The sequence below is a fragment of the Zhongshania sp. R06B22 genome (genome assembly GCF_040892595.1).
GTDB lineage: Bacteria > Pseudomonadota > Gammaproteobacteria > Pseudomonadales > Spongiibacteraceae > Spongiibacter > Spongiibacter arctica.
On the sequence record NZ_JBFRYB010000001.1, the window covers coordinates 2939107 to 2996777 of the forward strand.

Annotated in this window: 50 protein-coding genes (1 of these 50 running past the window's edge); 20 read left to right on the forward strand and 30 right to left on the reverse strand. The window is 50.1% G+C overall.

Annotated elements, in window-relative coordinates:
* Positions 1 to 194, reverse strand: partial view of a PilT/PilU family type 4a pilus ATPase gene (locus AB4875_RS13430; RefSeq protein WP_368376563.1) — the start only. Its footprint begins 910 nt before the window's first position; the window shows 194 of its 1104 coding nt (coding positions 1–194); the start codon lies at positions 192 to 194; its stop codon lies beyond the left edge, outside the window.
* An 839-nt stretch (positions 195 to 1033) separates the two neighbouring features.
* On the opposite strand from AB4875_RS13430, the gene AB4875_RS13435 reads away from it, so the two are divergent.
* Entirely contained in the window at positions 1034 to 1909 is an 876-nt protein-coding gene (locus tag AB4875_RS13435) for a lysophospholipid acyltransferase family protein (RefSeq protein WP_368376564.1), read from the forward strand.
* 238 nt (positions 1910 to 2147) lie between these two features.
* On the opposite strand, the gene gdhA is transcribed toward AB4875_RS13435, so the two are convergent.
* From gdhA to AB4875_RS13455, 4 genes are all read right to left on the reverse strand, one after another.
* The gene (gdhA, locus tag AB4875_RS13440; RefSeq protein ID WP_368376565.1) at positions 2148 to 3500 is read right to left on the reverse strand and encodes an NADP-specific glutamate dehydrogenase; all 1353 of its coding nucleotides are present in this window, start codon (positions 3498 to 3500) and stop codon (positions 2148 to 2150) included.
* Positions 3501 to 3671: 171 nt separating this feature from the next.
* Positions 3672 to 4724: a 2-oxoacid:ferredoxin oxidoreductase subunit beta gene (locus AB4875_RS13445; RefSeq protein WP_368376566.1), complete on the reverse strand. Its 1053-nt coding sequence runs from the start codon at positions 4722 to 4724 to the stop codon at positions 3672 to 3674.
* On the reverse strand, positions 4724 to 6583 hold the full coding sequence (locus AB4875_RS13450; protein WP_368376567.1) for a 2-oxoacid:acceptor oxidoreductase subunit alpha: 1860 nt from the start codon (positions 6581 to 6583) through the stop codon (positions 4724 to 4726). The genes AB4875_RS13445 and AB4875_RS13450 overlap by 1 nt, the downstream gene beginning before the upstream one ends.
* Before the next feature lies 1 nt (position 6584).
* Positions 6585 to 8363 (reverse strand): FAD-dependent oxidoreductase, encoded by a 1779-nt coding sequence (locus AB4875_RS13455; protein WP_368376568.1) that lies wholly within the window; start codon positions 8361 to 8363, stop codon positions 6585 to 6587.
* Positions 8364 to 8694: 331 nt separating this feature from the next.
* On the opposite strand from AB4875_RS13455, the gene acnA reads away from it, so the two are divergent.
* The 3 genes from acnA to AB4875_RS13470 all read left to right on the forward strand — a co-directional run bounded on the left by acnA (position 8695) and on the right by AB4875_RS13470 (position 13495).
* Positions 8695 to 11331: an aconitate hydratase AcnA gene (acnA, locus tag AB4875_RS13460; protein ID WP_368376569.1), complete on the forward strand. Its 2637-nt coding sequence runs from the start codon at positions 8695 to 8697 to the stop codon at positions 11329 to 11331.
* Between the two features lie 145 nt (positions 11332 to 11476).
* Positions 11477 to 11824, forward strand: coding sequence for a DUF6489 family protein (locus AB4875_RS13465; RefSeq protein WP_368376570.1), 348 nt, complete (start codon positions 11477 to 11479; stop codon positions 11822 to 11824).
* 84 nt (positions 11825 to 11908) lie between these two features.
* Positions 11909 to 13495, forward strand: coding sequence for a GNAT family N-acetyltransferase (locus AB4875_RS13470; RefSeq protein ID WP_368376571.1), 1587 nt, complete (start codon positions 11909 to 11911; stop codon positions 13493 to 13495).
* A gap of 570 nt (positions 13496 to 14065) precedes the next feature.
* On the opposite strand, the gene msrA is transcribed toward AB4875_RS13470, so the two are convergent.
* Complete coding sequence (msrA, locus tag AB4875_RS13475) at positions 14066 to 14710, reverse strand: peptide-methionine (S)-S-oxide reductase MsrA (RefSeq protein WP_368376573.1); 645 nt, start codon at positions 14708 to 14710, stop codon at positions 14066 to 14068.
* Positions 14711 to 14924: 214 nt separating this feature from the next.
* On the opposite strand from msrA, the gene speD reads away from it, so the two are divergent.
* The 6 genes from speD to AB4875_RS13505 all read left to right on the forward strand — a co-directional run bounded on the left by speD (position 14925) and on the right by AB4875_RS13505 (position 24272).
* Complete coding sequence (gene speD / locus AB4875_RS13480) at positions 14925 to 15380, forward strand: adenosylmethionine decarboxylase (protein WP_368376574.1); 456 nt, start codon at positions 14925 to 14927, stop codon at positions 15378 to 15380.
* A complete protein-coding gene (gene speE, locus AB4875_RS13485) occupies positions 15373 to 16221 on the forward strand; it encodes a polyamine aminopropyltransferase (protein ID WP_368376575.1) in 849 nt (282 codons plus the stop codon). Before speD ends, speE begins: the two co-directional genes overlap by 8 nt.
* Positions 16222 to 16524: 303 nt before the next feature.
* Positions 16525 to 18780 (forward strand): Orn/Lys/Arg family decarboxylase, encoded by a 2256-nt coding sequence (locus tag AB4875_RS13490; RefSeq protein ID WP_368376576.1) that lies wholly within the window; start codon positions 16525 to 16527, stop codon positions 18778 to 18780.
* 354 nt (positions 18781 to 19134) lie between these two features.
* Positions 19135 to 21816, forward strand: coding sequence for an OmpA family protein (locus AB4875_RS13495; RefSeq protein WP_368376577.1), 2682 nt, complete (start codon positions 19135 to 19137; stop codon positions 21814 to 21816).
* A gap of 60 nt (positions 21817 to 21876) precedes the next feature.
* Entirely contained in the window at positions 21877 to 23553 is a 1677-nt protein-coding gene (locus AB4875_RS13500) for a ShlB/FhaC/HecB family hemolysin secretion/activation protein (protein ID WP_368376578.1), read from the forward strand.
* A 536-nt stretch (positions 23554 to 24089) separates the two neighbouring features.
* Entirely contained in the window at positions 24090 to 24272 is a 183-nt protein-coding gene (locus AB4875_RS13505; protein WP_368376579.1) for a hypothetical protein, read from the forward strand.
* On the opposite strand, the gene AB4875_RS13510 is transcribed toward AB4875_RS13505, so the two are convergent.
* Positions 24247 to 25188, reverse strand: a complete 942-nt coding sequence (locus tag AB4875_RS13510) for a type II secretion system F family protein (RefSeq protein WP_368376580.1) — start codon at positions 25186 to 25188, stop codon at positions 24247 to 24249. The genes AB4875_RS13505 and AB4875_RS13510 overlap by 26 nt on opposite strands.
* A gap of 135 nt (positions 25189 to 25323) precedes the next feature.
* Between AB4875_RS13510 and AB4875_RS13515 the strand changes: the two genes are divergently transcribed.
* The 5 genes from AB4875_RS13515 to AB4875_RS13535 all read left to right on the forward strand — a co-directional run bounded on the left by AB4875_RS13515 (position 25324) and on the right by AB4875_RS13535 (position 28850).
* On the forward strand, positions 25324 to 25806 hold the full coding sequence (locus AB4875_RS13515; RefSeq protein ID WP_368376581.1) for a DnaJ domain-containing protein: 483 nt from the start codon (positions 25324 to 25326) through the stop codon (positions 25804 to 25806).
* Between the two features lie 70 nt (positions 25807 to 25876).
* The gene (locus AB4875_RS13520; protein WP_368376582.1) at positions 25877 to 26230 is read left to right on the forward strand and encodes a hypothetical protein; all 354 of its coding nucleotides are present in this window, start codon (positions 25877 to 25879) and stop codon (positions 26228 to 26230) included.
* Between the two features lie 66 nt (positions 26231 to 26296).
* On the forward strand, positions 26297 to 27181 hold the full coding sequence (htpX, locus tag AB4875_RS13525) for a protease HtpX (protein ID WP_368376583.1): 885 nt from the start codon (positions 26297 to 26299) through the stop codon (positions 27179 to 27181).
* A complete protein-coding gene (locus AB4875_RS13530; protein WP_368376584.1) occupies positions 27181 to 27828 on the forward strand; it encodes a class II aldolase/adducin family protein in 648 nt (215 codons plus the stop codon). The genes htpX and AB4875_RS13530 overlap by 1 nt, the downstream gene beginning before the upstream one ends.
* A 224-nt stretch (positions 27829 to 28052) precedes the next feature.
* Entirely contained in the window at positions 28053 to 28850 is a 798-nt protein-coding gene (locus tag AB4875_RS13535; protein ID WP_368376585.1) for a putative porin, read from the forward strand.
* Positions 28851 to 28955: 105 nt separating this feature from the next.
* Here the strand turns inward: AB4875_RS13535 and hrpB are convergent, their stop codons facing one another.
* From hrpB to dapA, 10 genes are all read right to left on the reverse strand, one after another.
* The gene (gene hrpB / locus AB4875_RS13540; RefSeq protein WP_368376586.1) at positions 28956 to 31490 is read right to left on the reverse strand and encodes an ATP-dependent helicase HrpB; all 2535 of its coding nucleotides are present in this window, start codon (positions 31488 to 31490) and stop codon (positions 28956 to 28958) included.
* A 116-nt stretch (positions 31491 to 31606) separates the two neighbouring features.
* Positions 31607 to 32326 carry a pseudouridine synthase gene (locus AB4875_RS13545; RefSeq protein WP_368376587.1) on the reverse strand — a complete coding sequence of 240 codons (720 nt, stop codon included), beginning with the start codon at positions 32324 to 32326 and terminating at the stop codon, positions 31607 to 31609.
* 156 nt (positions 32327 to 32482) lie between these two features.
* Positions 32483 to 32701: a hypothetical protein gene (locus AB4875_RS13550; protein ID WP_368376588.1), complete on the reverse strand. Its 219-nt coding sequence runs from the start codon at positions 32699 to 32701 to the stop codon at positions 32483 to 32485.
* A complete protein-coding gene (locus AB4875_RS13555; RefSeq protein WP_368376589.1) occupies positions 32698 to 32901 on the reverse strand; it encodes a CsbD family protein in 204 nt (67 codons plus the stop codon). Before AB4875_RS13555 ends, AB4875_RS13550 begins: the two co-directional genes overlap by 4 nt.
* Positions 32902 to 33139: 238 nt before the next feature.
* Positions 33140 to 35218 carry a TonB-dependent receptor gene (locus tag AB4875_RS13560; RefSeq protein ID WP_368376590.1) on the reverse strand — a complete coding sequence of 693 codons (2079 nt, stop codon included), beginning with the start codon at positions 35216 to 35218 and terminating at the stop codon, positions 33140 to 33142.
* Between the two features lie 189 nt (positions 35219 to 35407).
* Positions 35408 to 35701 (reverse strand): hypothetical protein, encoded by a 294-nt coding sequence (locus AB4875_RS13565; protein ID WP_368376591.1) that lies wholly within the window; start codon positions 35699 to 35701, stop codon positions 35408 to 35410.
* Positions 35702 to 35800: 99 nt separating this feature from the next.
* A complete protein-coding gene (purC, locus tag AB4875_RS13570) occupies positions 35801 to 36520 on the reverse strand; it encodes a phosphoribosylaminoimidazolesuccinocarboxamide synthase (RefSeq protein ID WP_368376592.1) in 720 nt (239 codons plus the stop codon).
* Between the two features lie 25 nt (positions 36521 to 36545).
* Positions 36546 to 37304 carry an MBL fold metallo-hydrolase gene (locus tag AB4875_RS13575; protein ID WP_368376593.1) on the reverse strand — a complete coding sequence of 253 codons (759 nt, stop codon included), beginning with the start codon at positions 37302 to 37304 and terminating at the stop codon, positions 36546 to 36548.
* Positions 37304 to 38341 (reverse strand): NlpB/DapX family lipoprotein, encoded by a 1038-nt coding sequence (locus AB4875_RS13580; protein WP_368376594.1) that lies wholly within the window; start codon positions 38339 to 38341, stop codon positions 37304 to 37306. The genes AB4875_RS13575 and AB4875_RS13580 overlap by 1 nt, the downstream gene beginning before the upstream one ends.
* Complete coding sequence (gene dapA, locus AB4875_RS13585) at positions 38342 to 39220, reverse strand: 4-hydroxy-tetrahydrodipicolinate synthase (protein WP_368376595.1); 879 nt, start codon at positions 39218 to 39220, stop codon at positions 38342 to 38344.
* A 180-nt stretch (positions 39221 to 39400) separates the two neighbouring features.
* On the opposite strand from dapA, the gene AB4875_RS13590 reads away from it, so the two are divergent.
* Complete coding sequence (locus AB4875_RS13590) at positions 39401 to 39886, forward strand: DUF3806 domain-containing protein (RefSeq protein WP_368376596.1); 486 nt, start codon at positions 39401 to 39403, stop codon at positions 39884 to 39886.
* Between the two features lie 61 nt (positions 39887 to 39947).
* Here the strand turns inward: AB4875_RS13590 and AB4875_RS13595 are convergent, their stop codons facing one another.
* Complete coding sequence (locus AB4875_RS13595) at positions 39948 to 40832, reverse strand: AEC family transporter (RefSeq protein ID WP_368376597.1); 885 nt, start codon at positions 40830 to 40832, stop codon at positions 39948 to 39950.
* Between the two features lie 194 nt (positions 40833 to 41026).
* Between AB4875_RS13595 and AB4875_RS13600 the strand changes: the two genes are divergently transcribed.
* Complete coding sequence (locus tag AB4875_RS13600) at positions 41027 to 41242, forward strand: TIGR02450 family Trp-rich protein (RefSeq protein ID WP_368376598.1); 216 nt, start codon at positions 41027 to 41029, stop codon at positions 41240 to 41242.
* Positions 41243 to 41262: 20 nt separating this feature from the next.
* Here the strand turns inward: AB4875_RS13600 and AB4875_RS13605 are convergent, their stop codons facing one another.
* The 6 genes from AB4875_RS13605 to npdG are packed head-to-tail and all read right to left on the reverse strand — an operon-like array spanning position 41263 to position 47768.
* Positions 41263 to 42024, reverse strand: coding sequence for an SDR family oxidoreductase (locus AB4875_RS13605; protein ID WP_368376599.1), 762 nt, complete (start codon positions 42022 to 42024; stop codon positions 41263 to 41265).
* A gap of 24 nt (positions 42025 to 42048) precedes the next feature.
* Positions 42049 to 44535 carry a 5-amino-6-(D-ribitylamino)uracil--L-tyrosine 4-hydroxyphenyl transferase CofH gene (gene cofH / locus AB4875_RS13610; RefSeq protein ID WP_368376600.1) on the reverse strand — a complete coding sequence of 829 codons (2487 nt, stop codon included), beginning with the start codon at positions 44533 to 44535 and terminating at the stop codon, positions 42049 to 42051.
* On the reverse strand, positions 44532 to 45326 hold the full coding sequence (gene cofC, locus AB4875_RS13615) for a 2-phospho-L-lactate guanylyltransferase (RefSeq protein WP_368376601.1): 795 nt from the start codon (positions 45324 to 45326) through the stop codon (positions 44532 to 44534). The genes cofH and cofC overlap by 4 nt, the downstream gene beginning before the upstream one ends.
* Positions 45327 to 45344: 18 nt before the next feature.
* Positions 45345 to 46316: a 2-phospho-L-lactate transferase gene (gene cofD, locus AB4875_RS13620; RefSeq protein WP_368376602.1), complete on the reverse strand. Its 972-nt coding sequence runs from the start codon at positions 46314 to 46316 to the stop codon at positions 45345 to 45347.
* On the reverse strand, positions 46316 to 47083 hold the full coding sequence (cofE, locus tag AB4875_RS13625; RefSeq protein WP_368376603.1) for a coenzyme F420-0:L-glutamate ligase: 768 nt from the start codon (positions 47081 to 47083) through the stop codon (positions 46316 to 46318). Before cofE ends, cofD begins: the two co-directional genes overlap by 1 nt.
* A 7-nt stretch (positions 47084 to 47090) precedes the next feature.
* Positions 47091 to 47768: an NADPH-dependent F420 reductase gene (gene npdG, locus AB4875_RS13630; protein ID WP_368376604.1), complete on the reverse strand. Its 678-nt coding sequence runs from the start codon at positions 47766 to 47768 to the stop codon at positions 47091 to 47093.
* 527 nt (positions 47769 to 48295) lie between these two features.
* On the opposite strand from npdG, the gene AB4875_RS13635 reads away from it, so the two are divergent.
* Positions 48296 to 49069: an SDR family oxidoreductase gene (locus AB4875_RS13635; protein ID WP_368376605.1), complete on the forward strand. Its 774-nt coding sequence runs from the start codon at positions 48296 to 48298 to the stop codon at positions 49067 to 49069.
* Between the two features lie 251 nt (positions 49070 to 49320).
* Positions 49321 to 49779: a globin domain-containing protein gene (locus AB4875_RS13640; protein WP_368376606.1), complete on the forward strand. Its 459-nt coding sequence runs from the start codon at positions 49321 to 49323 to the stop codon at positions 49777 to 49779.
* A 19-nt stretch (positions 49780 to 49798) separates the two neighbouring features.
* Here AB4875_RS13640 and AB4875_RS13645 read toward each other — a convergent pair whose 3' ends face one another.
* From AB4875_RS13645 to AB4875_RS13665, 5 genes are all read right to left on the reverse strand, one after another.
* Entirely contained in the window at positions 49799 to 50254 is a 456-nt protein-coding gene (locus AB4875_RS13645) for a DUF1294 domain-containing protein (RefSeq protein WP_368376607.1), read from the reverse strand.
* Positions 50255 to 50365: 111 nt separating this feature from the next.
* Positions 50366 to 51787 carry a pyruvate kinase gene (pyk, locus tag AB4875_RS13650; protein ID WP_368376608.1) on the reverse strand — a complete coding sequence of 474 codons (1422 nt, stop codon included), beginning with the start codon at positions 51785 to 51787 and terminating at the stop codon, positions 50366 to 50368.
* Positions 51788 to 52018: 231 nt separating this feature from the next.
* The gene (locus AB4875_RS13655; RefSeq protein WP_368376609.1) at positions 52019 to 53203 is read right to left on the reverse strand and encodes an acyl-CoA dehydrogenase family protein; all 1185 of its coding nucleotides are present in this window, start codon (positions 53201 to 53203) and stop codon (positions 52019 to 52021) included.
* Positions 53204 to 53313: 110 nt separating this feature from the next.
* Positions 53314 to 54225, reverse strand: coding sequence for a VOC family protein (locus AB4875_RS13660; protein ID WP_368376610.1), 912 nt, complete (start codon positions 54223 to 54225; stop codon positions 53314 to 53316).
* 28 nt (positions 54226 to 54253) lie between these two features.
* Positions 54254 to 55318 carry a 3-ketosteroid-9-alpha-monooxygenase, oxygenase component gene (locus AB4875_RS13665; RefSeq protein WP_368376611.1) on the reverse strand — a complete coding sequence of 355 codons (1065 nt, stop codon included), beginning with the start codon at positions 55316 to 55318 and terminating at the stop codon, positions 54254 to 54256.
* Between the two features lie 342 nt (positions 55319 to 55660).
* On the opposite strand from AB4875_RS13665, the gene AB4875_RS13670 reads away from it, so the two are divergent.
* Positions 55661 to 57220, forward strand: coding sequence for a tetratricopeptide repeat-containing sulfotransferase family protein (locus AB4875_RS13670; RefSeq protein WP_368376612.1), 1560 nt, complete (start codon positions 55661 to 55663; stop codon positions 57218 to 57220).
* A 55-nt stretch (positions 57221 to 57275) separates the two neighbouring features.
* Here the strand turns inward: AB4875_RS13670 and AB4875_RS13675 are convergent, their stop codons facing one another.
* A complete protein-coding gene (locus tag AB4875_RS13675; RefSeq protein ID WP_368376613.1) occupies positions 57276 to 57473 on the reverse strand; it encodes a CPXCG motif-containing cysteine-rich protein in 198 nt (65 codons plus the stop codon).
* Between the last annotated feature and the right edge of the window lie 198 nt (positions 57474 to 57671).

The following is a 57671-nucleotide window of genomic DNA, read 5'->3' on the forward strand; positions in this document are numbered from 1 at the left end:
TCAAATGTCCTCTTTTGATCATCATTTAAAATTGAGTATGCCAGCTCCTTAACTTGGTTTGGCGCAAACGCGACTTGACCAACCGGGTGACACAGGCCTTCAATCTTTATTGTGGGTAACGCACCGGTGCTAAAGAAAAAATCCGAGGCATTTTTGCTAACCATAAGTTCAAGATAGGAAATGAGATTACCCACGTTAGCAACTCCTTAGATTGGATGGATAGTAGCGATTATTAGGCATCGGACTGTTTAGCCTCCAACTCATTGTAGTAGCAATCTCTAACTTGCAAGTACACATAAGCCAACCCTCGCTGACTATCGACCACGCACTCCTGACTCCTTTTGGAGCTAGCGATGCCAAAACTCGACCACCCAGCTTCCGAAAACACTGCGCAATAAGCATAGGGAGGAATTCTTGTCGTGTTTTATCGATAATGTCGCTGGGCGGCTTAGCAACAAAAAAGCAAGAAGCACAGTTATAGCCGACGATATTTCCTTCTAGATCAACGACCCAAATTAATTCCAATATCACCTTGTAAACTATCGAAAAATCGCTCTCTTGCGTGCAAATATATTCCTTCACAGCGCTAACATGCATAGCACTCACCCCTGAGATCCTACTTCCTTATCATAAACCTAGCCTTAACAGACGGCCTCGTACATCAGTACATACCATTACTCAGCGTTTCATTATTGAGAAATAGGTTTGCCCGCGCTACTAACTACCGTGATAAGTGATTTCGCGCAATACATCGTGTACAAAAAGTGTAGTAGCTAAAAAGTGGTATACAAATTTAGTGGCTTCAAAAGAAACGAATACTGTGCAATGGTCCTCTAGGTACAGCAAACAAAGGTAATCAGGCACGTGCACTCTGGGCTTGAGTGGCTAGGATGTAGAAAGCCATTACAAAGAAAGGTGGTATTGAATGGCCTCTGCGCCCTAAAATGCCTAAATCCTAACAAAAACATACAATACGACTATTTGCCCCCTGCTCTGCCACGTGCCGAGCCGCGGCAACACCATAGGATCAACAATGGCTTTTACCGATAAGAATGCTGAACCCTACAGCGGTGAACACTTAGTTCGCTATATAAAAAAGGCTATGCGGGTTTCGCCACCGAATTCTAAAATCCGGAATGTTGCTTATAAGATAATCAAGCGCATGTTTCAGCCGGAACTGATTAATGTAGAAAACATTCCGTCTCAGCCTTGCTTGTTCGTTGCAAACCACGCCATGTACGCGGTTGACGGCCCTATTATCGGACTGCCAATGTTAGCTGAGCAAGGCCGTTTTCTGCGTCCGCTCAGCGATAAATTTATGTGGAATTCGGTTAACGAGAAGTTACTGTTAGACCAAGGGGCGGTCATTGGCCATCCCGAGGTATGCTCCGCCCTAATGGAAAAAGGCAGTGACTTGCTGGTGTTTCCAGGTGGCGCTCACGAGGCCACCAAATCAGCTGACAAAAAATACCAACTGCTGTGGAAGGAGCGTTACGGCTTTATAAAGCTCGCCGCTAAACATGGCTACACCATTGTACCAACGGCGATTGTTGGTCCAGAAGATTTTTACAAACACATGATAGAAGGTGAGGATTTACCACAGACTCTAGTTGGCCGCACGCTAACGCGGCTCGGCATTATTAATGAAAACACCCGTACAGACTTGATAGGACCTATTCCTATGGGCTTGTTCGGCACCCTTATTCCCAAACCCCAAAAATGCTATCTACAGTTTGGAGAGCCATTAGATTTAAGCCAGTACAAGGGTGAAGTCCTGAGCAAAGCTACGATGGTTGATTTACGTGCGCAAGTCGCAACTAGTATCAATACAATGGTTGAGTCGCTTTTACTGCTCCAGGATGAGGAAAAACCTAACAAAGGACGCCTTCGTCGCCTACTGACACGATAAGGTTTAAAAACTGCGACTGCGGACAGTAATACTTTGCTGCAAAATGCGATTTTTTAAAAACCAAGCACATAGCAAAAAGCTTTCGACCGCGAGATCGAAAGCTTTCACACATCCAAAACTAGACTTTATTGTACCGATCAACATTAAAATATTGTCGGCTCAGTCCCTCTACCTTGTCGTCTAGGCCGCTTATTTAAAGCTAAGTTAGCCGGCAAATGTCGTCAATCTTTGCCGCGACTTATACGATACCAAACGCCAGCATGGCATCGGCAACTTTTTTAAAGCCCGCAATATTTGCCCCTTTGGCGTAGTCAACATAGCCATCAGCGAGAACACCGTGTGACCGGCAACGCTCATGGATATCCTTCATTATATCCCGTAAAAGCTCGTGCAATTTAACTTCGTCCCACGACATGCGCGCGCTGTTTTGACTCATCTCTAAGCCAGACACAGCGACTCCACCGGCGTTGGCAGCTTTGGCCGGACCGAAGCCAATGCGCGCCTCACGAAAAGTATGCACAGCCTCTGTGGTGCAGGGCATATTGGCGCCCTCGGCAACGAGCATGACACCATTATTAATCAGCGCTATAGCGTCGTCCTGGCCGATTTCGTTTTGGGTGGCGCAAGGTAGCGCAATGTCACAGGGAATATGCCAAGGCTTTTCTGCTTGATGAAAGCTCGCCTCAGGGAATTGTTCTACGTATTCGGCAATGCTACCTTGATGTTTTAATTTGTGTTCTTTTAACCAATGAATTTTGTTCTGATCAAATCCCTCTGGGTCGTGGATGAATCCACTGGAATCTGACAGCGTAATTACCTTGGCACCAAGGCCAATGGCTTTCTCAGCCGCATGCAGAGCAACATTACCCGCGCCGGACACGCAAACCGTTTTATTTGTAAACGAATCGCCGCGGTGCTCAAGCATATTTTCAACAAAATAAATCAGCCCGTAACCCGTCGCTTCAGTACGGACGAGGCTCCCCCCCCAACTTAAACCTTTACCCGTCAGCACCCCGACATAGCGGTTAGTGATCCGTTTGTACTGCCCAAACATATATCCAATCTCTTTAGCACCAACGCCAATATCACCAGCTGGTACATCGGTGACCTCGCCAACGTGGCGATAAAGTTCGGTCATGAAGGATTGGCAAAAGCGCATTATTTCATTATCGGATTTACCCTTAGGATTAAAGTCACTCCCTCCCTTACCACCACCCATTGGCAATCCGGTGAGGCTATTCTTAAAGGTTTGCTCAAAAGCGAGAAATTTCAAAATACTTTGATTTACGCTTTTGTGAAATCGGAGGCCGCCTTTATAGGGACCAATCGCGTTGCTATTCTGAACCCGGTAGCCGCGCTGAACGCGAACATTGCCAAGATCATCCTGCCAACATACCCGAAACGAAATCACCCGGTCGGGTTCCGCTAGGCGACGTAGGATTTGCGCTTCATGGTATACCGCTTTGTCTTGAATAAACTCAAAGATGTCGCTCGCAACATCATGCACCGCCTGATGAAACTCTAGTTCGCCGGGGTTGCGGCGTTTAACACCGTCCATAAATTGTTCTAGGTCGACATGCGATTCAGTCATAAGGCGCTACCATCGTTTGGCTTAAGTTACCGGAAGGAAGAAAGAGCTTATACCCAATTCTCAGTAAATACTGCTAAGTTCGCGCTAGAAAATAGCCTTAGCAGAACTTCAAACGCGAAATACTGAAAGCGAGCCTAATCTGCGCCGTTTGAGCCGCTGAATGGCCCATAACTAACGCAAACTCTCATTCAATTTATCCAGTACTTTCTGCCCCGGGCAGAGCTCTGCAGCTCCCAAATCGCGCAGCGGAGTTTTGCTGGTGCCCAAGATTTCATGCAGGTCTTGAGAGTCTTCATCCATAAACAATAAGCCGGTAAGAATTTGATCTTTTGCTTTATAGTCTTTAATCAACCGCAAGGCAGAGCGGCGGCTGTTTAAATTTAGTTCGGGGTCGGCTTTGTGAAGGTGTACCACCGAGCCATCATGCAAGGTAACTTCTTTAGATTGGCCCTGTTCATACTCGGTTGAAATCTCGTGTTTAAAGGGGACATAGTCAACTGTGCCGGTGGCCGCTAGATGATCGCGAACATGCTCATAACCCTTGGTAGATTTAGGGTTGTTATTAAAGGTCACGCAGGGCGAGATCACATCGATAAAAGCGAATCCACGATGGCTAATAGCCGCCTTAATGAGCGGCACCAACTGATCTCTGTCACCAGAGAAACTTCGCGCCACAAACGTTGCGCCGAGTTGTAGGGCAATACTCGCTAAGTCGATAGGCTCAAAGGGGTTGGGTTCACCTTTTTTACTCGCGGAACCAATATCGGCGGTCGCAGAATCTTGGCCCTTGGTTAAGCCGTAGCAGCCATTATTCTCGACCACATACATCATATTTAAATTGCGACGCACAACATGGGTAAACTGCCCCATGCCGATTGAGGCGGTATCGCCATCCCCAGACACACCCACATAAATCAGGTCACGATTGGCGAGATTAGCCCCCGTTGCCACCGACGGCATACGCCCATGCACAGAGTTAAAGCCGTGGGAGTTACCCAGAAAGTAGGTTGGTGTTTTCGACGAGCAGCCAATACCTGATAGCTTGGCCACTTTGTGGGGGGCAATAGATAACTCAAAACAGGCTTGCACAATAGCGGCGCTAATCGAGTCATGGCCACAACCCGCGCAAAGGGTTGATATCGCCCCTTCGTAGTCTTTGCGGGTAAAACCAAGATCATTGCGTGGCAGTTCGGGATGCCGAAATGCAGGACGAATATAAGTCATTAAACAGACTCCTTAGCAATTTTTTTCTTATGCAGCGGCCGCACATTATCGCCCCGCAAAACCATGGTAATTTCCTCGTAGATCTTACGCGCGGAAATGGGCGTGCCGTTGTAATTTAAAATCGAAATTAAATCTCTTGGCGACACCAAGCATTCGTTTACCAGCAGCGTTCGCATCTGTGCATCTCGGTTTTGGTCTACCACAAACACCGTGTCGTGCTGTTCAATAAAGGCGTCGACAGATTTATGGAAGGGAAAGCCCCTTACACGCAGGGTATCAACCGCAATTCCTTGGGCGGCAAGGGAGTCCACCGCTTCTAGGGTGGCATTGCGACTGGTGCCAAAATGAATAACACCCACTTTGGCGCCGCCCTTTGCCGCTTCAATCAGCTCAGGCGTGGGAACAAGGTTTTTCGCGGTGTCCCATTTTTTTAGCAGACGCTGCATATTTTTTTCGTAGGCATCACCGTCTTCGGTGTACACCGCGTATTCATCTCGCGAGGTGCCACGGGTAAAAAAGGCGCCCTTATTGGGGTGGGTGCCGGGGTAAGTACGGTAGGGAATGCCGTCGTCATCAATATCAAGATAGCGACCAAAGCGCTCGCTCATCGCCTCCAGCTGCTGTTCGTTAAATACCTTTCCGCGCTGATATTCACGCTTATCGTCCCATACCAGCGGTGGGGACATCGTGTCGTTCATGCCAAGATCAAGATCGCTTAACATAATGACCGGCGTTTGCAGGGTTTCAGCTAAATCGAAGGCCTCAGCTGTCATCTCAAAGCATTCTCGCGGCGTCGCGGGGAATAGCAGGACGTGCTTGGTGTCACCGTGTGAGGCATAGGCGCAGGCGAGCACATCAGACTGCTGGGTACGGGTCGGCATACCCGTCGATGGGCCTGCGCGCTGGACATCGATGAGAACCGTGGGAATTTCAGCAAAATAAGCTAGCCCCAAAAATTCACTCATCAAGGAAATACCTGGGCCGCTGGTTGCGGTAAAGGCCCGGGCGCCATTCCAGCTCGCACCAATCACCATTCCGATTGCGGCTAATTCGTCTTCAGCCTGCACAATGGCATAATTTTTATTGCCGCTGCCGGGATCAATGCGCAGGCGCTTACAGTATTTATCGAAACCATCTACCACCGATGTCGAGGGGGTAATGGGATACCATGCCGCCACCGTAGCACCGCCGTAAATGGCACCGAGCGAGGCGGCGGTATTACCGTCAATCAAGATCTGATCACCCACCGCGTCGCGGCGTTCAACACGAATACCAATTGGGCATTGGTAGTGTTCGGCGGCATAGTGATAGCCAATTTCCAAGGCCCGCACATTGGGCGTTATCAATTTTTCTTTGCCGCGGAATTGATCCGATACCAATCCAGTTAATACATCGAATTCAATATCAAGCAAGGCCGACAGGGCGCCGACATAAATAATATTTCTAAACAGTTGCTGCTGCCGCGCATCACTGTATTCGCGCTGACATAAGTCTTTTAAGGGTACGCCAATGAAGTGGATATCGCTGCGCATTAAACGCAAATCTAGGGGTTTGCTGGAATCATATAAAAAGTAACCACCGGGCTCCACTTCTTGGATGTCTTTCGCCATGCTTTGTGGATTCATGCATACCATCATATCCACGCCGCCGCGCCGGCCGAGATAGCCCTTTTCATTCACCCGCACTTCATACCAAGTTGGCAAACCCTGGATATTTGACGGGAAAATATTCTTAGGACTTATTGGCAATCCCATACGGAATAAGGACTTTGCAAACATATTGTTAGCACTAGCCGAGCCAGTGCCATTTACATTGGCAAATTTAATAACGAAATCGTTTACTGCTTCGATGCGTTTCATATCAGCCGCACTGCCCCGCTTTAGTCACCGAGTAATAGAATTTCTGCATATCCCACGCCGCCGTTGGGCAGCGCTCCGCGCATAATCCACAATGCAAACACACATTCTCGTCTTTAATCATGGCGCGACCGGTGCGTAAATCCTCAGACACATAGATGTCCTGCTCGGTATTATTCGCGGGCATTTTTAATGTCTGGCGAACTTGGTCTTCTTCCCCGCTGTTAACAACAATACTTAGGCAATCGGTGGGGCAAATGTCGACACAGGCGTCACATTCAATACACAATTCTTCTGAGAACACGGTTTGAGCATCGCAATTGAGACAACGCTGCGCCTCCTGAAATGCGGTGGCCGCATCAAAGCCCAACTCCACTTCCAACTTTCGATTACTGAGGCTGTCTTCCAGCTCCGCTTGAGGAACGTGATAGCGAACATCATTGGCGACTTCGCTGTCGTAGCTCCACTCGTGGATCCCCATCTTTTGACTCACTAGGGTCACCCCTGGCGGTGGCCGTTTAGCGACTGACTCTCCCTGACAATGCAAGTCTATTGAGATCGCCGCTTGGTGGCCGTGCGCTACCGCGGTAATCACATTCTGCGGTCCAAAAGCGGAATCGCCGCCAAAGAACACCTTGGGATTGCTGGACTGAAAACTGACCTCATCAACCACCGGCATATCCCACTTACCAAACTCAACGCCAACATCACGCTCAATCCAGGGAAAGGAATTCTCTTGGCCAATGGCAACGAGTACGTCATCGCATGGCACAATGACTGGCTCTTCTCCGGTCGAGACCAAGCGACGTTTACCGTCCTCATACACAGCCTTCACACGGTCAAAGCGCATCGCCACCAAGCGACCCTCTTCGACAATAAATTCCTGTGGCACATGGTTATCCATAATCGGAATGCCCTCATGCGCGGCGTCTTCTTTTTCCCATGGTGAGGCTTTCATCTCAGCGAAAGGGCTGCGAACAATCACTTTGACTTCATCGCCACCCATTCGCCGCGCGGTTCGGCAGCAATCCATAGCAGTATTACCACCACCGAGAACAATGACTTTTCTTCCGATGCTTTCAAGGTGTTCAAAGGCCACGCTAGATAGCCAATCTATGCCGATATGAATATTGGCCTTTGCCGCCTGCCGGCCCGGCAAGTCTAGATCTCGGCCACGCGGTGCACCACTGCCGATAAAGACAGCATCATAATTTTTGTCTAAGACCGCTTTAAGGCTGTCCACATAATGATTGAAATGGGTGATTACGCCCATATCGAGAATAAGGTTCACCTCTTCATTTAAGACTTCTTCGGGCAGTCGGAATGCGGGTATCTGGCTGCGCATAAAACCGCCACCGGCGCGCTGATCGTCATACAGGTCAACGCTATAGCCCAATGGCATCAAGTCTCTTGCTACAGTTAATGACGCCGGCCCAGCACCAATAAGCGCAATGCGTTTACCATTTTTTTGCTTGGGAATAATTGGCATGCGATTAGTGATATCGCCTTTATTATCGGCTGCGACGCGCTTAAGCCGACAAATCGCGACCGGCTCATCATCTATTCGGCCGCGCCGACAGGCCGGCTCGCAGGGCCGATCACAGGTGCGACCGAGCACCCCGGGGAACACATTCGACTCCCAGTTGATCATATAAGCATCGGTGTAACGCTGAGCGGCAATTAAACGGATATATTCTGGAACCGGCGTATGAGCCGGACAGGCATACTGGCAGTCGACCACCTTGTGAAAATACTCGGGGTCTCGGGTGTTAGTGGCTTTCAATGCGCCCCCTCAAAATTATTATTAGCGAGTTGGGTTGCAGGTGTCGGTATTCCTAACGGGGCCGACACCCCTAAAACCTAATGATTACAACACAGTAATAACATAAATTCATTAGAAAAATGGCGTCATATTAATGAGCCTCTCCGCACCTCACTTCTATTCACTCGGTGCCATAAGCGCTGATCACATCACGCCATACGAAGCCTTTAAGACCGCCTTGGCGCAGCCACTTAAAATTAAAGACAACTCTATGTGAGGGGGATCGTCCGGTAATTTCTGCGGTCTGTGCTAGGGTAGGCTATAAATAGTTATCCAGCCCAAGGAGTTTGTAATGCAATCTACTGACCATCTGCGCGCAACACTCAATGTTGACGGCAGCGATTACCACTATTTTGACCTAAACAAACTCGGTGATGATCGCCTCATCAATCTGCCAAAATCATTAAAGATACTACTGGAAAATCAGCTCCGTCATTTTGACGGCGATTCAGTAAACTCAGACATCATTGTTGCTTTCTCGCGCTGGTTAGATCAGCCCACTGGCGGTGAAGATCTCAATTTCTCTCCCGCCCGCGTGTTAATGCAAGACTTTACCGGAGTACCCGCTATTGTCGATTTAGCCGCTATGCGTGACGCGGTCGCTAAACGCGGCGGCGATGTTTCCGCCATCAATCCACAGATCCCAGTTCATTTGGTTATCGACCACTCCGTCACGGTAGATCAATTTGGCTCACCCCAGGCCTTTGGCGAGAATGTAGCCAATGAAATGGCCCGCAACGACGAGCGCTATCGCTTTTTAAAATGGGGTCAATCCGCTTTCAAGAACTTTAGCGTTGTACCGCCAGGCACCGGTATATGCCATCAGGTTAATTTGGAATACTTAGCCCAGGTGGTGTGGAGTAGTGACGGTGTAGCCTATCCAGATACGGTATTAGGTACTGACAGCCACACTCCAATGGTTAATGGCTTAGGCGTGCTGGGCTGGGGCGTTGGCGGCATTGAAGCCGAAGCGGCCCTACTCGGCCAGCCCTACTCGATGATGCTGCCGGAGGTAATTGGTTTTGAATTAAACGGCAAATTAAATGACGGCGTCACCGCAACAGATTTGGTATTAACCGTGGTGCAGATTTTGCGCAGAGAGGGCGTAGTCGGTAAATTTGTTGAGTTTTACGGTGACGGTCTGGCTGAATTGAGCGTGGCCGATCGTGCCACCATTGCCAATATGGCCCCCGAATATGGCGCGACCTGCGGCTACTTCCCTGTGGACGAAGCCACCCTAGCTTATATGGAATTAACCGGACGCAGCAGCGAGAACATCGCGCTTACCGAAGCCTACTGCAAAGCCCAGGGCCTATGGCGGCATGCCGGCGACCAGCCGACGTTTACGCGCACCGTGTCATTGGATTTGAATACCGTAGAGCCCAGTCTCGCCGGGCCAAGCCGCCCGCAAGATCGGGTTGCGCTTGGCGATTTAGGCGAGGCGATGCGCGACTTTCTCAAAGCCAGCAAACGCGATCTACGTGAAAGCGTCGCAATTCCTGACATGGACTTAAAGTTACATCACGGCGACGTGGTGATTGCCGCTATTACCAGCTGTACAAACACCTCCAACCCCGACGTCATGATTGCCGCAGGGCTCGTTGCCCGCAAAGCTCGCGAACGCGGTTTACGCGTTAAGCCTTGGGTTAAGACCTCATTAGCGCCAGGATCAAAAGTAGTCAGCAAGTACTTAAGCGACAGCGGCCTACAAGAGGATTTAGACTCACTAGGCTTCGACTTAGTTGGCTATGGCTGTACAACCTGCATTGGCAATTCTGGCCCCCTACCAGACCCCATCGCCGCCGCCATCGACAGCAAGGATATGGTTGTATCAGCGCTATTGTCAGGCAACCGCAATTTCGAAGGCCGTATCCATCCGCAAGTAAAAGCGAGCTGGCTGGCATCGCCCCCGCTTGTTGTTGCCTATGCGCTCGCCGGCAGCACCCTGTTGAATCTGCGCGACGACGCTATCGGTAAAGACCAAGAAGGTAAGCCGGTTTATCTAAAAGACTTATGGCCGAGCAACCAGGAGATTCACGATATCCGCAAAATCGTCAGCGGCGACATGTTTAAAGATGCTTACCAGGATGTCTATAAGGGTACCGCTGAATGGCAGGCCATAAATATTGCCAGCACCGAAACCTACCAGTGGCAGGAAGACTCTAGCTATATTCGCTTGCCCACCTTCTTTGACACTCCCACAGTATCGGGCGAAGAGTTCCCGACCTTGCGCGGCGCCCGAATTCTTGGCTTGTTTGGTGACACCATCACCACCGACCATATTTCACCCGCAGGTAAAATTGCCCTAGACAGTCCGGCCAGCCATTATTTGCAAAGCAATGGCGTTTCGCCGGCGGAGTTTAACTCCTATGGTTCCCGGCGCGGCAATCATGAAGTGATGCTCCGCGGCACATTCGCCAATACTCGACTGCACAATAAACTCGTAGACCGTGAAGGCGGTTACACCTTATCGCCAGATGGTAAAAATGTTATCTCTATTTACAAAGCGGCCATGAAATACCAAGAGAGCAATACGCCGTTAGTTATCATCGCCGGCAAGCAATACGGCACTGGCTCGAGTCGAGACTGGGCTGCAAAAGGCACCTTATTACTGGGTATAAAAGCCGTGATTGCCGAAAGCTTCGAGCGAATTCACCGTTCCAACCTCATCGGTATGGGTGTAATGCCAATAGAGTTCGACAAGCAAATACCGCAGGAAATGCTAGATTTACAAGGCGACGAGGGCGTTGATATCATCTCCTGTGACCCTGTCTTGGCGCCAAAGCAAAAAGTCAGAATCATCTTGTCGCGCAGCGATGGCAGTCGCCATGAAGTACTGGGTCGGCTGCGGATAGACACCAAGGAGGAAATGGCCTATTTCCGTCACGGCGGTATTCTGCAATATGTTTTAGCGGAGCTGGGTAAATAATGCCATTACCTAACTCTGCGGCGCTATTTGATTGGTTTTTATCCAGATTCGCGATTATATTAGCGCCAGTAGAGCTTGTTTGGCACCAGCGCATCCAAACTACTCAATGCCATACTAAATTCAGTGATAATACGGAGTCAGATGTATGAAAATTCATGTCGAGGTTGAAGTCAGTCCGGAAGAAATGCGCCGCTTAGTCGGACTTCCAGACGCCCAACCACTTTGGGATGCGGTCTACAAACGCATCGGCGAAGGTGACTCAGAAATGATTCAACAAATGGCGAAAACCGCGTTTACTGAAGGTATGAAAACCATCGATTTATCTGCTCGGGTATTGAAATCATTGAGCGGCTTAGCCAGCAATCGCAAAAATTCTGACAAAGCGACTACAGAGGCTAAAGATCCTGAAAGTAGCGATGACAAGCCGCAAAAACCAACACCTAGCAAAGCTGCGCCCGTGCGTCGCAGCGCATCCAGCAAAAGTAAAAGCTAAATTGTTTTCAGCTGGCACCCAATACCACTAAAGCATTGCTTAGCCCTCACCGAACCCTTTTAAGAATTTCAGAGTGACACCACCATGGCAAACACCACTTCGGGCAGCAAAAACATTGCTGCCTCGGGCAAAGTACTGCGAGTTCGCAACGCAACTTTAGCCGATATACCCGCTATTGGCGCCCTATCTAAGCGCGTCTACACAGGGACCGGCATCGATCCGTATTCGCGCGCTGAGTTGCGAGGCCAATTGAATAATTTTGCCGAAGGCAAATTTGTCGTCACCCTTGAGGACGAAATAGTCGGCTATTGCGCAACATTTCGGGTCAGCGGCGAAGTCTGCCTAAAACCCCATAGTTGGGCTGCGATCACCGCCAATGGTTACGGCACCCGCCACGATGCCGAAGGCGAGTGGTTATATGGTATGGAGGTTTGTGTAGACAGTAGCGTGCGCGGCTACCGTATCGGTCAGCGGCTCTACAATGCACGCAAAAAGCTGTGTGAAGAGTTAGGTTTAAAGGGTATTGTTTTTGTCGGTCGTCTGCCCAGCTTGTCGCGTCGCATCAAAAAATATGGCAGCGCAGAAAACTATCTGGACGCGGTAGTGCAGCAACGCACCCGTGACCCAGTGCTGTCGTTCCAGCTTCGCAACAACTTTGAAGTTATCGATCTAATGCCGAACTACTTGGTCGATGACACCGGCTCTATGGGCTATGGCGTGCATCTTGTCTGGCACAACCCCAAAGTGGAAACTGCTGCCAATGTCGCCCACACCAAACGCCACGGCGGCCGCCAACCCGACACCGTGCGGATTGGTACCGTGCAATATATGCAGCGACGCGTCACCTCATTTGTCGAGTTCATGTCGTTCATAGAATATTTTGTCGATGTGGTAGCGGACTACAAAGGCGACTTTGTGGTTTTCCCCGAGCTTATCACCCTGCAGCTACTGTCCATTGAAGACCAGGAGCTAACGCCTATTCAGTCCATAGAGGCACTCACCAAGTACACACCCCGCTACGTCGAGGCCATGCAAGACTTGGCCGTGCGTTACAACATCAATATTATCGGCGGATCACACCCTACTCGCGTCGCCAACGGCAGGGTCGAAAACATCTCTTACGTGTTTCACCGCGATGGCCGTGTCGATGAACAAGCAAAAATTCACCCCACCCCCAATGAAGTCTATTGGTGGAATATTGAAGGCGGCAATGAGTTACAAGTTATAGACACCGACTGCGGCCCCATTGGTATATTAATCTGCTATGACTCCGAGTTCCCAGAACTCGGCCGCCACTTAGTAGATCAAGGCGCTGAGATCCTATTCGTGCCCTTCTGCACCGATGAGCGCCAAAGCTATATGCGCGTGCGCTACAGTTGTCAGGCTAGGGCCGTTGAAAATCAGGTTTATGTGGTCATGTCTGGCAATGTCGGCAATTTGCCTAACGTCGCCAATATGGATATTCAATACGCACAAAGCTGTATCTTAACGCCCTGTGATTTCCATTTTGCCCGCGACGGTATCGCCGCTGATACCACGCCCAATGTGGAAACAGTCGCTATTGCCGATTTGCGACCAGAGTCATTGCGCATAGCCCGTAATAGCGGCACAGTGCAAAATCTGCGCGACCGCCGCCACGATTTATATCAAATGAAATGGCGAGGAAACTAGCATCATGGGCGAAGGCAGACTGCTAACGCCCAAACATTGAAATAAGGCACGACAGAACTTGTCGGCATGGGCTCTCAATACGAGAGCCCATTTTATTTTAAATAAATATTTATTCAGAAATGACGAACATCGAGAACAGGTAATCTTCTTTACTTATTAACACCAATTCCGATCTTATTTTTTACATTCCACAAAATAATAAATTTTAAATTACTTAGCGAATTTAAACCTATTTTTAAACTACCAAAACAAACATCCAAACTAATTTTTAAAGCAGTCAGCATAATGACAGCGCGACATTCACGACTACTGTCGCAAGTTGCCAGCATTCGTGCCAAAAGCCTATGTTAGCAAAATAATGGTCTGCATGATTACCGAAAAAGGCAATCGGCTCTGGATAGAGCCCGAAAAGAAAACCTGCCACTCTTTGTCATCAAGATAAGCGCGTGCGTAAGTTATTTCAGGATACAAATCTGCACTTCATATCCCGTTATAAAACACCGCTCTACATTTTTTTAATCGAAATAGCGCCAAAACACAGACTACACACAGCCAAACTAAGAGCGGTAATTATAGGGGGCAACTTACCCCTGTACCGCCCAAACCGCAGTAACCACCGGGATTTTTATCCAGATATTGCTGGTGGTAGGCCTCGGCGTAATAAAACTCGTCTATATCGACTATCTCGGTCGTCACCGCAGGCAAGCCCTCTTTAGCGAGCGCCGCTTGATACAACTCGAGCGATGCTGCCGCCACCGCTTTCTGCTGAGCGGTAGAACAATAAATACCCGAACGATACTGGGTGCCAACGTCGTTGCCCTGACGCATGCCTTCGGTGGGGTTATGGCTTTCCCAGAACAACTTCAGTAATTCTTGGAAGCTGACTTGAGCGGGATCGAATGCCACTAACACCACCTCGTTGTGCCCAGTCATGCCTGAGCAAACTTCTTCATAACTTGGGTTGGGCGTATGACCGCCACAGTAACCAACAGCGGTGGTGTAAACGCCGTCTTGTTGCCAGAATTTACGCTCTGCGCCCCAGAAACAACCCATACCAAAGACGACCTGCTCAGTTCCTGCCGGAAACGGCGGCAGCAGCGGCGTGTTAAGCACAGTATGTAAGGATGGCACCGTTATTCTATCTGTTCTGCCAGGCAGTGCCTGCTCCGCTGTGGGAATAACTGCCGGCTTACGATAGCGATCAAAAATACTCATTTTTCGGGCTCCTCTTAAAACATTCTCGACCTGCACCTACTATGCCCTGATTCACCCATATTCCGCCACCCCCAGCAATCACCAAAAAACACTGCGAGTTCAATGACTTTAGTCATCGCCCAATGGTGGATTTTTCCGGGATTTTTTATTGCTATTTAGCATAAAACACGTTTAAATCGCCGGCTCTTTAACCAACGCGGAGGATTTATGCTAAATGAAAAGCTTAGATCATATGCCTTCTCTGGAGGCCGGCGCAGCCAACTGTAATCCGATTACACAATCGGATGAAAATCTCGACCACGTCATTATTCGTGACGGCGTTGCTTACGCTGGTACGCATCTTATCATCGACCTTTGGGGCGCCTCCCATCTCGATGAACTCCCCCGCATGGAAAAAGCATTTATTGACTGCGTCAAAGAATGTGGTGCCACCCTGTTGCACATCCATATGCACCATTTTACCCCTAACGGTGGTATTTCTGGTGTCGCGGTTCTAGCCGAGTCCCATATTAGCGTGCACACCTGGCCCGAACGCGATTACGCTGCGTTTGATGTCTTTATGTGTGGTGACGCCAAGCCTGAATTAGCCGTGGAAATTCTCCAAAAGGCTTTCTCGCCCTCACGCATTGAGGTCGGTGAAAACCTGCGCGGGAGAATGGACGATGTCTGAGTGGTTTGACGAAACACTCCATGACGCGTACCACCAGGGATTTCAAGTCAGCGAGGTCTTGTTTGAAAGCAAGACCGAGCATCAGCATCTTATTATTTTTGAATCTGGCAGCTTTGGCCGGGTAATGGCGCTAGACGGCATTATTCAAACCACCGAGCGCGACGAATTCATCTATCACGAAATGTTAGCGCACACGCCATTATTTGCCCACGGCAATGCCAAAAATGTCCTCATTATTGGCGGCGGCGACGGGGGCTTACTTCGCGAAGTACTCAAACACTCTGAAGTTGAGCACGTTGTGCAGGTTGAAATAGACCAAGCCGTTATCGATATGTGCGTGAAATATCTACCGAATCATTCGGCAGGTGCCTACGACAACCCCCGGGCAAAAATAGTGATTGGGGACGGCATTGATTTCGTCACCCAGTGTGACCGTCAATTTGACGTCATCCTGTCTGACAGCACTGACCCCATTGGTCCCGGCGAGGTCTTATTCACTTCTCCGTTTTACCAAGGCATTCAGCGCTGCTTAAAACCTGGCGGTATCTTTGCTGCGCAGAACGGGGTAGCGTTTATGCAACCAGACGAAGTGAGCACCACCCATCAGCGTCTATCACCACTGTTTGCGGATACTGCGTTTTACGCAGCAGCAGTGCCGACTTATATTGGTGGTGTGATGACCTTTGCGTGGGCTAGTAACAGCGGAACGGCACGCGAGCAAGACTTAGCCACACTGACAAGCCGGTTTGTCGACAGCGGCATCAAGACTCGCTATTACAACCCTGCCCTGCACATCGGCGCTTTTGCACTGCCCCAATATCTCGTGGAGATTTTGGGCTAGCAGACATTCCGGCCTGCTGCCATAAAAGTAGCAGGCCGGATGAGATTGCACAGCCGTATATTTCTGTAATTATTCTCCCTTAAAATGGTCCGACTCCAGCAGCAAAAAGCAGCGGCATAGCTGACAGTTGTCATAGATATTGTTAGGGTGAAAATATTACGGGACTAAACCGTAAAAAAGTTTCAAAATCAGCGCGTGATATAGACCAGACTGCGCACTTAAATGCACGATCTGAGTAACAATGTAAGCAAACGAGTCCAGACAGAATCTGGGTATAGCCGAAAACTAACACTGGCCATATAAATGAAATTCCGTTTCCCCGTTGTCATTATTGATGAAGATTTTCGCTCCGAAAACATCTCCGGTTCGGGCATTCGCGACCTCGCCGATGCCATTAGTAAAGAAGGTATGGAAATCGTTGGGCTAACAAGCTACGGCGATCTTACCGCGTTCGCGCAACAGGCAAGTCGCGCGTCCTGCTTTATACTCTCTATAGATGACGAAGAATTCGGTGACGGCAGCGACGAGACCGTTGGCCAGGCATTGGAGTCCATCGCCGAATTCATGACGGCGGTACGTCAACGCAACACTGACATCCCGGTGTTCCTCTACGGTGAAACCCGCACCTCTCGACACATTCCCAATGAGATTTTACGTGAGCTGCACGGCTTCATTCATATGTTTGAAGACACCCCAGAATTTGTCGCCCGCCATATCATTCGCGAAGCGAATAAATATCTTTCATCGCTGGCGCCGCCATTCTTCAAAGCGTTAATGAACTACGCCAGCGACAGCTCATACTCTTGGCACTGCCCAGGCCACTCTGGCGGCGTGGCATTTCTCAAAAGCCCGGTTGGCCAAATGTTCCACCAATTCTTTGGTGAAAACCTGCTGCGCGCTGACGTCTGCAATGCAGTGGAAGAACTTGGGCAACTGCTAGACCACACCGGCCCGGTTAGCGCCAGTGAAAATAACGCGGCGCGCATCTTCGGCTGTGACCATTTATTCTTTGTTACTAACGGCACATCCACCTCAAATAAAGTGGTATGGCACTCCACCGTCGCCCCCGGCGATATTGTGGTGGTAGACCGCAACTGCCATAAATCGATTTTGCACAGTATTATCATGACCGGCGCGATTCCGGTATTTCTCATGCCAACGCGCAATCACTACGGTATTATCGGTCCTATTCCCAAAAGCGAATTCGACCCCGCTGCAATTCGCAGAAAGATCGATGAGCACCCTTTTGCCCGTCATGCTAAAGACAAAAAGCCACGGATACTTACGATTACCCAAAGTACCTATGACGGTATCGTGTACAACGTCGAAGAAATCAAAGATATCCTCGATTCGACCATCGACACCCTGCATTTTGACGAAGCTTGGCTGCCCCATGCCGCCTTTCACACCTTCTATCATAATATGCACGCTATAGGCGCAGACCGCCCGCGCTCAGACGACACCCTGGTATTTGCCACCCAATCAACGCACAAGTTATTGGCTGGCCTATCACAAGCCTCGCAAATTCTGGTTCAAGATGGCACCCAGCGAAAACTCGATACCCATCGCTTTAATGAATCCTACCTAATGCACTCGTCAACCAGCCCGCAGTACGCGATCATTGCGTCATGCGATGTCGCCGCAGCAATGATGGAACCGCCTGGCGGAAAAGCACTAGTAGAGGAATCAATTCTTGAAGCACTAGACTTCCGTCGTGCTATGCGCAAAGTAGATGCCGATTATGGCGAGGATTGGTGGTTCAGTGTTTGGGGCCCCGAAGCCTTAGCCGAGGAAGGTATTGGTGACCGCGACGATTGGGTCATCCACTCAGATGATAGTTGGCACGGCTTTGGCGAAATCGAGTCTGGCTTTAATATGCTCGACCCGATCAAGGCAACCATCATTACCCCCGGTCTAGATGTCGACGGTAACTTCGATGATTTTGGTATTCCAGCCTCGATCGTCAGCAAATATTTAGCAGAACACGGTATCATCATTGAAAAGTCGGGGATGTACTCCTTCTTTATCATGTTCACCATCGGCATCACTAAGGGCCGCTGGAATTCCATGGTCACCGAGCTGCAACAATTTAAAGACGACTACGATCAAAACCTACCTCTGTGGCGGGTAATGCCGCAATTCGCAGCCAAATATCCACAGTATGACAAAGTCGGTCTGCGCGACTTGTGTAGTAATATTCACAATGTCTACAAAGAATACGATCTGGCCCGTATCACCACTGAGATGTACCTGTCAGAAATGGAAGCGGCAATGATTCCAGCCGACGCCTGGTCTAAAATGTCGCACCGCGAAGTTGAACGCGTTGCCATTGATGAGTTGGAAGGTCGCATTACCGCTATGCTAGTGACGCCTTACCCCCCCGGTATTCCACTATTAATTCCTGGTGAGCGTTTTAATAACACCATCGTCAGATACCTACAGTTTGTGCGCGACTTTAACTCTCGCTTCCCCGGCTTCGAAACTGACTGCCACGGCTTAGTTAAAGAACGCGTCAATGGTGTAGATCATTACTTTGTCGATGTCGTCAACGATGGCTAAACAGCTTTTATAAGCACTTTACAGAGCAGGTAATGCTTAGCTACTTTTCAAGGCCGGACACAATCAATGTGCTCCGGCCTTTTTTACGCCCGCCAAACAAGACCTTGTGTAGCCGCGCCTGAAATCAGCGTTAGATTTAGAAATTCCTCATACCAAATCGACGGTTTTAAGAAAACCTGTGATCACGGTCACAAAAAAAAGCCCTCTCGTCACACAATATTCACATTATTCACAATTACATGTGTAAAGATAAACATTCATAATCTCAGTCGCGTTTTTATCGAAATAAAACGCTATTAGCCTACTAAAACGCTGATATAGAAATCGGATTTTTTGACAACTCAGGACGAAAATATGATGCCTTTACGACCGTCAAGAGGACTTGCGTCCGTAATCATATATACCACAGCAGCAAGCCTCTCACTGACTTCTGCCGCCCATGCACAAGAGCTTACCAGAATTCTCAATATAGGCGCCTTACTGGCACCCAAAAGCGCCCAGGGCGTCGCTAATAGCAAGTCAATTCTCGCGCCGATCACCAAGCCTCTCGGCGATTCACTAGCACCCTTAATTGATACCGTAGACGGCGCTTTAGACCCCCTTACAGATCCGATTGATGAGCTATTAGGCACGCCCTTACTTGGCGCGCTCTCGCCTATTACCGTTCCGCTTCTCGGCGCTTTGCAACCAGTAACAGACCCTGTTGATGGCATTGTCGCCGATCTAACCGGCGGCAGCGTCAGTGATGCATTAAGCAATACCGATAAATACACCGCTGACGGTGACGGCATCGTCAACGATCTACTTGGTGGACCGCAGGTTCCCGGCAGTGGTACCGAGGCTGGCGAAAAATCTCCCTTGGGCTCGATTAGTGCTAGTTTAGGCGCAAGCTTAGAACCTCTTATCAGCGCGATTGATGTTGGCTTAGACCCACTGACAGATGTCATTGATGACCAGCTTTTAGAGCCTATTCTTGACGCTTTGGCACCGGTCACTGATCCGTTGCTCGCGGCTCTAGAACCTGTTACCGATCCAGTAGATGGCCTTGTTGCTGACCTCACCGGCGGCAGCCTTGAAGACGCCCTCACCAATATCGATGACAACACCGCAGACGGCAATGGTGTGGTCAATGACTTACTTGGTGGCGAATCAGAAAACACAGCCAGCGGCACGGAAGCGGGCGAAGCCTCCATTCTCGCGCCAATTAGCGGCCCACTTGGTGACTCGCTAGACAACCTTATCACTGCGGTAGATACGGCCCTAGACCCCATCACTGACACGATCGATGACCAGCTTGGTGAAGCGCTACTCGATGCTTTAACACCTGTCACCGATCCTCTGCTGGCAACCTTAGAGCCGGTCACCGATCCTGTTGACGGACTGCTTAACGACCTCACTGGCGGCAGTATCGAAGATGCCCTCAGCAATACCGACGACAATGCCGACGATGGCGACGGCATCGTTAATGATCTACTCGGTGGCACAAGCGCACCCTCTAGCAACGATGGCAGCGAAGTCTCCCCGCTAGGTGAAATTTCTACCAGTCTAGGTGAAGGCTTAGTAACGATTATCGACGCCGTTGATGCTGGTTTAGACCCATTAACAGATGTTGTAGATGATGAAATTCTCCAGCCTGTATTAGAACAGCTTGCACCACTAACTGAGCCACTTCTCGAGCAGCTTGAGCCCGTTACTAGCCCTGTTGACGGTCTTATCGCCGATCTTACCGGTGGCAGCTTAGAAGACGCATTGACCAATAACGATGACAACACCGCCGACGGCAATGGTGTGGTCAATGATTTACTGGGTGGTGGGGAAGAGAGCACGGTCAGCGGAACAGAGGCAGGCGAAAGCTCTGCATTGCAGCCCATTACCGGGCCATTGGGTGACTCTCTAAATAACTTAGTCACTGCGCTTGATACTGCCCTTGACCCTATTACCGATGTTGTAGACGATCAAATCGGTGAAGCACTTTTAGATGCCCTGGCACCTGTTTTAGACCCAGCACTGGATGGCGCAGGCCCAATCACCGATCCTGTTGATGGCATTCTTGCAGACGTCACTGGCGGCAGCATCGAAGATGCATTAACAAATAACGATGACAACACCGAAGACGGCAATGGCATTGTGAATGACTTGCTGGATGGCCGCGCTGGCAACACCGGCGAAACATCACCTGTCGCGCTAGTCACTAGCCTAGTCGGTGATGGCGTAGCTCCACTAATCGATTCCTTGGACCAAGGCTTAGATCCGCTCACTGACGTCGTTGACAGCCAGATTGGCGAAGTCTTATTGGGCGCACTGGCACCGCTCACCGAGCCCGTTTTAGGACTAGTAGAGCCTGTCACTGACCCGCTTGACGGCGCTGTAGCCGACCTAACCGGTGGTAGCTTAGAAGATGCATTGACTAATAACGACGACAATACTGCAGACGGTAACGGTCTTGTTAATGATTTATTGGGTGGCGGAAATAACAACGGTAATGGCGATGGCGGGCAAGGCAACGGCCCACTTGATCAACCCGCACTTATCGCGCTGCTAGATCGCGACCTAATGAGCAATAGCCCCTATGGCCCAGGTGGCTGCGCAGACCAAGACGCCGACGGTGTGTGTGACGAGCAAGACGAATGTCCGGAAACCCCGATAGGTAAAGCGGTGCTAGCCAGCGGCTGCCACCTGAGCGAATCTGCTCCACTGCGCTTAAACGGTGTCTTCTTTGAATTTAATAGCGCAACATTGACTTCAAATGCAAAGACGATTTTAGATGCAGCGGTTCCTGTTATTCAGCAATCTGATGCGGAGAAAATCGAAGTCGCCGGTCATACTGATGGTATAGGCAGTGACAACTACAACCTGAATTTATCGCAAAACCGCGCGCAATCAGTGAAGCGTTACCTAGCAGACCAAGGCGTAGATAGCCTTCGTCTAAGTGCACAAGGTTACGGTGAGAGCACGCCTATCGCGAGCAACGATACTGACGCCGGCCGCGCGGAAAACCGCCGAGTCGAACTAGCTATTATTGACACCGAACAATAATCACCTTAACGGCCCGCCTTTTGGCGGGCTAACGGAACCTTACTATTTAGGGAGAGCACCATGGCAATCGATTTGCCCCCCGTAATGCCACCACAATTAGCCACAAGCGAACAAGTCAGCGCCTACAGCGCGGTCTCTGCGGCTGAGATATCTGCCACAATTAATGGTACCAACGTGCGTGTATTGGGTAACCGCTACCTTGCCGATGCCGACGTTAAAAGCATTCTTAGTGGCGCTAGAACGCCTGCAGAAGGCATTATTAATCTCACCAAACGCTATTACCAAAGCGGTCATTTACTGGTCAGAATACGCTACGCCCGAGAAGGCGATGATGTTGTGGTATTTGTAGAGCAACTCACCTTGTCAGAAGTTCGGGTTGACGCTGACATGCAGCCGTATTTCGACGGCCTAGTTGGCGATAGCGATCTGAGCATTGCTGAATTTGATCGCGCACGCATACTCGCAAATCTCAAAGCCGAACGCGGCGGCTACGAATACAGCATGTCTTATCAGGAAACGGGTGCCGACGCGGTCGCCTTAGTCATGACCAAGGCTGACACAGAAGACTACAACAGCACCGACTATATTCTTGAAGCCAATAACAAGGGCAGTCGCTTTTTGGGTCGTTACTTCGGCTTAGCCGGGGTAAAACACCGCTTCGAAAGTGGCACCGAGTTATCGCTTGCCTATCAGACGGCATTTACCGATCTCGGTGAATCCCGTGACGGCGAAAACCTAGATCAATTCAGCGTCAGCCTCGACCATCCTTTTGTCAGCGGTCTGTACGGCGTTGACTTGTCTTATGTTGATTACAGCAGAGACCCTACAGTAACGACTCGCGCTCAAAGCGGCTTATGCTTATTGGGCATCCTTGGCTGCCGCACCACCACCTCAGTCACCACTGTTAATTTGAATGCTGAAATTCTGCAAGTGGCCTTTCGTGGCGAACAGATACTTTTCAGCGACGTGGAGTCACGCGTGTCTCTGACCCAAAGACTCTCGCATATTGACTCGACAATTGAGCAAGCGGGCAGCAGTGATAAGCTGCTGGAAGAAACCTACCAGGTTGTCGACATCGGTCTAAAATATCAAAAAGTACGCTTTAAGACCGATGAATTATCTGCAGCACAGTTAAATGTGGGTATTAACTTCCTCGCCGGTTTCGGCGATGGCGGCACCCTCGATAACTACGCAGAGTATCAAGCGGCCTTCGCGGCACAAAATCCCGGCATTAGTACACCGGACGTTGTACCGGCAGCCCGCACCGCTGAATTTATCGCACTGCAGCCCAGTGCGCGCTACATGATGCGTATTAGCGACGATACCCTGCTGACACTCTCTGCGAACGGACAATTTACAGAAGAACAAGTCCCCCAGCAGCAGCAGTTTATTTTAGGTGGCATGAATACCCTGAGCGCCTACTTACCGGGCGTATTAATCGGTGATGAAGGCTATTTCTTGAGCGCGAATCTAGAAAAAACCTTCACCTTGAACGAGCTTAAAATTTCACCGGCGGTATTCACCGAATATGGCGCCAGTTGGTTTAACAAAACCAATAGTGAATTTGGCGACGTACAAAGCATTGCCAACGCGGGTGTGCGCTTGCGCATTGAGTTCTCCGACTACCTATTCACTGAATTAGTTGCTGCGCTGCCCGTCTATGATGACGTTGCAAACAGTGATGAGCTAGATGCTTTGGAAGCTGACTTCTTCTGGCGCATTCGCTTTACCTTCTAAAAACCGTTCTGAGATGCTCGGCCTAAGTCCCCCTTAGCGCCGAGCATTTAGCCCTAATGGGCTTACAGGTATTTCCCCCCTCTTTACTAACTGGCCTGAACTTTGCTAGCCTTGAGCTGTCTGAATATTTAATCTGAATCGCGCAAAACGTGATTTCAGGTATTTAGCAGGCAGATTTAAGCAATTGACAGCAACAGTTTTGGGCTAGGTATTTCCTCGCAAAACCCCACGCACATAGGCTGTAACCGCCTTGAGTGGTAACACCCGCGCTTTAAATCAATTGCTCAAGATAGTATGGATTTCTTCTACTCACCAAAACTGGTAGTGCGGAAAAATCGTATATCTGTGACCTCAGCGACTAACTATCGCTTAATCGCACCAACGAAGGTCAACAAATCAACATACTTTAAATAAAAAAATAGTCTTGTCATAAGACTGTCACCGACAACAGAGATAGTAGTCAGCGGTAACGAGAATACCGAAGTAAGGCAGATATGATGACGGAAGAAGGCGCAGAGAGCGCGAAGGAGAGAAAAATGAATAAACAAAGTAATAACGTTAACGTTAAAAATCTATGCAGTCGTAAATTGTGGGAACTACTGAAAAACGCTGAATGGCAGAGCAACACCGAACGTTTTGCGATTGAAAGCGAGTTATCAGATCGTCGCCATTACGTAAAAGAACTAGAGCAACTCAGCGGCCGAGAAACGAGGCATTAAGCACAGCAATATACGGCAACAAACTTAATAGTAACCACGGTAAGTAGCCAGCCCAAAAGGCAAGTTGATCTTCACAAACCCGATGTATCGCCAAGCCCAGCTGGGCTGGCACCTGCTTAGCATCACCCATCTGAGAAACCGGCGGCAACGCCACTCCCGCTAGAATCCCGCTGCGCAATAGCGCAGTGGAAAACAACTCCCCTGCATCTACTTCTGCCGCCAGCTTATGATATCGGCCATTTATGGGTGCCTGAGGTAAACGCCGGGCAGACTGCTTAAGAGCCTGTGGCAAAGTGAAGCCGCCGCCAATGCAGTCCGCGAGGTGGTTCATATAGTGATAACTTTGATACTGGGCGAGCGCTCTGCCAAAGCCCGGTAGTCGATAGCCCAGCTGAGCAGCGGCCCCTCGCAATGAATGCACTACAGAGATTAATTTTAAGAAGCCGCAGCCTAGTAGTACCGGTAGCAAACCGAGTATGCCGATAAGCACCATGTCACCTAGGGAGAATACTCCCGCGATAAAGCCCCACAAGGGTAAAAGCACTGCGAAAGCCACTATAATCGCCAAAGGCCAGCGCGCCTGGGTCTGTAAATTCTGCTGAAACTCCGCCTGCAAACGATAGTGTTCTGCGAGGCGCAAATACATTTTAGCGAGATTCCCCACCGCCAGACCTAACTGTAAAAATTGCAGTTCCCAGTCGAGAAACACGCCGCCCTCCCGCAGCTCATCTAACATGACCCGCTGACCATCAGCAAACTGCGCAGCAACGCTATCGAGCTGAGCGCGCTGCGCCGCTTGCTGACCTTTACTTAGCAAGGCAACAACCTGATCCCAATTATTCTCACCGGACTGACTGGCCTGATACAGTGATTGAAACAATACGAAACGTTGCGCAGGAGAAAATCCGGGAACCATGTAATAATCCGTTATAAGCTTCAGAGCGTAATCATCACAACAGTGGGTATGTGACGCACAAGGCTTTATACTTTATCACAGCTAAAAACTCCGATGACGGGCATAATAGCAAGCGCGTCTAACCTAGGGACCAACATGATCATTCGTTTACTTTTCGCAGCAGCTGCTTTGTACGCACTCTATCGCTTTGTGAAGCTTGTTCAAAGCAAGCCTGCGAAAGAGCGACGGGGCTATTACATGACGCTGTTGATTGGACTTGGCGCTGCCGCACTGGTGTTATTGTCAGTCACCGGCCGTGTTCCCTGGATCGCTGGAATTATCGGTGGCGCACTGCCCTTTGTGCGGCAGTTAGCGCTGAAATATGCCTATGGCCGTATAGGCGCTAACAAACAGCAAGATCAAACCGATAAGGGCCAATCAAGCGCATCGGCAAGCACAATGAATAAAGCGCAGGCATTATCAACACTGGGCTTGGAGCCGGGCGCGAGTAAAGAAGAAATCATTAGCGCGCATCGTAAACTCATGCAAAAATTCCATCCCGATCGCGGCGGCAATGACCTTCTCGCCAGCCAGATCAATGATGCTAAAGATGTGCTGCTGAACGACCAAAACGCATAACCTAGCGCTTGGCATTCAAACAAACACCTCGCCCTCATATTTAAATTTTCAAAGACGATTCAAGGCCGCAATGACTACAGTATTTGTTATTCAGAATCAGCACGGACATTATCTCAACAAGCAACTTGAATGGGTTGATGGTCACGACAAACGCACATTATATCGAACGGTTCACCGCGATGAGGCAATCAACGCGGTATTCGAGCAAAGCAGCAAAAATATTGAGCTGCGAGCCCATCCACTTGAATGTGAAACCGATGAAAGCGCGCAGCCCAAAGTGGAGGCCGGCCCTGCGATTATGAGCCAGCAAGACGATTTTCTCGGCGAAGAGCAGCAAGTTACCCAGAGCGAGACAGACGAGGCGCAACTAGAGACCGGTAGCGATGTCTCTATTGAGATGGGCACAAAAAATATTAGCACTTAGCTTGAAACTGATCGCCGCAAACACCATCTAATAGGCAGTATTCACTTACCGGAACCTTAAACCACTATGCGTATTCTGCTGTTCTTGGCCACTAATATGGCCATTCTATTGGTTGCCAGCATTTCCCTTAGCTTGCTCGGCGTTAACAGCATCATGGCCCAAAACGGTATTGATTTGGACCTGGGCTCACTGCTGATTTTCTGCGCTGTATTCGGTATGGCAGGCTCGCTAGTATCACTGTTTATATCCAAATGGATGGCCAAGCGCTCTACCCGTACCGAGGTTATTACCGAGCCCAGAAATAGTAACGAGCGCTGGCTGATGACAACCGTCGCCGAATTGGCTGAAAAGGCCGGCATTGGAATGCCAGAAGTCGGCATTTTTCCCTCACCACAGGCAAATGCCTTCGCAACTGGATGGAATCGTAACTCCGCATTGGTGGCCGTGTCAGAGGGCTTGCTCCAACAGATGAAGCCCAACGAAGTACGAGCCGTACTGGCCCACGAAATCGGCCATGTTGCCAATGGCGACATGATTACCCTGACCTTAATTCAAGGCGTGGTGAATACCTTTGTAATGTTCTTCGCACGCATCATCGGTCACACCGTCGACCGCGTAGTATTTAAAACCGAGCGCGGCCACGGCATCGGCTTTTATATCGTGACTTTTATTACCGAAATGATCCTAGGTATTCTGGCGTCGACCATAGTGATGTGGTTCTCTCGCTGGCGGGAATTTCGAGCCGACGCCGCTGGCGCCAGTCTTGCCGGTCGCGAAAATATGATTGCCGCTCTGCAGCGCCTGCAAGCGCAGCAAGACTTGCCAGTCGACATGCCCGGAGAAATGACCGCCCTAGCGATAAGCAGCCAGAAAAAGTCGAACCTAGCTGCGCTATTCAGTTCACACCCGCCGCTAGAAGAGCGAATTCAAGCTCTGCGGGACGCCCGCTAGTGGCATGGAGTAAACAGCGTGCACAGCTCATCGCCACTTTACATGGCATGAGCAATGCGCAGCTTAGCCCCGGCGCCAGTGGCAACGCCTCTGCGAGAACCGCCGACGGTGGTATGCTGATATCTGCCACCGGGCAAATTGCGTCTAACGTTCGCCCCGCAGACTTGGTGTACATCGACTCAGCCGGGCGTATTCCTGACAAACAGGCAAAGCCGTCTAGTGAATGGCGAATGCACTGGCAAATCTATCAGGACCACCCCAATGCTGGCGGGGTACTACATTGCCACTCTCGCTACGCCACGGTTCTGGCCTGCCAGCGCCATGCCATACCGGCTTTTCACTATATGGTTGCGATAGCCGGCGGTGACTCAATCCCCTGCGCGCCATATGCGCTTTACGGCAGCGAAGAATTATCAAAACTTGTTAGCCAGACACTCATAGGGCGAAAGGCCTGCCTAATGGCAAACCACGGCCAAATTGCTTATGGGAGCACCCCCCTAAAAGCACTGGATCTGGCAAAGGAAGTTGAAGAACTCGCTGCAAATTACTATTTAAGCCTTCAAAGCGGTGGTCCAGCGACGCTATTGAGCAAGCAAGAGATGGCCGACGTGCTATCTCAGTATGCAGATTACGGGCGTCAAAAATAATCAATTAGACACGCACTATTTTGCGGCAATATTACCAGCTATCGCCTACTCCCCAGCTGAAATATCCTGTGTTACGCTCGCTCTCGACTGCACCAAAAAAAAGCATTGGTTTTATTTTGGTGCAGCCAACGTATAGATCGATATAAAAATATCACGCAAAAGTAATGACCGTGTCACAGGCCAAGCTTATTGTTGTGAAAAAATTCTTACGGGGAGTTACCAAAATGAAAAAAGTTTTATTGGCAAGTGCCATCGCCTTAGCTGCAACTGGCCATGCATACGCAGATTATCAATTTGAAGTGGGCGGCGTCTATACAGACGGCGAAATCGCCAACACTGATTTCGACGGTCTTGGCGTTGCAGGCGAATTCCACTTCGATAAAGTCGATACAAGTAAAGGGCCACTAGCTGAAGCTAGCTTTCTCGACAAATCTTCATTTGTAAATTTCGCCTTTCTAAGCATTGAGCCAGATTTGCCAAACGCCAACGATATTGACTCCACCAGTGTTGGCGGCCGTTTTGTTACAGCGACAAACATTATCATTGAAGCTGACTTTAGCACCGTAGATGCCGGCAATAACGACACCGATACTATTCGCCTCGGTGTAGGTACTTACCTGAATGACAATAGCGATGTTGTTGTAAGCTACAGTAGTGAAGAAGATGACAATAATAACGATGTTGACTATCTGAATGTCGATTTCCACGGCGTAAATCCGCTGAATCAAGGCGCCTCTGTCGCCTATGATGTCAACCTCGGCTACATCGACACTGACACCGACAACGGCTACCAAATCGCTGTCGGCGGCACTTACTACTTCAACACAATGTTCGGCTTGGGTCTAAACGCCGGAATCGCAGATGTCGGTGACACCTCCTTCGATGAAGTGAGCATTGAAGCCAGCTTCTTTCCAACAGAACAGGTCTCTCTCTTTGTCATGATCTCGGATGGCAGCCAAGAAACAAATAATGTCGATATCGACTCTGACGCCATTCTTATTGGTGGTTCGCTGCGCTTTTAAGCAAACCAAGGATCTAGGGATTAAAAACTAGAATCTTGGACTATAAAGCCAAAGCCCCGCAGCGCCAGCTGCCGGGGCTTTTTTTTGCGTACGCAAGCGCTCTTTCTATTTAGAGGGTGGCTTGGGTTTAAGTCGCGCCGTTGCCACGGCATTTGTTGGATCATCTGGCCACGGATGTTTTGGGTATCTTCCTTTCATTTCTTTTTTAACATCTTGATAACTGCCTCGCCAAAAGCCAGCCAGATCTTGCGTTACCTGCAGGGGCCTGCGGGCCGGTGACAGTAAATGTACGGTCAAGGGCTGTTGGCCATTTGCGATTCGCGGGGTGTCATGGCAGCCGAACATTTCCTGTAGTTTAACGGCTAATACCGGCGGCGACTGGCAATAGTCTATCTTCTTGGCTGAACCCGAGGGCACGCTAAAGGACTCTGGGGCAAGTGTTTTCAGTGCCTGTTGTTGCGGCCAATCGAGCAGGGTCGCCAAGATGCTCGCCAGATCTAAGCGCTTAATGTCTTGCAGTGAATTCACGCCCGTTAAATATGGTGACAGCCACTCATCTATCTGCGCGAGCAAACCCTCGTCGCTCACATCCGGCCAATGACCCGGCGCGCAATTTAAGCTTTTGACCAAGCTTACCCGCGCTCGCCACTGCAATACCGCTTGCGGCCATTCTAGAACATCTAAACCCCGCCGCCGAATAAAGCCCAGCAATGCGGCGCGTTTTTCTTCCTCAGCTACAGCAGTAAGCACCTCCGTTTGTAAGACAATTGCTCCTAAAGTACGGCGGCGCTCAGCAATAAATCGCCCCTTGGCCTCACTCCACTCGGCGTGAAATTTGATATCTACCATCGGCGCTAACACATCTTCAAAATGACAGGCGGGCAGCGCTGCCGCCAAATAAATAGTATCGCTGCGATTGCCAGCTTTGCCACCTAAGGACGCGGCGACAAGATACTCGGCCGCGTTCAAACCATCCGACTCTTGCAACATCGCAGCGCGGCCATTGCTCAAAACGTAATCGCTGCCCCGCTCGCGACGTTGCTTCGCGACGCGATCTGGATAGGCAAAGGCCAGCAACAAACCGGCATCCACGCCGACCGCAGGGATCTTGGCCTCACTAACTGTACTTCGCGCCAATATCCGCAAGAATTGTTGCTGCTGCTTTTTCAGTCTAGCGATTAGACCGCTAGACTTGCGCTCTGCTGCCAAACTGCCATGCAATAGGGCCAATCTCAGTTGAATATCGGCATCGCCCTTAGGGCCAACATCACGGTCGCTCAATAGGGCCGCCAGTTCACACGCGAGATTGGCATGACCTAGTTCACGACCTTTCAGCAACATATGCCCTAAACGTGGGTGTACTGGCAAACTCGCCATCGCCTCGCCGTGTGACGTTATGGCGACCGTCTCACCTTTTTCCACCAAGGCGCCCAATTTCAAAAGCAGATCTACCGCTTGCTGAAAAGCAGCCGCTGGCGGCGCGTCCATCCAGCACAATTCTGCGGTGTCACTAATCCCCCAGCGCTGCAATTGTAAACACAGGCTCGCTAAATCGGCCTGGGTAATTTCGGGCTCGCTAAAGGCCAGCAATTCACTATTCTGCGATTCGCTCCAAAGCCGATAACACACTCCTTCGCTCAATCGCCCGGCTCGGCCCGCGCGCTGCTCTGCAGAGGCCCGAGAAAGGCGTCGCGTGTCTAGGCGACTCATTCCGGTTCGCGGATCAAATGTTGGCACCCGCGACAAACCGCAATCAATCACCACAGTAATGCCATCTATGGTTAAGCTGCTTTCAGCAATACTTGTGGCCAATACCACTTTGCGGACACCGTCAGCCGCTGGCGCGATAGCGCGGCGTTGATCGGCAAGACTTAAATCACCATACAGTGGCGTGAGTAGCACCGACTCAGAAGCCCAGCCATCTGCGAGTCGACTTGCACAGCGCCTAATTTCAGCTTGTCCCGGCAGAAACACCAGAATACTACCGCTATTTTCATCCAGCGCCTGGGTAACCGTATGGCACACTCTATCAATCAAATCTTGGTTTGGGCGATACGCCGAGCCATAGCGCAAAGCTACTGGAAACTGGCGACCGAGGCTTCGCAGTATTGGTGCGGCGCCAAGCAACTCTGAAACCCGATTACCGTCTAAGGTCGCCGACATAAGCAATAACTTCAGCGGCGTATCACGCAGATCACCGAATAATTTCCTGCTTTCCAGCGTTAATGCTAAGCCCAGATCAGCATCTAAACTGCGCTCGTGAAACTCATCAAAAATTAAAAGGCCGATGCCCTCCAGCGACGGGTCGTCCTGCAGCATACGAGTAAGCACGCCTTCGGTGACGACCTCAATGCGGGTGGCCTGACTCACCACGGTTTCCATGCGCATGCGATAACCGACAGTATGGCCCACCCGCTCAGCCAACATCTCAGCCATCCGCATTGCGGCTGATTTAGCTGCAATTCTGCGGGGTTCCAACATCAGAATGCGTTGATTAAGCAGCCATGGTTCATTTAATAATGCCAGTGGCACACCGGTCGTTTTACCCGCACCAGGCGGCGCTTCTAACACAAGTTCATGACCCGCAGCTAAGGCTAAGCGAATATCAGGAATCACAGATTGAATGGGTAACTCGGCCATAGTTGGCTCACGCTCCAAAGTCGCGGATGGCGATTATTTTAGCGGGGAAGTATAAAGCATGAAGAGGATGTATCGGGTAATCTTGATAAACTCAGCCGCGGCGCTAGGTGCCGGTACTAGCTTAAACTCAACACTTCATCTGGCGTCAAAGCCCGACACTGGCCAGGCGCCAAACTCAGATCCATGTTCAGGGGGCCAATCGCATCGCGATGTAGCGCCACCACTTCATTCTGGAAGCGGCCAAACATCCGCTTAATTTGGTGGTAGCGCCCCTCTACCAATTGAAGTTTGGCAATATAGTCAGAACATATTTCTAGGGTAACCGGACGAGTAGTGATGTTTTCGTATTCAAAGTACATCCCCGCCGCAAACGCTTCAATATAGGATTGATCCAATGGCTGCGCCAATGTGACGGTATACACTTTGGCTACATTTCGCTCGGGCAAACTTAATTGGCGCGACCAATGACCATCATTAGTAAGTAGCAGCAGTCCGGTGGTATTAAAATCTAAACGACCGGGAATATGGAGCCCCGCGCGATCTTCAGGGGACAGCAAATCTAATACCGTCTTATTTTTAGCGTCCTTGGTGGCACTGACCACACCAGCAGGTTTATTCATCATCAGGTAACGCGGCACATCGCTCTGCAGCACTTGGCCATCTAGGCTAATATGCGAAAACTGACCAACGCACTGACTAATATCGGTGGCAACTCGGCCATCGACCTTGACTCTTTTTTGAGCCAGAAGCAGGCGAATATCGGCCCGCTTTATTTTCAAAGCTGCACTAAGAAACCGATCAAGACGAGCAGTATAAGATCGCACCAAGTTACTCACGTAATGAAAAACGACGACCTAATTGTATTACCTAGCCATGTATTTACCCAATAAAAAGCCGACCAAGGTAGAATCACTAATAGCTAGTGACGCCTAGGCCGGCTTCCTCGCGTCTAAAGGCCGCCTTAAGCGCGGCCTAGAAAACCCGATATAGACTTAACTGTGGTCGTCTATTTCATCTTTTACTTCTTCAACACCTTCTTTATAAGCATCACTGACATTCTCGAAGCCTTGGTCAATTCTTTCCCCAGCCTTCTCAGCGGCCCCTTTGTCCTCACAAGCACTAAGGGCGAATATCGTCGTTGATAACAGAAAAAATGCGACGAGTATCTTACTGCTCTGGGTGGACTGCATACTTAAAATTAACTTTCTCATTTATCAAACCTCTCTATGATTTCATTCAGTTTTCTAGCGACGACTTCTTTAGATTCGCCATATTTCTGCTGAATTTTTGCTGAAATCTCGTCGAGATTACCTTCCGCCTGCAATACCTCATCATCAGTAAGGTCGCCCCACTGCTGTTTTACTTTAGCAGTAAATTCATTCCACTGACCTTTCACCTTGTCTTTGTTCATTATTCATCACTCCCTTAGATCCACGATACACGCTTGACCACTTGGGACCCAAATGGCTTATTTCCTTATTCGTGGAATTTGACAAGACAAGCATCACTCTTGTTCCGGGCCAAACCGAATAGTCGACTTATTCACACAAGGGCTAATTCCAATGATTTAGTAGTCGTTACAAACCAAAAAAATCCGCCAAGAACAAGTCCGGGCGGATTCTTTGTGAACAGAAAGCACTTAGGTTATTTTAAAAACGAAGGCGCAAAACCAGCTCAATATTACGCCCTGCCTCCGGCGCATAATCTCGAATAAAGGATGCGCTACTGCGTATCTCTTCATCGGCTAAATTATGACCATTCAGCATTACTGTATAGTTATTGCCAGCCAATTCAAAATCCCTAGAAATACTCGCATCCACCCGCTCATACGCGGCGGTCGGCGCCTCGTTCAAGCCTGGTTTATTCTGCGCGCGAGCATGCACGTAGCTAACATCTGCCTGCCAAGCCTGCCAAGCCCAAGCGAGACTAATACCATCATGCGCCGGCGGCAGACGTGGCACATTTTGACCATCATCGAACTCTGCGTTGACTCGGTCACCAAATAATTTAAGCAAATACTGCTGCTCAGCATTGGCTGCTGACAAACTATAGCTAAGCTCGTACTCCAAGCCCTTGAATGTCGCATCCTGCTGGCGGTATTGCAGAATATCAGTATCACCCCTCTGGGTGCCGGTATTATCTAGATAAATGTAGTCGGAAAACTGATTATGGAATATCGTCACCTTAGCTTTTACGTCGCCATAATCAGCGCGCACGCTGGCGTCGGCATTGCGGGATTTCTCTGTTCGCAAATTCTCATCACCTACTTCAATCGCACCGGTCGCACCATGAACAACATATTGTTCAAAACCATTACCGATATTTGAGAATCGCTCCTCAGCATTGGGAGCGCGCTGAGACTCAGATAGAGATAGTGATAGCGTCCACGCATCGTTAACATCGTATAGAGCCGACAACGATGCACCGAAGTTTGTGTCCTCTTGATCGTCGGCAACCGCCTCTGAAATCTCTAGGCGGTCAATATCAGCGCGAACCACCGCTTCCAGCGACCATTTATCAACATGGTAGTCCTCTAGCCAAAACACGCCGACAGATCGCGTAGTATTTTGCGGTACAAATGCTTCCTCACCCAGAGCCGAGAAGTCCGCTTCCAGCAATTGTAAGCCCCAAACACCGTGCCAATTCCCCCATGGCTTATGGGATAACTCTAGGCGACCTGCCCATGCTTCTTTGTTAAAGGTAGTGCCAATCTCACCTGAAGACTCGACTTCTTGGTGCTGATAATCGCTATAGCTCAGCCGCCAACGGAACAATTCAATCGGGCCGTCAAAGTGACGATCGCCCGCCATATCCCAGCGTTTTTGATCAATGACGAGACGGACATTGTCTTCCTCATGCTCCTCATGGCCGTGTTCTTCGTCTTCATGCTCCTCATGATCGTCATCGTGATCTTCTTCATGTTCCTCATGATGATGCACACCAAACGGGATGCCATATTGATTACTCAACTGCGAGTAACTAATTCCCCAATAGCCATCGTCAAAGTGATAACTACCTCCCACAGTCAAGCGACGAGTCCTCCCATCGGCATTGCCGATGCTGCCATCTATATTCTCTTCAATATCTGCAACATTGAGTGGGTTGATCGCTAGACCAGGAATATCAGGCGCCGACCAATCTCGGTACAGTCCGTCAACATGCACCACCCATTTTCCATCGCCGGCGTCTACTCTGAATACCCCGCTGCGACCATCATTAACACTGCTACTGCGAAACTCGGCAACCCCTTCAACGCCCTGCACCGCTTTAGCAGGAATACGACCATCAATCACATTGACCACGCCGCCAATGGCACCGCCGCCATAGAGCATGGTGGCGGGTCCCCGCAATATTTCAATACTGTCCGCGAGGATTGGCTCAACCGAGACCGCGTGATCGGCGCTGTTAGTAGACACGTCTAGCGCCGGCAAGCCATTTTGTAAAACCTGCACGCGGGCGCCCTGCTGCCCGCGAATAACGGGTTGTCCCACGGCGGGGCCAAAACTGGCATTGCTGAGCCCAGGCGAATTTCTCAAGGTTTCGCCAATCGTCGACGCCGCTTGGCGTACAAGCTCGTCGCCATCTAATACTGTCACCGGCAAAGCGGTTTGGGAGTCCTTCTTATGCATTGGCATGGTTACCAAGACATGTTCCATGCGGCGATCATCTGCGGCAAATACCGGCGTAGCAGCAAACGCCACCAAGGGCGGTAAAATATATCTTTTCATTAAAAACATCCTGCGTATCAAGTCATCGTAATCGGCAGTGGACTGCCGACTCATCAAGCTGTTCAGGAAAGCGCGGTCATATACACAAGAACTAAAAGCACTGCGCACTAACTGATTGGACTCGCAAAAAAATTCACCCCAACAAAGCAGCGAATCGAGAACAAACAGCGATTTTGACTTTCCAGATTTTTAAGCGACGATACTTTTTGCAGGTGGGGCGCGCACAGGAGGACGTAACTTAAGCAGTGGCCCAATCGAAGTAATCAACATTACCGCGCTAACAAACGCGACCGTGCGGATTATTTCTGGGGTACTAGGGGATGACGGCACAGAAGCCGCGTTATAATGACAAACCACACAGGCATCAACTGCCGTGTGGTCTGCAATATGAACATGATTGCCCTGTAACCACAGCGACCAACTGAGACAGAGCAACAATACTGTCAGCAGCGATAAGCGATGTCTGTGGGCCAATCTAGTCATTTAGTATTCAGGCTTTAACCAAAGGTCATTCAACCATTGAATGACCTGTTAGAATAATGAATTTATATTACATTTATACTAATGCCAAGTATTTCCGGATCACGCGTCAAAGTCTATACCCAAGCGACGACCGACAATCTCATAGGATTCAACAACATTACCCAAACCCTGACGGAAGCGATCTTTATCAAGTTTTTCACGGGTATCAGCATCCCATAGGCGGCAACCATCAGGTGAAAACTCATCACCAAGGTATATCTCGCCGTCGTTGAACACTCCGAACTCTAACTTGTAATCAACCAATAGCATGCCCGCATCAGCAAACATGTTTTTTAGGACATCGTTCACTTTGAAGGTTAGCTCTTTCATGCGATCTAACTGGGCGTCATTCGCCCATCCGAAAGAACGAATGTGATACTCGTTAATCATTGGATCGTGCAGTGCGTCATTTTTAAGAAACATTTCGAAGGTCGGCGGATTTAATTCTTTGCCTTCTTCTACGCCCAAGCGCTTCACAATAGAGCCCGCGGCGATATTACGAACGACACACTCTATCGGCAGCATATCGAGCTTTTTAACTAAGGCATCGTTATCAGACAATAAGGCTTCAAAATGAGTCGGCACGCCAGCGGCTTGCAATGCCTGCATGATGAAGGCATTGAACTTATTGTTCACCATGCCCTTGCGATCCAGCTGCTCCACCCGCAAACCATCAAAGGCCGAGGTATCGTTTCTGAAATTGAGGATATAACGGTCAGGGTCATCAGTTTTGTAGACTGATTTTGCCTTGCCGGAATACAACTCTTCGCGTTTTTCCATGGTTTGCCTCATTAACACAAGAAGATCACGCTATTTCAAGCCAGCCAAAACCAGCTTCTTGATCAGCAGACAGCAGCGCGTCACTGTTTGCTAACATCGGCTCTATTGCCGCCCTCGCCAAAGCGGGGGTATTGTTCTTTTCACTCAAATGGGCCATCACCACATGCTGTAAATGACCCACTTCTGCCTCGGCCAACAAGCTCGCCGCCTGCTGGTTATTCAAATGCCCCCAGTCACCGCCTACCCGCTGTTTCAGGGAGTAAGGATAAGGGCCATTGGCCAACATGGTCACATCGTGATTGCATTCTAAGAGCAAGGCATCACAGCGGCGATAGTGCTCGCGAACGAAGGGCGTAATACTACCTAAATCCGTCAGCAGCCCAAATGTTTTTTTTTGGTATCTAAACACAAACTGGCAGGGTTCACGTGCATCGTGCGGCACCGCGACTGGGGTGACGGTGATTCCACCAATATCCAGTTCCTGTCCGAGCTCTAGATTCTGCCAATGATGCGATAGTCGCAGCTGGCCATATTCGCCAGTACCATAACTGCAATACACCGGCAGCTTGTACTTTCGAGCCAGTGGCAGCACGCCTTTGATGTGATCGCTATGTTCGTGGGTCACCAAAATAGCCGCCAAGTCAGTAGGCGCGCGACCCAATCTAGCCATGCGCCGCTCGGTTTCTTTAATGGTAAATCCGCAATCAATCAGGACACAGCTCTGATCAGTTTCAAGCAGGGTAGCGTTACCTTTACTGCCACTACCCAGGGATGCAAAGCGCACTAATACAAATACCCCATAATGCGGGTTAGTAATTTTTCGCGCTCGTCTTCACGAAGTCGGCGGCCTTTTTGATAATTCAGGTATATCCGCGCCTCTTCAGGCCCTACTTCCTTCATTTCAACCACGTAGCGACTTAAGTTACTTCGGCGTGCGCCAAAGGTCCGCGCAAACCAGCCCGGCTGCTCTGCTTCGGGATCAGTATAGATTAGCCAATATTTATTCACTTCGCGGCGATCGTCTTCAATTTCAAAGCCCGCTTTCACTAAGGCCAGACCAAGGGCAGCCCATGCGCGATCAAGCGGAAGCTGCAAACGCAAATGACGACTATCTAAACCGCCATCACCGCCTTCAATGAATATTTTACCCTTGCCATCGGAGCGCTGGGCGAGAATAGACACCGCACCGGCGGTATCTTGATCGGCAAGATATTGGGCAACAACCCGAACCATTTGTGATTCACGTTTGAAGTCATCAGATTTGTCTGGCCATTGGTCGTTGCCATTGATCTGCACAAGAACGTGAATTTCACTGGTGCCCTTGTGAACACCTTCTTCCAGACGGAAGCGGAAACGTTCACGGCTAGCACCATCGCCCACTGGATCGCGCCACTGGGTGTCAATAATCGCAGTTTTGCCATCGGCATTGGCGATCTCTAGGCCCGCACGACCAAGAAATATCCGCATCCGCGGCCACACCTGATTTGGATCGCCGTCTAGCAAAATCCAGCTCTGGTTATCTAAGGTTTGAATTTTAACTTCGGCGGTACCGACATTTTTCGCCAAGGGCTCAGGTCGCTGTATTTCAAACTTACCCGGGAGGGGCTTATGAGCTTGTATCCCCGGCACCACATACTGATCATCGAGGGTCTCTGAACTCACCCCCGGTGGCAATTCCAGCGGCGCGGATAATTTTGCCTGACGATAATCTTGCCCGCGGTCGCGAAACATACCATCGCCACCAAAACAGCCCGACAAAACTGCCAGTCCCAGACTCACTATAGTTAATCGAAAACCGGTACTGCGCATAAAAGTGCTCATTTAGTCTAATAATCCCGCTTGCGTTAGGGCTTCCCTAACGCCTGGTTGTGCCGCTTCACTCAATACAGTCAAGGGCAAACGAATGCCGTCTTCCATCAAGCCCATGGTCAACAAAGCCCATTTTACCGGAATCGGATTGGCTTCTACGAATAAACGATCGTGAAGTATACGCAATGGTGCGTCAGCCGCTACTGTGGCCTCTTTATCGCCAGACATTGCCGCCACACAGACGGCCTTAACCGCTGCTGGGGCTATATTGGCAGTCACTGAGATATTGCCCTTACCACCTAGCAACATCAGATCTGCTGCGGTCGCGTCGTCGCCAGACAACACATCTAACTTATCGCCAACCGCATCAATCAATTCTTTACCGCGAGCCAAGTCGCCGGTGGCATCTTTGATCGCAATAATATTCTTATGCTCTGCCAAACGAATGGTGGTCGAGTTCAGCAAATCGCAGGCCGTGCGTCCCGGCACATTATATAAAATCTGTGGAATATCAACGGCGTCAGCAATCGCCATATAATGAAGATACAAGCCCTCCTGGGTCGGCTTGTTATAGTATGGCGTCACCAGCAAGCAGGCATCTGCACCCACTTCACACGCCACCTTGGTTAGCTCGATCGCCTCAGCAGTCGAGTTAGCACCAGTACCCGCGACAACTTTAATACGGCCGGCAACCTGATCAACACAGGCCTTGATGACCATTTTGTGTTCATCCATTGCCAAAGTCGCTGACTCGCCAGTGGTGCCCACCGCCACGATCCCGTCGCTTCCCTGCTCTATATGCCATTCGATCAGACGCGACAACGCTTGCCAGTCAATACTGCCATCGCTGTGCATCGGGGTTACCAAGGCAACTACACTACCCGAAATCATGCCGCTATCTCCAAAATTGGTGCAAGCCGCTAATGGTACTGGCCAGTGCCACGCAGCTCAAGGGACAAATCAATGTAAACCAGTTAGGCTTAGCCACTTTCGCGAAACGAATTCACTAAAGCGCAGTCAAAAACCTACTATAAAACCAAGTTTTGCAGCGTTCAGACAGGAGAAAACCCAATGCGTTTCCTAGCCATAGCACTACTGGTCATTTTGGCGCCGATGAGTATAGCCGATCCTTGGCGCACAAACCCCATGACCAAGGTAGATGAGCAATACATGGAGGATAGCCGCAGCGACCTCAACGATCTGAGCCGTATCGAACTCGGCCGAAGTTTTGGTGAAAGTCGTGATAATGACCTCCGTCTAATCCAGACCTTATTAGACCGTAACATCGTCACCAAAGATCAAACCCGCCGCCTCCAAGCAATGGGCATTATCATCGGCGACCACCTGCGCAAAGAAAACAAGCTCAAATGGGTAATTTATGTCGACAGACTAGGCCGTAGCCGAGCGCTAGAAGTCCCGCTCCAAGACGAGGCCATTTTCCCTGTCACCCAAATATCTAGCCGCGCCGCAGTTGCTGCCGACATAAATGTGAAGGCGATATACCAAAATCTGGAAGAAGAAATTAAACGCGCCAGAAAGAAAATCATCGTACGCTAAAAAATGGACAAAAGGTGGGCGTCTGCCAAAGCAGCCCCACTCAGGAAGGCGGCTGAGCAAATCAAACACCTAAAAAATACAACAAAATTGGAATACTAATAAAACTGATCAGGGTTGAACTAACCACCATCCCAGCCACTACCTCAGGTTCCCGCTTATATTGCATTGCCAACAGGTAGTTGAACACCGCTGCCGGGGTAGCCGACTGCAATAGCACAACTTTGCGCTCCAAGCCCTCAAGATGCAAAAAATGCACGGCGGCAAAACCCCCAGCGAGCCCCACCAGCAATCTCAATATCCCTAGACCCACAGACTTTCCCGCCGCTTGCAGCTTGAGTGAACTCAATGACACGCCTAAGGTAATGAGCATCAGCGGGATGGAAAGCCCGCCCAGCAAGCCCAGAGTGTTTTGCAGTGAAAGCGGCAAACTCCAGTGATTAAAAATAAGCAGACACGCGAGAATACCCGCATAAATAATCGGTGAAGTAAGCACACCTTTAACCATGGCCTTGCCGCTGAGCACCGCGGCGCCAAAGGAAAAGTGCGCAATGGTGGTCGTCAAAAATATCCCTAAACCAATTGCTAGACCTTCTTGACCAAAGGCAAAAAGACACAGCGGCAAGCCCATGTTGCCAAAATTACCAAATACCAGCGGCACCAGAAAATTACGCATTTCTATGCGTAATAGCAGACAGGCAAGCGCGGCAAATATGGCGGTAAACCCCAGCATACAGACACTGGCAAGTAGCACATGCTGAAGTAAATCTGCAGAGATAACAGTTTTACCCAGGGTTCCGACTATGAGTGCAGGCGCCCCCACCCAAAGCACAATGCGACGCACAAACTCATGATCAAACGGTTGGTGAAACCGCACCCAAAATACGCCAATGGCCGCGCACAAAATGACTGGCAAAATAATAGGGAATAGCGGCGAAATCAGTGACATCTAGGCTCCTGCATCGCAGTCACCAACACAGGCTGCGAGGCGGCATTATCATGGTATCTTAGAATATTTCCAAGCTGATCAGTGATTATCGACAGTATATAAATCACACTATAATCCGGAATACCGAGCGACTCGTACAAACCTGACTCTTTCGCCACTTACGCACCAACCATGGAGCTAAACCGTTAATTATAATGAGCACCTTAAATCCGAAAAAACTCCTAAACAGTAAATGGACCGCTGTTAGACCAGAGCGTAAAGAAAAACATTTTATTATCCTTGAGACTGAGTACGACGAGGACGGCGTTGTGACGCGCTGCCTAATGCAAGCGGTCATGACCAAACGAGAATTTGAAATTGAGTGGCGCGATCTTAAAAATATTGAGGAATGGCGAGCCGGCTGGCTCTAAGGCCCTGGCCAGCGCTCAACTCAAAATTGATCCGGCCGCAACATTGCGTCGTGGCCACCGTCGACAAAGACAATAGACCCGGCCATAAAACTGGCCTTGCTACTCAATATAAAGCACACCACATCCGCGATCTGCTCGGGTTTACCAATGGCTCCCATCGGGACGCTGTCACCGAAGTCTTTCATAATCTGCCCGAGGTCTTTATCCGCAAGCACTTTATCGCTCAGCGGGGTATCGATAATACCTGGCGCAACCGCGTTTAAACGCACGCCCTGCCTAGCGTAGTCCGGTGCATTACGGCGCAGCCAGCAACTAAGCGCATGTTTTGAGCCCGCGTAGGCGGTATGGGCATCTTTGCCCTCAATCAGCTCGCAAGCGGCAGACTCCTGATCATCGAGTAGCAAGGTAACGTAATCATCGTGACCGACCATCGCGGCAGAATTTGACGCAATCATCACAACGCTGCCTTTGCGTCGCACCAGTAAATCTAGCACACCCTCGGTAACCGCTACTGCTGCAAAGTAATTAACTCGGCTAATCAAAGACAAAGGTCGAACCGAGGGACCGAGACCGGCGCAGGGAATAAAGCCATCAAGTCCATTAGGCGCAAGGGCGCGAATGCCATCTATGGCCTTCTGGCGACCCGGCAGATCAGATAAATCAGCACAGATATCGCCCTCGGCAAGGTCAACCACTATGACTTGGTGGCCAGCATCACGAAGCTGCACCTTGATCGCAGCGCCAATACCGGTAGCACCGCCCGTTAATGCGTAAGTTCCCATGGATTATCCTTATTATTGGCTTATTTATTCGACAGCGATCAAACCCTCATCGCTGGTCAGCTTACTGCGTTCATATTTCAGTGCCGGTGTATTTACAACGTCCGCTAGCGGCGCAGCCACACGAGAGCGCTGACTCTGCTGCGGATCTGCGGCGCCGTAAAGCGTATTGCGCTGAAACGGCACACGACCGGCGCGGCGAATACGCGCCTCCATAAGTTCTGGCGCAGTTTCCTGACCATGCACCGCACCTGCGGCGCGGGTGATGGTCTCGTTCATCAACGTGCCACCAAGATCATTAACCCCGGCATTCAATAAAGCCTCGACACCCTGCTCGCCCATCTTCACCCAAGAGGCCTGAATATTATCGATTAAACCGTTGAATACGAGTCTCGATACGGCGTGCATCAATACCGCCTCGCGGAAGCTCGGCCCCCGTCGCGACTTACCTTTAAGATAGATTGGCGCCTCTGCGGGCACAAACGGTAAGGGCACAAATTCAGTAAAGCCCCCAGTTTGCGACTGCAAGCGCCGCACTCGAAGCAAGTGTCGCGCCCAAGATTGATAATTATCAACATGGCCATACATAATAGTCGCGGTGGAGCGCAGCCCAACCTTGTGGGCCGCAGCCATCACCGCAAGCCACTGCTCGGTATTTATTTTATCCGGACACAACACGGCCCGCACTTCATCGTCCAAAACTTCCGCAGCGGTGCCCGGCAAGGTGTGCAAACCGGCCTCTTTTAGCCGGTGCAAATAGGTCTCTAAATCTAAGCCCAATGTTTCTGCGCCCTGCCACACCTCTAAAGGCGAGAAGGCATGAATATGCATATCTGGCGTCGCTGCACGCAGTGTCGCGACAATATCGAGATAGGTTTGGCCTGTGTACTCAGGGTGTATACCGCCCTGCATACACACTTCAGACGCGCCACGCTGCCATGCTTCAAGGGCGCGCCGGGATATCTCCTCACCGGATAAATCATAGGGCCGGCCGCGCAAATTCTCGCTGAGTTTGCCTTTAGAAAAGGCGCAAAACTGGCACTTGAAATAACACACATTGGTGTAATTAATATTTCGCGTAACTACATAGCTGACCTGCTCCCCACAGCGCTGCTGGCGCAACTGATCGGCAGCGCGGCAAACAGCGGAAAAATCGCTTCCACGGGCGCTAAATAGACGCACAATATCATCTTCGCTCAAGGCCTCGACCCGCAGCGCGCGCTCAAGTAAGAGGTTTATATCAGCGGATACCTGCGCATAGTTTTTTAACAGCTCGGGCTCTGCACGCAGCAAGTTAAGCTCGGCGGTAGGAGCATCGATATCTTGGCCGGCAACCCAACACTCCTCCTTCGGCAAACCCTGTGCGTCGCTATAATGAAGCACTTTGGTATGCAGAGCGGGATCTAACCAGCGCGTGTAATCGCGCACGTATTGAGGATAAATCGTCAGCCGCTCATGCAAGTGTTTACCGGCACCCGCGGTTTCTTTCGTCAGGGTTTCTAGGTGTGGCCAAGGCGCCTCGGGATTGACAAAATCTGGTGTCAGCGGCGATACGCCACCCCAGTCATTAAGTCCCGCGGCCACCAATTGCGGCAGCACTCCGGGGCTCAAATTTGGCGGCGCCTGAATACTCATCTGCGCACCAAAAATTAAGCGCGCAACCGCGATAGTCCAAAGCAATTCATTCAAATCTGGCTCAGGCGCAGAAGCCATTTTGGTATTCGGCTTGGCTCTAAAATTTTGAACGATGATTTCTTGGATATGGCCATAGCGATGATGCAACTCACGCAAGGCTAATAAAGACTCCACCCGTTCGAGGCGAGTTTCACCAATACCAATGAGTATGCCAGAGGTGAACGGCACCATCGCACGCCCCGCCCGCGCAATCGTTTCCAGCCGCAGCGCCGGGTCTTTGTCCGGCGAGCCATAGTGAGGCATACCCTTTTCACACAAACGACTAGAGGCCGATTCGAGCATGATTCCCATTGAGGCAGAGACCGGCCGCAACATCGCTATTTCTGCGTCGTCCATGCAACCTGCGTTGATATGCGGCAGCACATTAGTCTCTGCCAATACCCGAGCTGCAACCTCGGCAAGGTATTCCAGTGTGCTGGCAAAACCCATTGCCGCGAGCGCGTCCCGAGCTGCCTTATATCGCAGTTCCGGTTTTTCACCCAAGGTAAATAGCGCTTCTTTGCAACCCATGCTCTCGGCGACTTTAACCTGCGCCAATACCTGCTCTACAGGGAGGTAAGCTTGCTGTATTTTTTTAGGGGTTTTTGCAAAGGTGCAGTAATGACAAACATCCCGGCATAAATGCGTTAAGGGAATGAACACCTTGCGGGAATAACTGACGCCATTGTAAAAACCGCGATCGCGCAGCGCTGCCGCCGCCAGCATCAGAGCTTGAGTTTCTGACCTGTTCGCCAGTAACAGCGCGTGTTCCGCGCTCATGCCATGGTCGCCAACATCAGCCAATAGGGACTCAACTGTCATCGTCTGTACCGCGTTCATACCGCTCTCCACGCTTGTAACGATGTATTTGCGGCTTCGCTACCCAGTTGTCGCAAGCGCTGCGCGATACCGTCTTGATGCAAATACGCCAGGGTTCGCTCAGCGGCAACGCTAGGTACCATCGCCAGTAATCGCAGAAGATCGTCTTGGGTGTCAATGTCTTGCGCCAGCCCCGGTAAGGAGATCACCTGGGCAGGCAGCTGCATGGTCTCGGCTGAGGCGTAATGCGCCGCACAACTGTCGGGACCGTAAGCCAAGACCGGCGCCTTAGCTGGGTCACACACCACGATATTACTGCCGCAGCCATGACTATCAGTGGCAATACTTACCGCCGAAGGATGGGTTTTCATTAATGCGTGATGCTGTTCAATCAGTGTGTTTAATTCTTGATTCCCAAGCAAAGGCAAATCGCCATGCACAACCATTGCCGCAGTAACCCCGGTGCGGTTTTGGGTTAGCTCAGCCATGCGGCGCAATGCCGAATCCACCACGGCATTCAATCCGCTTGCGTCCAAGCCGCGCTCAGACCAGCAATCAATACCGTAGTGCTCTGCCAACAACTGGGCGGCGGGATCATCCGACACCACCACAATACGTTCGAAACTTGGATGCACGGCCAGTACCGTGAGTACATCCTCAACCATGGCGTGAAATAAACCCCGTCTTTCAGAAACAGTCAAACTGCCCGCGAGACGCTGCTTGGCCTGTACAAAATCTTTTAACGGCAATAGTGCCCACATAGTGTTATACGCTTTTATCCGGTTACTTTTATTATCAATACGTCTCGGCAACTGCATCACCGAAGGTGTTTAAGTGCTATAGCTGGCGGCAAAACCCAGCACGGCATCTGCAAGCGCAATCTTACTACTTAGATCGGTCATCAAGGTCGGCGCCACGCACACTTTAATACCTAAGGCCTCAATATCTTCGGCATAGTGTGCATCGGCTTCATCAAGCACATAGCCATCAAGTAAATCACCGTAATACTCCGCTACCGCAAAGGCCGTTGCTGGCATATTAAGTTCACGCATCATTTTTGCCGCCGGCCCTTTCACGGCCCGGCCGGCAATAATAGGAGACACGGCAATCACCGGCGCCGCTGCTTCCATCAGCAAACGCCGGCATCCCGATAAGCTCAATATTGGGTCTATGCTAACAAAGGGATTGGACGGGCAAACCACAATGGCGGCCAGGCCCTCATCCATCAATAAACTGTGCACCTGCGGATTTAATTGCGCGTCGTCCGCACCTTCAAAATGTAATTCTCGCACTTCGGGCTGGCATTGATCACGCACGAAATATTGCTGAAAATCTAACCAGCCCTGATCGGTATTTACCTTGGTGGCAACCGACTGTTCCGACATCGGTAGCAATATATGCTTTATACCCAAGCCCGCAGTAATCTGTTTTGTCACCGCCGACAAAGACTGATCGGCACGTAAAAGCTGCGTTCGTAATATATGAGTCGCTAAATCTTGATCACCTATTTGAAACCACTCATCGCCGCCCAGTCTGCGCATGGCGATGAGAGTACGCCAAGTTTCATCGCGCAAACCCCAGCCACGCTGCTCGTCATTTAAATCTGCAAGCGCGTACATCACCGAGTCGAGATCGGGACAGATGCGCAAATCCCAATAATCGAAATCATCACCGGTATTCGCAACAATGGTAAGTTGCTCGACAGCCAATCTTGCGGCTAAACCACGACATAATTTAGCACCACCAACACCGCCACTTAAGGCCAGTACCTTGCCGCCTACGCCGGCTTCTATGTTAGCCATCAGCGAAACATATCCTTTTCTCGATCTCGAATTAAGGCCGCAGAGCCAGCAGTTGAAGGGCGCAATTTTGCACCGCGAATTAAGACTACGGGCAATGCCTCATCACCCTGCCCCATCATAAAAGAGGCCGCCGCCGCCAACTCATCGGCCACCGCAACTTCGGTGACCTCAAGTGGCCGGCCATACAAATCGGCTTCACCCACTCGATTTTCCAGCGCTTCAAAGCCGGCGGTAGCAATGGCAAACCCGAGTGTGCCATTACGCCAGGCACGGCCGGCACTGTCATTGATAATAATATTCACGTTAACGCCGGTGCTTGCCAATAGCGAGGAGCGCAACTCTGCCGCACTGTGGTCAGGGTTTTCTGGCAACAGTAGCAAACGCGGGCTGTCCTCATCACTATCAATATTAGAGCGATCAATCCCAGCGTTAGCGTGAACATAGCCAAGTACATGCTCGACGATAACTACACCCGGCCGCTTACGGATAATCTCGCGAGACTCATTCAACAAAACCTGCATATGACGCGGGTCTTTGTCACATTGTTCTGCTAATTCAACAGCTTCAGCACTAGCCTGTATATCGTTTAAATAGGCGTAGCGTCCCTCGGCTTTAGATACAATCTTTTGCGCCAAGACCAATACATCGCCATCTTCCAAGACCAGTTCTGAGGAAGCTAAAGCCGCAAGAATAAGCGCTGCTATATCATCACCGGGCTCCACCAAGGGAATACCCGGCACGGCATGAAGAAAAAGTGGAGACGTCATAACTGGATTAATGATCCAATCCCGTTAATTTAATGCCCGCGTGACATTTATATTGTTTGTTTATAAAGATGAGTAGTGATGTCATGGCCTCTACCGCAGCGGCATTGGCGATGCTCCCAGCATGAAAACCGCGCAAACCCGCTGCCTCAACCAATTCGATCACCTTAGCGCGGGCTGCTTTATTGTCACCACACACCAGCACATCGCAATCCATACCTTGTCCATCTTGTAAATGTACTGCTGCCACATTTTGGAATGCCGATACCACACTGACGCCCTCGCCCAGAATATTCTGCGCTATCTGTCCAGCTGAGCCTTCAGCAGGCAACTGCACCCGCGCCACTTTTGGCGGCACTAAAGGCACAGTAACATCGATCAGAATTTTACCTTCCAAAGCCGCTTTTACACTTAGGAGGGTGTCAGCATGATGGGCAAACGGAACTGTCAAAGCAGCAATATCCGCAGCCTCGGCCGCTGCAACATTATCCATCGCCGCTACCGAAACGCCATCTACACCGCGCTCTTGCATCAACTCTCGCAGTGCTTGCGCCGCCACCTCGGCTTTTTCTTGGGTGCGCGACCCAATAATAATAGGATAGCCCGCCTCAGCCCAACGCCGCGCCAAACCCGTACCCAAACCGCCTGTACCACCAAGAATTGCCACAATGGCTTTGCTTTCAGTCATTCGAAACTCTCTATTTAATGATGCAATTAATTAACTTAGCAAGGGCAGCGCGAATCTCTTCGTCAGCAACCAAGACCGTCAAAACATATTGTATTTACAGATTAGTGTATACGTCTTAATGCACCACGAATACTGTCAAAAACGGTCTATCCTCAAACAAATAAGATCGTTTTGCTCGCCCCGTTTAAAACCCACCCGCCAGTTAAATCAAATACTGAGATCTAGCCGGTTTACATCAACAGCGCATATCTAAAAATGTAACCCAGTCAGCGCAGTTACCCATTTTAGAGTAGTCCCTTCAGACTAGCCGCTGCCAGAATAAGCGGTATTCCTCGCCATCTGGGCGTCTTAGACTAAGCAGCAAAAGCGTTACCCCAGTAAAGCCACTTCCGGCAGCACAAAAATGCGTTAAACTTATGCCCACTCAATTTAGCTGCATTCTGGCAGCCACACCCTAAAAGAGCGACCTAGCAAGTCGACAACCGAATTAAATATAAAAAACACTCAACGTGTAGTGCGGAGTTAGAATGCAGGACAAATTAGATTTCAAGGACAAGATCGTTATCGTTACTGGTGGCGGCAAAGGGGTTGGCAGGGGTATTAGCGAACGTTTCCTACAATGTGGGGCAAAGGTCATTATCTGTGGCCGCAGCGAACCTGAATCACTTCCCTGTGCAAACGGCGAAAATGCCGTGTTTCTTCCTTTGGATGTTCGCGATGCTGACGCAATTCAACTGTTTGTAGATACCGTTGTCAGCGACTTTGGTCGTATCGACGTACTCGTTAATAATGCCGGCGGCGCACCCGCTGCAGATGCTGCGACAGTCTCTCCGCGCTTTTCAGAATCCATTATCCGTTTAAACTTACTCGCGCCACTAAATTTTTCACAGTCTTGCAATAAAGTCATGCAAACTCAGAATAGTGGCGGCGCCATTATCAATATCGCCTCGGTGAGCGCAATCCGCCCATCGCCCGGCACCGCAGCGTACGGCGCGGCCAAGGCAGGCTTAGTCAGCCTAACAAGCTCTCTCGCAGTGGAATGGGCACCTAAGGTGAGAAGCAATACCATCATCGCCGGTCTGATCCGCACAGAGCAAGCCCATCTGCACTATGGCGACGAGGCAGGTATCGCCGCTGTCGGCAACACCATCCCCCTAGGTCGAATGGCGGTACCCGAAGATATTGGCGACGCCTGTGTGTTTTTAGCCAGTGATCTCGCCTCGTACATAAGCGGCTCGACGCTAACCGTACACGGCGGCGGCGAAAAGCCCGCATTTTTAAGCGCCTCCAACGCAGACTAAGACCCGCGTCACATTTCTGGCAAGCTAGGCTTGCCACTCAAATTCTATTTTTCCGCCTGATTACTGCAGCTGCAGGGCTGTAAGGTAGTGAATAGCCGCAATTCACTACGCAAACTATGTATACCCACTTCGGTTATCTCGAATAATCATACTCGCCCGGCAGTAGTACATTGGCCAACAAGTAAGGAGATTGAAACCACTCGACGCGACGATCAACAATCGCCTGCCGCCGACAACCAACGAGGCGCGACATGACTCCTAAGCAAATTACTATCGTACAAGCGCAGCTACCCACAGTGAAATCCATCGGCAAACCCTTTGCGAAAGTGTTCTACGCTCGACTGTTTCAGTTAGCGCCAGACCTTAGAACACTATTCTCCGAAGGCAAACACAGAGATCGCCAGCTCATAGACACACTCTGCACTACCGTGAACTCTTTACAAAACATGGATGGACTCAGGGTAGTAGCCCACAATATGGGGCAGCGCTACAGCGAACTAGGAGTAAGCGAACGCCATTATGATTTTTTTATGCAAGCGATGCTGGAAACATTAGGCATGGCGCTGGGCGACGAGTTCAGCGGCGAAGTAAAAGCCGCATGGCTAAACTTATTAACCACACTAAAAGACACCCTGCTTGAAGCGTGTAACTACCACGAAATTGAACACCCTGCCTGGGGTAGTGAAGTACCGATGGCCCTGGTAGGCTAGAAGCTAACAATGAGAAGAATCAGCGTTTGTCGGGCAATGCCGTTAAAAACACTAAGGTGGTTGAAATGGAGTCTGAAGTAACATAGCCATTCACACCCTTTTCCACGGCGCGCATGATGCCTTGAAGAGTGATCTGACCGCTGCCGGAATGCAGCCAAACTAAACCACCCACATTAGCCAAAACCGCAAACCCAAACACCAGCCGAAAAGATACTTTCTTGGTTTTATGACGCAGGCCTTGCTGGGCAATAATCGCCCCGGGCCAGCCGCCAGCAAGGGATAGTAGCTGCAAGGTGTTTTCGGGTACTCGCCAAGCCCCTGTAAGCGCCGCCTTTTTATCCTTAGCATAATAGAAATAACTCACCAAACTAAGGCACAAAATCAACAGTGCAATCAGCGGTGGTGTATAGCCAAGATAATAAGACAAACCCAAAAACAAACTCACTATAGCGACAATAACGTAAGCGATTCTCATCGTATAAGCTCAAATAGTCCGTATTTCAAACGGTGGACTTTACCACGCTATACAACAATAAAGGCCCCAAAAATGGAGCCTTTAAGTATCTAACAATTAGTATTTATATTATCAATTCACTCGCACTATTTTTAAGGTATTAGTGTGTCCATCCATACCGACTTGATCACCGGTGGTACCTAGAATTAAGTCGTCGGTTTCAACATAGCCTTGCAAGTGAATGGCCTTTACGCAGTCGTCTATTTCAATCCCTGCTGAGGGGCTGGAAATAGCATATACACCGCGATATAAGCTGACCCGATTACAGGTGGACGGGTTGCGACTAAAGGCAAAAATAGGAATGCCCGAGGTCAGTCGAGACATCAGCAAGACCGTTCTACCAGTCTCCGTCATCGACACGATGGCTTTAACGCCGATTTGATGGTTGGCCGCGTACACCGCGCTCATTGCGAGGGTCTCTTCAACGGATTCGAATTTGCGCTCAAGCCGGTAGCTAGACTTACGCGCCGAGGGATACAATTCCGCGCCCTCGCAATTGCGCGCCATGGCTGTCACGGTTTCTACCGGATACAGGCCCGATGCGGTTTCCGCCGACAGCATCACGGCATCAGTGCCATCGAGGACGGCATTTGCCACATCAAATACCTCAGCGCGGGTGGGAACCGGACAGCTGACCATCGACTCCATCATTTGCGTGGCAGTAATAACGGGACGGTTTAGCACTCGCGCACGTTTAATAATGTGCTTTTGGAGGCCGATTAAACTCGCATCACCAATCTCTACGCCAAGATCACCCCGCGCCACCATCACACCATCACAGGCGAGAATTAAAGCATCTAAATGCTCATCGTTTGCGACAGCTTCCGCACGCTCTATCTTGCCGATAATATGCGCAAAGCAGCCTGCACTTTCCAGCTTAAGCCGGGCATCTTCAATATCTTCTGCACTACTGGGAAAGGATACCGCGATAAAATCGAGATCCATCCCTGCCGCCAGTTTAATATCTTCCATATCTTTGTCGGTTAGCGCTGGTGCTGATAAACCGCCACCCAAGCGGTTAATCCCTTTGCGGGAATGCAACTTACCGATACTCTCTGAGCGACAAAACACTTGCTCGCCAACGACTTTATCTACACTTAAACGCAGCCGGCCATCGTCGAGCAATAAAATATCACCAGCACTAACTGAGCGCGCTAAGGGCTCATAATCTACGCCAATGTGACTCGCATCGCCCTCGCCATCGGCAAGCTGGGTGTCCAATATCAGTTCCGTGCCCTTTTGCAGCTCAACCGGATCCACTGCCAGCTTACGCAGGCGAATCTTCGGCCCCTGCAAGTCTCCTAATAAACCAACGTAGCAACCTGCCTCAGCAGCCAACTCACGTATCAGCGCGGCGCGAGCTGCGTGCTCAACGGCAGTGCCATGAGAAAAATTCAATCGAAACACATTCACCCCGGCGCTAATCATCTCAGCGAGTGTTTCTCGAGAGTCACAAGCAGGTCCGACCGTGGCTACAATTTTAGTTCGACGCATGAATACCGCTATCCTTTAAATAAATAGTGAGCGAAAACCCTATGTTACACCTCTCCTTGCCACACGGCGACTAAGCAAAGGAGTAGTTTTTGTGACATTAGATTTTATCCTCTCACGGAAAACTCAAATTTCAGGTATAAAAAAACCCGGATATACCGGGTTTTAAAACGCTACAGCGCTCACATTCGCATTTTTTTAGCGACGAGAGCAGCAACGCTGTCCATAGATCCCCTATAAAAAGAAATCGCCGTTATCCATACCCAAGCCCAGACCGCCAAGATTGCGGGCAAAGCTGGTAGGGTTATTCGCTACGTGGGCTCTGGCAGTGTGAATATCAAGGAAACGCTGCTGAATCTCGCTGCCAAGGAATACCGACTGACCACCCGCCACTTCAAACAGCGAGTCGATAATCTCAATACTCTTAGTGATAACCAGCGATGCGTGATAGCGGTAGCGCGCGCGGTCTTCGACTGGAATAGCTTGGCCTGCTTCTGCCATGGCCATCATCTTATCGAAATTAGCGAACAACAGCGCTTCCATTTCATCGATACCATTTACGGCAGCGGCAATTCGCTCTTGAACCTGAGTATCACCGGCAAGTTTAGTAGGATCACCACTCGCCTTATTCAATACCGCATGTTTATACAACTCCACTGCTGACTTACAAGCGCCAATCGCAGGAGTACACACCACGCGAATAAACGTTTGCGCCCACGGCAGTTGATATAACGGCGCGGTATTGAGCGCTTGCCCGGGGTTAGTACAGGCAAAACCGTCAGTTTGCTTGTGGGTCATATAGTCCGGCACAAACACATCGTCGACCGCAATATCATTACTACCTGTGCCTTCTAAACCCATAGATTGCCAAGTATCAATAATCTTGTAATCACCCTTGGGCACCAAGAAGGTCCGGTAGCCGTCACCGGGAATAATTGCGCCAAGCAAAGCCCAGGTGCAGTGATCACTGCCGCTAGACCAGCCCCAACGACCGCTCAATTTAAAACCGCCGTCAACAACGGTCACCTTACCCATTGGCGCATACGATGAAGATACCCGAGTATGAATATTGTCACCCCAGATTGCCTGCTGCGCACGATCATCCATGATGGCAATTTGAAAGGCGTGAACCGCAATAATCCCGCTTGCCCACGCCGTAGACATACAGCCTTCGGCCAAGGCAATTTGCATGCGGAAAAATTCCTGCGGTGTCAGCTCAAGTCCGCCGTAGCGCTTAGGCTGTAGGGCAAGAAAAAAACCAATATCCTGCAATTCGTCGATAGAAGCCTGCGGTACTTTACGTATCGCTTTCGTTTCTGGCGCCCGCTCGCGTAAACGCGGTTGCATCTCGCGTATCGCCGTCATCATCTCAGCAGCTGAAAACATGTTTGCATCACTTTTAGCTTGCGCTACGCTCATCGCACTTCTCCTGTAACCATTCTATTGGCGAGGCGACCACCATATTGTGACTAGCCCAACCATGACATATATCAATGCGACTATCAGCCGCCGCAAAAACCGAAGCCAGACTAGGCGTCCGGCATATTAAATTTGTGGCCCCACAAACTTGGCAGGCTAGTAACAGTTGGAGTAAATCCTTCCCAATCCATTTGTAAACCGTCGGTACCAAACTCCATGGCGAAACCGGTCGGCGTTGCCATATAGAAAGACAACATATTGTCATTGGTATGACGACCCAAGGTTGACACTACAGGGATCTCCGCCGCTTCAACGCGATCCAAGCAATAACCCACTTCGTCAACATCAGTCACTTCTAGCATCAAATGGACACAGCCCACAGGATTAGCCGGATCTTCATACAGTGCCAAACTGTGATGACGGGGATTGTTCACGTGCATAAAATGCAAGCCCTGCCCAGGATCAGCAGGGTCTGGCGAAAATTTGAAATGCATATAATCGCTATCACCAAAGCCTAGCAGATCTTTGTAAAAATCGTGGGTTTCTCCGAGTTTCGCCGCCGGCAACACCGCATGACCAAAACCCATATCGCCATTAAAGCCGGTTTCAAAACCTGAAATACCTTTTGGCGATATAAATTTAGCGTAATCTAGCTCGCCACCCCAGAATAGCTCAAGGCCATTGCCCGAAGGGTCTTGTAGGCGAATCAAACCGCGAACCCGACGTGCTTTTGCGTCCGCCTCGGAACCCTCTTCAAATGCGACACCGGCGGCTTTCAATTCAGCCTTGGCGGCGGTCAAACCGGCTTCGTCTGCCAGCTCCCAGCCACAGCGAGCCAGTCGATTCTGATCTGACTTAACAATGGCAAACCGATAAGGCCGGGTATCCATTTTCAAATATACATTGCCGTCCTCGGGCATGGTCGGTGCAACCATTAGTCCCAAGATGTTACTACCATACTCTAACCACTGCTGCGGGTCCGTTGACTCAATAACCACATAAGCTAAGCTGCGAACATCCATTACTATTTCCTGTTATTTTCTAGATTTATCAGCTATTTGCTATTGCGCAATCCACCACGTACTCACGCTTTTCAGCAAAGGCTTCGGGCACATCGGCAACATCTAAGTAAAACTGGTTATACCATTGACGCAAACGGTTGATAGGACCATCGCCGTCACACAGCACTGGATTATCTACCCGTGTTTTGGTGTGCCAGATATGCACATCCTGAAAGAATGCTGTGCGGTTCTGCTCAACATATTGGCGGGCCATTTCATCGTTCTGCTCGTCGCTCATGCCGGCAATTTTCTTCACCGCTACACCAAAGCGCAAATCAAAACTGCCTTGATTAATCGGCACATGGGTCACCAATAGGCGTGAAGCTATGTCCATACCCTCAGCTTTCCCAGTCATAAACGTATTCATATACGCAGGGCCGTGGTAGGTGGCCTCGGAACTCAAATCACCATCTTCAGCCAGCAGCTCTGAACCACCGGTTAACTCCTGACGGTAGGTATGCTTGTACACGATGTTCTTGAATTCTTTTATGGGCGCGCCATGTATAGGACCAAAATGGGCGACATCTGCCATATTATCGATAAGCTCTCGAGCATTGGTGTTGATAGTCATCAAATCCATATGCCAAATCGTCCAGTCATCGCTAAACAGATCATCAATGCGCGGCGGACGCTGCTCTTCAATCGGCGGATTCCCTTCGGGATCAAACCACATAAACAGCAAATGGTTTTCTTCTAAGGTCGGGTAACTGCGAATCACCGCTTTAGCTGGAATACGTTTGGCATAAGGTATTTCATCGCAAACACCGTCTGCACCCCAACGCCAAGCGTGAAAAGGACAGCGAATAGAATTGCCCTCCACACAACCTTCACTCAAGTCGGCGCCCATGTGTGGGCAGTAGCCGTCAAGAATATGCATCTCGCCGTCTTCGCCACGATAGGCAACCAGACGCGTACCGAAATAATTAAGTTTGACCGGCGTGCTAGTATATTCACTCGCCAAACCGAGACAGTACCAACCACGGGCATAGCGATCGGGTAATTCCGCTGCCTCAATAATATGCGGCTGGCGCGGCACTTGCGCTACCTGACTCATTGTTATTCTCCTTCAGACGCGTTTTTTATATGGGTTCTACATGGTGAAAAATTCTCACACATGCCCCCCAGACACACCATCCTCCGTTTAGACGAGCCAAAAATTATAAATAAGCACCTGTTTTCATTAATATTTTCCTTGAAATACAGAAAGCAGATAGCAGCTATTACACACTCACAAGCAGCGTGTAAAAATCAGCCCTTACGGTATCCTCCACCAAACCCAGCCGTTACAATGAAATACTAAACCTAAAAGTTAGACATCCAAAAACGTAAGAAATAAAAACTCAGCGCCCCGCTGAGGCCAACACCAACATCCTTTGCTAATAAATTACAGGCGCCAATGGCTAGTAAAAAATCATCGAATAAATCCGCACCCGATAAACACGAACGCAAAGTTGTCAGCATCAGCCTTCCCGGCCGGCCGGGGAAAAACGCCATGCCCGCCGAACAAGCCATCAACTTTGCCAAGCAGTTAGCGAGCGATGGTAAATGGCCAGTGGTTATTGTGCTGAGCCGCCAGCTACTAGCACAAATACCCCAGCTAACTCGTGCCTGGCCCCTGCTATTTCAGGGCCTCACCGAAACCGGCGACTACAGCGGGCTCGCCGCCGCAGCAGCGGAACATCTGGCTAGCAAACCTCGTGACATCAGCGCGCTACTCTCGCAAGCAACCGCACTGCGACTGCTAGATCAGCATGAGCAGGCCCTACAATCGATTGCGAAAGTCCTACGCTTAACGCCTGCCAATACCACGGCACTCAATCACCGCGGCGTAATACTAAAAGAAATGGGCAATATGGATGACGCCCTAGAAACCTTTAATCGCTGCATCCGGCTCGCACCTCAAGATGCTTACGCGTACTGGAATAGATCCGATTTATTCCACGACATTAGCGATGCAGAGCTTGATAAAATGGAGACCGTGTTAAGCAAGCCCTCGCTCACTGCCAAAAATAAAGCCCGGCTGCACTATGCACTGGCGCGCGGTTATGAATTTTGTGGCAATAGCGAAAAACAGTTTTTGCATATCGAAAGTGGCGCAAAACTAAAGCGCAGCTTGCTTGAGTACAACCACGTCGAAGAAATGCAGCAGCTGCGAGATATTCCCATCCATTTCAGTGCAGAAGCACTCAATCAAACGCCGTTAGACACCGAACCACACGGCGCCACGCCAATATTTATTTGCGGCCTGCCACGCAGCGGCACTACCTTGGTAGAACAGATTCTCTCAACGCACTCCATGGTCACCGCCGGCGATGAGCTAAACGCACTCCCCCGCGCAGCGGCTGCCTTATTGCAGCAAAAACGCATCGACAAACCCTTTCCTCTTTGGGCAAAAGATTTAAGCCCGGCGGACTGGCATAGCATTGGCGAAAGCTATCAAGCAATGACCAAGAACCTTCATGGCACTGCGTTTTTCACCGATAAATATCTTCAAAATTATAAGGCGCTGGGGTTAATTCACCTTGCCAAACCGGAGGGCAAAATTATTTTCTGTCGGCGCAATGCCATGGATAATTTATGGGGGTGTTACCGCCAATATTTTTCAGACGGCCTGCGCTTTACCTACGACCAGCAGGAACTAGCTGATAGCTACCACGGCGCCTCCGAGCTTTACCGCTACTGGCAAAAAGTCATGCCAGACAAAGTATTCTTTCTTGAATACGAAACCTTAATTAGCGATTACGAAGCCACTGTTAAGGCGCTACTGGCATTTATTGGTTTGCCATGGGAAGAAGAGTGCCTGCACTTTTACAATAATCCCCGGGCAGTCAGAACGACTTCGGCCACCCAAGTAAGATCACCCATCAATGCCGGTCGAATAGATCAATGGCAGAAGTTTGAGCGCCAGCTGCAGCCCATGTACCAAAGACTGCGCGAGCTTGGAGAAATCGAATAATCCCGAGCTGCGATTTTAGCTCAATGAAAACTCGGTATACGCTAACGGGGAATCGTCAAAATGCCTCATTCTCGGCATACACGCGAACGGTGAGCCCTAGCTCCTCATCCAAGGAAAGCGCGATGGTCATTGGCCGGCAGCAGACTTCGCAGTCCTCAACATACTCGTCGTCCCCGGCAGACGAATCCAGTAGCAATTCAATAGCTTCACCGCAGTATGGGCAGTGTTCAGAAATCGATTCTAGAGCGTTCAATAGACAATCTCTCTGTAGTATATGAGTAGCTGCGGTAACAAACACATATCGAATAGTCATTCATAAAATGTAAGTTTGCTGCGATTTACTAAAATCACGCTTCCGCAAATCATACATTATTACTAGCCAAAAAAAGGGGCTCGTTCTGAGCCCCTTCTTGATGTTAGCAGTAGCGCCGCAGATTAAATCCAGCGGCGA

Bases quoted from the DNA above. Each gene is read 5' to 3' on its own strand.
- AB4875_RS13635 (WP_368376605.1), top strand. From the start codon at position 48,296: ATGCAGGACAAATTAGATTTCAAGGACAAGATCGTTATCGTTACTGGT.
- AB4875_RS13560 (WP_368376590.1), bottom strand. From the start codon at position 35,218: ATGAAAAGATATATTTTACCGCCCTTGGTGGCGTTTGCTGCTACGCCG.
- cofE (WP_368376603.1), bottom strand. From the start codon at position 47,083: ATGACGTCTCCACTTTTTCTTCATGCCGTGCCGGGTATTCCCTTGGTG.
- npdG (WP_368376604.1), bottom strand. From the start codon at position 47,768: ATGACTGAAAGCAAAGCCATTGTGGCAATTCTTGGTGGTACAGGCGGT.
- AB4875_RS13450 (WP_368376567.1), bottom strand. From the start codon at position 6,583: ATGAAACGCATCGAAGCAGTAAACGATTTCGTTATTAAATTTGCCAAT.
- AB4875_RS13490 (WP_368376576.1), top strand. From the start codon at position 16,525: ATGAAATTCCGTTTCCCCGTTGTCATTATTGATGAAGATTTTCGCTCC.
- AB4875_RS13580 (WP_368376594.1), bottom strand. From the start codon at position 38,341: ATGAGCACTTTTATGCGCAGTACCGGTTTTCGATTAACTATAGTGAGT.
- AB4875_RS13550 (WP_368376588.1), bottom strand. From the start codon at position 32,701: ATGAGAAAGTTAATTTTAAGTATGCAGTCCACCCAGAGCAGTAAGATA.
- AB4875_RS13505 (WP_368376579.1), top strand. From the start codon at position 24,090: ATGAATAAACAAAGTAATAACGTTAACGTTAAAAATCTATGCAGTCGT.
- AB4875_RS13445 (WP_368376566.1), bottom strand. From the start codon at position 4,724: ATGACTTATATTCGTCCTGCATTTCGGCATCCCGAACTGCCACGCAAT.
- AB4875_RS13590 (WP_368376596.1), top strand. From the start codon at position 39,401: ATGCGTTTCCTAGCCATAGCACTACTGGTCATTTTGGCGCCGATGAGT.
- AB4875_RS13435 (WP_368376564.1), top strand. From the start codon at position 1,034: ATGGCTTTTACCGATAAGAATGCTGAACCCTACAGCGGTGAACACTTA.
- AB4875_RS13660 (WP_368376610.1), bottom strand. From the start codon at position 54,225: ATGGATGTTCGCAGCTTAGCTTATGTGGTTATTGAGTCAACGGACCCG.
- AB4875_RS13605 (WP_368376599.1), bottom strand. From the start codon at position 42,024: ATGGGAACTTACGCATTAACGGGCGGTGCTACCGGTATTGGCGCTGCG.
- AB4875_RS13520 (WP_368376582.1), top strand. From the start codon at position 25,877: ATGACTACAGTATTTGTTATTCAGAATCAGCACGGACATTATCTCAAC.
- AB4875_RS13500 (WP_368376578.1), top strand. From the start codon at position 21,877: ATGGCAATCGATTTGCCCCCCGTAATGCCACCACAATTAGCCACAAGC.
- cofD (WP_368376602.1), bottom strand. From the start codon at position 46,316: ATGGCTAACATAGAAGCCGGCGTAGGCGGCAAGGTACTGGCCTTAAGT.
- hrpB (WP_368376586.1), bottom strand. From the start codon at position 31,490: ATGGCCGAGTTACCCATTCAATCTGTGATTCCTGATATTCGCTTAGCC.
- AB4875_RS13495 (WP_368376577.1), top strand. From the start codon at position 19,135: ATGATGCCTTTACGACCGTCAAGAGGACTTGCGTCCGTAATCATATAT.
- AB4875_RS13600 (WP_368376598.1), top strand. From the start codon at position 41,027: ATGAGCACCTTAAATCCGAAAAAACTCCTAAACAGTAAATGGACCGCT.
- gdhA (WP_368376565.1), bottom strand. From the start codon at position 3,500: ATGACTGAATCGCATGTCGACCTAGAACAATTTATGGACGGTGTTAAA.
- AB4875_RS13565 (WP_368376591.1), bottom strand. From the start codon at position 35,701: ATGACTAGATTGGCCCACAGACATCGCTTATCGCTGCTGACAGTATTG.
- htpX (WP_368376583.1), top strand. From the start codon at position 26,297: ATGCGTATTCTGCTGTTCTTGGCCACTAATATGGCCATTCTATTGGTT.
- acnA (WP_368376569.1), top strand. From the start codon at position 8,695: ATGCAATCTACTGACCATCTGCGCGCAACACTCAATGTTGACGGCAGC.
- dapA (WP_368376595.1), bottom strand. From the start codon at position 39,220: ATGATTTCGGGTAGTGTAGTTGCCTTGGTAACCCCGATGCACAGCGAT.
- AB4875_RS13595 (WP_368376597.1), bottom strand. From the start codon at position 40,832: ATGTCACTGATTTCGCCGCTATTCCCTATTATTTTGCCAGTCATTTTG.
- AB4875_RS13515 (WP_368376581.1), top strand. From the start codon at position 25,324: ATGATCATTCGTTTACTTTTCGCAGCAGCTGCTTTGTACGCACTCTAT.
- speD (WP_368376574.1), top strand. From the start codon at position 14,925: ATGAAAAGCTTAGATCATATGCCTTCTCTGGAGGCCGGCGCAGCCAAC.
- AB4875_RS13655 (WP_368376609.1), bottom strand. From the start codon at position 53,203: ATGAGCGTAGCGCAAGCTAAAAGTGATGCAAACATGTTTTCAGCTGCT.
- AB4875_RS13640 (WP_368376606.1), top strand. From the start codon at position 49,321: ATGACTCCTAAGCAAATTACTATCGTACAAGCGCAGCTACCCACAGTG.
- msrA (WP_368376573.1), bottom strand. From the start codon at position 14,710: ATGAGTATTTTTGATCGCTATCGTAAGCCGGCAGTTATTCCCACAGCG.
- AB4875_RS13665 (WP_368376611.1), bottom strand. From the start codon at position 55,318: ATGAGTCAGGTAGCGCAAGTGCCGCGCCAGCCGCATATTATTGAGGCA.
- cofH (WP_368376600.1), bottom strand. From the start codon at position 44,535: ATGAACGCGGTACAGACGATGACAGTTGAGTCCCTATTGGCTGATGTT.
- purC (WP_368376592.1), bottom strand. From the start codon at position 36,520: ATGGAAAAACGCGAAGAGTTGTATTCCGGCAAGGCAAAATCAGTCTAC.
- AB4875_RS13670 (WP_368376612.1), top strand. From the start codon at position 55,661: ATGGCTAGTAAAAAATCATCGAATAAATCCGCACCCGATAAACACGAA.
- AB4875_RS13535 (WP_368376585.1), top strand. From the start codon at position 28,053: ATGAAAAAAGTTTTATTGGCAAGTGCCATCGCCTTAGCTGCAACTGGC.
- speE (WP_368376575.1), top strand. From the start codon at position 15,373: ATGTCTGAGTGGTTTGACGAAACACTCCATGACGCGTACCACCAGGGA.
- AB4875_RS13465 (WP_368376570.1), top strand. From the start codon at position 11,477: ATGAAAATTCATGTCGAGGTTGAAGTCAGTCCGGAAGAAATGCGCCGC.
- pyk (WP_368376608.1), bottom strand. From the start codon at position 51,787: ATGCGTCGAACTAAAATTGTAGCCACGGTCGGACCTGCTTGTGACTCT.
- AB4875_RS13555 (WP_368376589.1), bottom strand. From the start codon at position 32,901: ATGAACAAAGACAAGGTGAAAGGTCAGTGGAATGAATTTACTGCTAAA.
- AB4875_RS13645 (WP_368376607.1), bottom strand. From the start codon at position 50,254: ATGAGAATCGCTTACGTTATTGTCGCTATAGTGAGTTTGTTTTTGGGT.
- AB4875_RS13470 (WP_368376571.1), top strand. From the start codon at position 11,909: ATGGCAAACACCACTTCGGGCAGCAAAAACATTGCTGCCTCGGGCAAA.
- AB4875_RS13510 (WP_368376580.1), bottom strand. From the start codon at position 25,188: ATGGTTCCCGGATTTTCTCCTGCGCAACGTTTCGTATTGTTTCAATCA.